This window comes from Peptoniphilaceae bacterium AMB_02 (assembly GCA_036321625.1).
Taxonomy (GTDB): Bacteria; Bacillota; Clostridia; order Tissierellales; family Peptoniphilaceae; genus Microaceticoccus; species Microaceticoccus formicicus.
On sequence record CP143259.1, the window covers coordinates 749051 to 806721 of the forward strand.

At 35.8% G+C, this 57671-nt stretch carries 51 protein-coding genes, 18 tRNA genes and 3 rRNA genes (2 of these 72 running past the window's edge); 61 read left to right on the forward strand and 11 right to left on the reverse strand.

Going from position 1 to position 57671, the window contains the following annotated elements; translation table 11 throughout:
- From VZL98_03530 to VZL98_03540, 3 genes are all read right to left on the reverse strand, one after another.
- Positions 1 to 691: the 5' portion of an ISL3 family transposase gene (locus tag VZL98_03530; protein ID WVH64041.1), read on the reverse strand. 626 nt of this gene lie to the left of the window's left edge; 691 of the gene's 1317 nt are visible here — the first part of the coding sequence; it begins with the start codon at positions 689 to 691; its stop codon lies beyond the left edge, outside the window.
- A gap of 831 nt (positions 692 to 1522) precedes the next feature.
- Positions 1523 to 1729 carry a hypothetical protein gene (locus VZL98_03535; protein WVH64042.1) on the reverse strand — a complete coding sequence of 69 codons (207 nt, stop codon included), beginning with the start codon at positions 1727 to 1729 and terminating at the stop codon, positions 1523 to 1525.
- 969 nt (positions 1730 to 2698) lie between these two features.
- Positions 2699 to 2854 carry a hypothetical protein gene (locus VZL98_03540; protein ID WVH64043.1) on the reverse strand — a complete coding sequence of 52 codons (156 nt, stop codon included), beginning with the start codon at positions 2852 to 2854 and terminating at the stop codon, positions 2699 to 2701.
- 443 nt (positions 2855 to 3297) lie between these two features.
- Between VZL98_03540 and rplM the strand changes: the two genes are divergently transcribed.
- The 10 genes from rplM (at position 3298) to VZL98_03590 (ending at position 11206) form a co-directional block, all read left to right on the forward strand.
- Entirely contained in the window at positions 3298 to 3726 is a 429-nt protein-coding gene (gene rplM / locus VZL98_03545) for a 50S ribosomal protein L13 (protein WVH64044.1), read from the forward strand.
- A gap of 17 nt (positions 3727 to 3743) precedes the next feature.
- Entirely contained in the window at positions 3744 to 4130 is a 387-nt protein-coding gene (rpsI, locus tag VZL98_03550; GenBank protein WVH64045.1) for a 30S ribosomal protein S9, read from the forward strand.
- Positions 4131 to 4256: 126 nt separating this feature from the next.
- Positions 4257 to 5474 carry a glycosyltransferase family 4 protein gene (locus VZL98_03555; GenBank protein WVH64046.1) on the forward strand — a complete coding sequence of 406 codons (1218 nt, stop codon included), beginning with the start codon at positions 4257 to 4259 and terminating at the stop codon, positions 5472 to 5474.
- 306 nt (positions 5475 to 5780) lie between these two features.
- Positions 5781 to 6473 carry a TVP38/TMEM64 family protein gene (locus tag VZL98_03560; GenBank protein WVH64047.1) on the forward strand — a complete coding sequence of 231 codons (693 nt, stop codon included), beginning with the start codon at positions 5781 to 5783 and terminating at the stop codon, positions 6471 to 6473.
- A gap of 1 nt (position 6474) precedes the next feature.
- A complete protein-coding gene (locus tag VZL98_03565; GenBank protein ID WVH64048.1) occupies positions 6475 to 7617 on the forward strand; it encodes a (Fe-S)-binding protein in 1143 nt (380 codons plus the stop codon).
- Positions 7604 to 8269 carry a TVP38/TMEM64 family protein gene (locus tag VZL98_03570; protein ID WVH64049.1) on the forward strand — a complete coding sequence of 222 codons (666 nt, stop codon included), beginning with the start codon at positions 7604 to 7606 and terminating at the stop codon, positions 8267 to 8269. The genes VZL98_03565 and VZL98_03570 overlap by 14 nt, the downstream gene beginning before the upstream one ends.
- Complete coding sequence (locus tag VZL98_03575; GenBank protein WVH64050.1) at positions 8266 to 8940, forward strand: TIGR04283 family arsenosugar biosynthesis glycosyltransferase; 675 nt, start codon at positions 8266 to 8268, stop codon at positions 8938 to 8940. Before VZL98_03570 ends, VZL98_03575 begins: the two co-directional genes overlap by 4 nt.
- The gene (locus VZL98_03580) at positions 8940 to 9605 is read left to right on the forward strand and encodes a TIGR04282 family arsenosugar biosynthesis glycosyltransferase (protein ID WVH64051.1); all 666 of its coding nucleotides are present in this window, start codon (positions 8940 to 8942) and stop codon (positions 9603 to 9605) included. The genes VZL98_03575 and VZL98_03580 overlap by 1 nt, the downstream gene beginning before the upstream one ends.
- A 285-nt stretch (positions 9606 to 9890) precedes the next feature.
- On the forward strand, positions 9891 to 10259 hold the full coding sequence (locus tag VZL98_03585) for an MATE family efflux transporter (GenBank protein ID WVH64052.1): 369 nt from the start codon (positions 9891 to 9893) through the stop codon (positions 10257 to 10259).
- Positions 10260 to 10261: 2 nt separating this feature from the next.
- Complete coding sequence (locus VZL98_03590) at positions 10262 to 11206, forward strand: MATE family efflux transporter (GenBank protein ID WVH64053.1); 945 nt, start codon at positions 10262 to 10264, stop codon at positions 11204 to 11206.
- Positions 11207 to 11253: 47 nt separating this feature from the next.
- Here VZL98_03590 and VZL98_03595 read toward each other — a convergent pair whose 3' ends face one another.
- Complete coding sequence (locus VZL98_03595; GenBank protein ID WVH64054.1) at positions 11254 to 12201, reverse strand: hypothetical protein; 948 nt, start codon at positions 12199 to 12201, stop codon at positions 11254 to 11256.
- Between the two features lie 45 nt (positions 12202 to 12246).
- Positions 12247 to 13383, reverse strand: a complete 1137-nt coding sequence (locus tag VZL98_03600) for an aldo/keto reductase (protein WVH64055.1) — start codon at positions 13381 to 13383, stop codon at positions 12247 to 12249.
- Positions 13384 to 13486: 103 nt separating this feature from the next.
- Between VZL98_03600 and gcvT the strand changes: the two genes are divergently transcribed.
- The 7 genes from gcvT (at position 13487) to VZL98_03635 (ending at position 19934) form a co-directional block, all read left to right on the forward strand.
- Positions 13487 to 14569 (forward strand): glycine cleavage system aminomethyltransferase GcvT, encoded by a 1083-nt coding sequence (gene gcvT / locus VZL98_03605; protein WVH64056.1) that lies wholly within the window; start codon positions 13487 to 13489, stop codon positions 14567 to 14569.
- 23 nt (positions 14570 to 14592) lie between these two features.
- Positions 14593 to 14973: a glycine cleavage system protein GcvH gene (gene gcvH, locus VZL98_03610; GenBank protein ID WVH64057.1), complete on the forward strand. Its 381-nt coding sequence runs from the start codon at positions 14593 to 14595 to the stop codon at positions 14971 to 14973.
- A 2-nt stretch (positions 14974 to 14975) separates the two neighbouring features.
- The gene (gcvPA, locus tag VZL98_03615) at positions 14976 to 16319 is read left to right on the forward strand and encodes an aminomethyl-transferring glycine dehydrogenase subunit GcvPA (protein WVH64058.1); all 1344 of its coding nucleotides are present in this window, start codon (positions 14976 to 14978) and stop codon (positions 16317 to 16319) included.
- Complete coding sequence (gene gcvPB / locus VZL98_03620) at positions 16320 to 17792, forward strand: aminomethyl-transferring glycine dehydrogenase subunit GcvPB (GenBank protein ID WVH64059.1); 1473 nt, start codon at positions 16320 to 16322, stop codon at positions 17790 to 17792.
- A 5-nt stretch (positions 17793 to 17797) separates the two neighbouring features.
- The gene (locus VZL98_03625) at positions 17798 to 18685 is read left to right on the forward strand and encodes an NAD(P)/FAD-dependent oxidoreductase (GenBank protein ID WVH64060.1); all 888 of its coding nucleotides are present in this window, start codon (positions 17798 to 17800) and stop codon (positions 18683 to 18685) included.
- Positions 18633 to 19202, forward strand: a complete 570-nt coding sequence (locus VZL98_03630; protein ID WVH64061.1) for an FAD-dependent oxidoreductase — start codon at positions 18633 to 18635, stop codon at positions 19200 to 19202. The genes VZL98_03625 and VZL98_03630 overlap by 53 nt, the downstream gene beginning before the upstream one ends.
- Positions 19203 to 19304: 102 nt before the next feature.
- A complete protein-coding gene (locus tag VZL98_03635) occupies positions 19305 to 19934 on the forward strand; it encodes a phosphatase PAP2 family protein (protein ID WVH64062.1) in 630 nt (209 codons plus the stop codon).
- Between the two features lie 418 nt (positions 19935 to 20352).
- Here the strand turns inward: VZL98_03635 and VZL98_03640 are convergent, their stop codons facing one another.
- The 3 genes from VZL98_03640 to VZL98_03650 form a co-directional block, all read right to left on the reverse strand.
- The gene (locus VZL98_03640) at positions 20353 to 21462 is read right to left on the reverse strand and encodes a M20/M25/M40 family metallo-hydrolase (protein ID WVH64063.1); all 1110 of its coding nucleotides are present in this window, start codon (positions 21460 to 21462) and stop codon (positions 20353 to 20355) included.
- Positions 21463 to 21549: 87 nt separating this feature from the next.
- Positions 21550 to 23133, reverse strand: a complete 1584-nt coding sequence (locus tag VZL98_03645; GenBank protein WVH64064.1) for an AbgT family transporter — start codon at positions 23131 to 23133, stop codon at positions 21550 to 21552.
- 498 nt (positions 23134 to 23631) lie between these two features.
- Entirely contained in the window at positions 23632 to 24969 is a 1338-nt protein-coding gene (locus VZL98_03650) for a S41 family peptidase (GenBank protein ID WVH64065.1), read from the reverse strand.
- Between the two features lie 160 nt (positions 24970 to 25129).
- Here VZL98_03650 and VZL98_03655 point away from each other — a divergent pair, with 160 nt between their 5' ends.
- The 15 genes from VZL98_03655 (at position 25130) to yihA (ending at position 40486) form a co-directional block, all read left to right on the forward strand.
- The gene (locus VZL98_03655; GenBank protein ID WVH64066.1) at positions 25130 to 25405 is read left to right on the forward strand and encodes a hypothetical protein; all 276 of its coding nucleotides are present in this window, start codon (positions 25130 to 25132) and stop codon (positions 25403 to 25405) included.
- A 79-nt stretch (positions 25406 to 25484) separates the two neighbouring features.
- The gene (locus tag VZL98_03660; protein ID WVH64067.1) at positions 25485 to 25973 is read left to right on the forward strand and encodes a ferritin; all 489 of its coding nucleotides are present in this window, start codon (positions 25485 to 25487) and stop codon (positions 25971 to 25973) included.
- Positions 25974 to 26141: 168 nt separating this feature from the next.
- Complete coding sequence (locus VZL98_03665; GenBank protein WVH64068.1) at positions 26142 to 26687, forward strand: ferritin family protein; 546 nt, start codon at positions 26142 to 26144, stop codon at positions 26685 to 26687.
- A 92-nt stretch (positions 26688 to 26779) separates the two neighbouring features.
- The gene (locus VZL98_03670; GenBank protein WVH64069.1) at positions 26780 to 27043 is read left to right on the forward strand and encodes an HPr family phosphocarrier protein; all 264 of its coding nucleotides are present in this window, start codon (positions 26780 to 26782) and stop codon (positions 27041 to 27043) included.
- Between the two features lie 154 nt (positions 27044 to 27197).
- On the forward strand, positions 27198 to 28580 hold the full coding sequence (locus VZL98_03675; GenBank protein WVH64070.1) for a CapA family protein: 1383 nt from the start codon (positions 27198 to 27200) through the stop codon (positions 28578 to 28580).
- 44 nt (positions 28581 to 28624) lie between these two features.
- Positions 28625 to 29446: a diadenylate cyclase CdaA gene (gene cdaA, locus VZL98_03680; protein ID WVH64071.1), complete on the forward strand. Its 822-nt coding sequence runs from the start codon at positions 28625 to 28627 to the stop codon at positions 29444 to 29446.
- On the forward strand, positions 29433 to 30656 hold the full coding sequence (locus tag VZL98_03685) for a CdaR family protein (GenBank protein WVH64072.1): 1224 nt from the start codon (positions 29433 to 29435) through the stop codon (positions 30654 to 30656). Before cdaA ends, VZL98_03685 begins: the two co-directional genes overlap by 14 nt.
- 1 nt (position 30657) lies before the next feature.
- Positions 30658 to 32013, forward strand: a complete 1356-nt coding sequence (locus tag VZL98_03690; GenBank protein WVH64073.1) for an HD domain-containing protein — start codon at positions 30658 to 30660, stop codon at positions 32011 to 32013.
- Positions 32014 to 32024: 11 nt separating this feature from the next.
- On the forward strand, positions 32025 to 33368 hold the full coding sequence (glmM, locus tag VZL98_03695) for a phosphoglucosamine mutase (GenBank protein ID WVH64074.1): 1344 nt from the start codon (positions 32025 to 32027) through the stop codon (positions 33366 to 33368).
- Positions 33369 to 33377: 9 nt separating this feature from the next.
- Positions 33378 to 34211 carry a DegV family protein gene (locus tag VZL98_03700; protein WVH64075.1) on the forward strand — a complete coding sequence of 278 codons (834 nt, stop codon included), beginning with the start codon at positions 33378 to 33380 and terminating at the stop codon, positions 34209 to 34211.
- Between the two features lie 71 nt (positions 34212 to 34282).
- The gene (gene tig, locus VZL98_03705) at positions 34283 to 35629 is read left to right on the forward strand and encodes a trigger factor (GenBank protein WVH64076.1); all 1347 of its coding nucleotides are present in this window, start codon (positions 34283 to 34285) and stop codon (positions 35627 to 35629) included.
- Between the two features lie 32 nt (positions 35630 to 35661).
- Positions 35662 to 36246: an ATP-dependent Clp endopeptidase proteolytic subunit ClpP gene (gene clpP / locus VZL98_03710; GenBank protein WVH64077.1), complete on the forward strand. Its 585-nt coding sequence runs from the start codon at positions 35662 to 35664 to the stop codon at positions 36244 to 36246.
- Between the two features lie 14 nt (positions 36247 to 36260).
- Positions 36261 to 37502: an ATP-dependent Clp protease ATP-binding subunit ClpX gene (gene clpX / locus VZL98_03715; GenBank protein ID WVH64078.1), complete on the forward strand. Its 1242-nt coding sequence runs from the start codon at positions 36261 to 36263 to the stop codon at positions 37500 to 37502.
- A gap of 52 nt (positions 37503 to 37554) precedes the next feature.
- Positions 37555 to 39903 (forward strand): endopeptidase La, encoded by a 2349-nt coding sequence (lon, locus tag VZL98_03720; protein WVH64079.1) that lies wholly within the window; start codon positions 37555 to 37557, stop codon positions 39901 to 39903.
- Positions 39896 to 40486 (forward strand): ribosome biogenesis GTP-binding protein YihA/YsxC, encoded by a 591-nt coding sequence (gene yihA, locus VZL98_03725; GenBank protein ID WVH64080.1) that lies wholly within the window; start codon positions 39896 to 39898, stop codon positions 40484 to 40486. Before lon ends, yihA begins: the two co-directional genes overlap by 8 nt.
- Before the next feature lie 41 nt (positions 40487 to 40527).
- Here yihA and VZL98_03730 read toward each other — a convergent pair whose 3' ends face one another.
- Complete coding sequence (locus VZL98_03730) at positions 40528 to 40689, reverse strand: rubredoxin (protein WVH64535.1); 162 nt, start codon at positions 40687 to 40689, stop codon at positions 40528 to 40530.
- Between the two features lie 293 nt (positions 40690 to 40982).
- Between VZL98_03730 and VZL98_03735 the strand changes: the two genes are divergently transcribed.
- From VZL98_03735 to VZL98_03770, 8 genes are all read left to right on the forward strand, one after another.
- Positions 40983 to 41369, forward strand: coding sequence for an ATP-binding protein (locus VZL98_03735; protein ID WVH64081.1), 387 nt, complete (start codon positions 40983 to 40985; stop codon positions 41367 to 41369).
- Between the two features lie 127 nt (positions 41370 to 41496).
- On the forward strand, positions 41497 to 43326 hold the full coding sequence (gene typA, locus VZL98_03740; GenBank protein ID WVH64082.1) for a translational GTPase TypA: 1830 nt from the start codon (positions 41497 to 41499) through the stop codon (positions 43324 to 43326).
- Between the two features lie 43 nt (positions 43327 to 43369).
- Positions 43370 to 44818 carry a cardiolipin synthase gene (cls, locus tag VZL98_03745; GenBank protein ID WVH64083.1) on the forward strand — a complete coding sequence of 483 codons (1449 nt, stop codon included), beginning with the start codon at positions 43370 to 43372 and terminating at the stop codon, positions 44816 to 44818.
- A 181-nt stretch (positions 44819 to 44999) separates the two neighbouring features.
- On the forward strand, positions 45000 to 45311 hold the full coding sequence (gene rplU, locus VZL98_03750; GenBank protein ID WVH64084.1) for a 50S ribosomal protein L21: 312 nt from the start codon (positions 45000 to 45002) through the stop codon (positions 45309 to 45311).
- Between the two features lies 1 nt (position 45312).
- On the forward strand, positions 45313 to 45666 hold the full coding sequence (locus VZL98_03755; GenBank protein WVH64085.1) for a ribosomal-processing cysteine protease Prp: 354 nt from the start codon (positions 45313 to 45315) through the stop codon (positions 45664 to 45666).
- Positions 45667 to 45668: 2 nt separating this feature from the next.
- Complete coding sequence (gene rpmA, locus VZL98_03760; GenBank protein WVH64086.1) at positions 45669 to 45962, forward strand: 50S ribosomal protein L27; 294 nt, start codon at positions 45669 to 45671, stop codon at positions 45960 to 45962.
- A gap of 45 nt (positions 45963 to 46007) precedes the next feature.
- Entirely contained in the window at positions 46008 to 47279 is a 1272-nt protein-coding gene (gene obgE / locus VZL98_03765; GenBank protein WVH64087.1) for a GTPase ObgE, read from the forward strand.
- Positions 47280 to 47288: 9 nt separating this feature from the next.
- Complete coding sequence (locus VZL98_03770; protein WVH64088.1) at positions 47289 to 47576, forward strand: YhbY family RNA-binding protein; 288 nt, start codon at positions 47289 to 47291, stop codon at positions 47574 to 47576.
- Positions 47577 to 47639: 63 nt separating this feature from the next.
- Here VZL98_03770 and VZL98_03775 read toward each other — a convergent pair whose 3' ends face one another.
- Entirely contained in the window at positions 47640 to 48347 is a 708-nt protein-coding gene (locus VZL98_03775; protein ID WVH64089.1) for a hypothetical protein, read from the reverse strand.
- 476 nt (positions 48348 to 48823) lie between these two features.
- Between VZL98_03775 and VZL98_03780 the strand changes: the two genes are divergently transcribed.
- The 21 genes from VZL98_03780 (at position 48824) to VZL98_03880 (ending at position 57164) form a co-directional block, all read left to right on the forward strand.
- Positions 48824 to 50356: ribosomal RNA gene (locus VZL98_03780) — 16S ribosomal RNA — on the forward strand.
- Positions 50357 to 50481: 125 nt separating this feature from the next.
- Positions 50482 to 54122 (forward strand): 23S ribosomal RNA (locus VZL98_03785).
- A gap of 135 nt (positions 54123 to 54257) precedes the next feature.
- Positions 54258 to 54374, forward strand: a 5S ribosomal RNA gene (rrf, locus tag VZL98_03790).
- The 16S, 23S and 5S rRNA genes sit together here with 18 tRNA genes alongside, the layout of an rRNA operon.
- Positions 54375 to 54462: 88 nt before the next feature.
- Positions 54463 to 54537, forward strand: a tRNA-Asn gene (locus tag VZL98_03795).
- Between the two features lie 4 nt (positions 54538 to 54541).
- A tRNA-Leu gene (locus VZL98_03800) sits at positions 54542 to 54629 on the forward strand.
- 12 nt (positions 54630 to 54641) lie between these two features.
- A tRNA-Met gene (locus VZL98_03805) sits at positions 54642 to 54718 on the forward strand.
- A 357-nt stretch (positions 54719 to 55075) separates the two neighbouring features.
- Positions 55076 to 55150: transfer RNA gene (locus VZL98_03810), tRNA-Glu, on the forward strand.
- A 230-nt stretch (positions 55151 to 55380) separates the two neighbouring features.
- Positions 55381 to 55456: transfer RNA gene (locus VZL98_03815), tRNA-Val, on the forward strand.
- 255 nt (positions 55457 to 55711) lie between these two features.
- A tRNA-Asp gene (locus VZL98_03820) sits at positions 55712 to 55788 on the forward strand.
- 158 nt (positions 55789 to 55946) lie between these two features.
- Positions 55947 to 56022: transfer RNA gene (locus VZL98_03825), tRNA-Thr, on the forward strand.
- Positions 56023 to 56025: 3 nt separating this feature from the next.
- A tRNA-Tyr gene (locus tag VZL98_03830) sits at positions 56026 to 56111 on the forward strand.
- Between the two features lie 107 nt (positions 56112 to 56218).
- A tRNA-Gly gene (locus tag VZL98_03835) sits at positions 56219 to 56292 on the forward strand.
- A gap of 3 nt (positions 56293 to 56295) precedes the next feature.
- A tRNA-Arg gene (locus VZL98_03840) sits at positions 56296 to 56372 on the forward strand.
- A gap of 4 nt (positions 56373 to 56376) precedes the next feature.
- Positions 56377 to 56453, forward strand: a tRNA-Gln gene (locus VZL98_03845).
- A gap of 4 nt (positions 56454 to 56457) precedes the next feature.
- Positions 56458 to 56533, forward strand: a tRNA-Lys gene (locus VZL98_03850).
- A 38-nt stretch (positions 56534 to 56571) separates the two neighbouring features.
- A tRNA-Ser gene (locus VZL98_03855) sits at positions 56572 to 56660 on the forward strand.
- An 11-nt stretch (positions 56661 to 56671) separates the two neighbouring features.
- Positions 56672 to 56762, forward strand: a tRNA-Ser gene (locus VZL98_03860).
- Positions 56763 to 56804: 42 nt separating this feature from the next.
- A tRNA-Phe gene (locus VZL98_03865) sits at positions 56805 to 56880 on the forward strand.
- Positions 56881 to 56911: 31 nt separating this feature from the next.
- A tRNA-Trp gene (locus VZL98_03870) sits at positions 56912 to 56986 on the forward strand.
- A 4-nt stretch (positions 56987 to 56990) separates the two neighbouring features.
- Positions 56991 to 57067 (forward strand) — tRNA-Ile (locus tag VZL98_03875).
- Positions 57068 to 57087: 20 nt separating this feature from the next.
- Positions 57088 to 57164, forward strand: a tRNA-Ile gene (locus VZL98_03880).
- A 119-nt stretch (positions 57165 to 57283) separates the two neighbouring features.
- On the opposite strand, the gene VZL98_03885 is transcribed toward VZL98_03880, so the two are convergent.
- On the reverse strand, positions 57284 to 57671 hold the 3' portion of the coding sequence (locus tag VZL98_03885) for a ribonuclease H-like domain-containing protein (GenBank protein ID WVH64090.1). It continues 584 nt past the right edge of the window; 388 of the gene's 972 nt are visible here — the last part of the coding sequence; the start codon falls outside the window, past its right edge — the gene reads right to left on this strand; the stop codon is at positions 57284 to 57286.

The following is a 57671-nucleotide window of genomic DNA, read 5'->3' on the forward strand; positions in this document are numbered from 1 at the left end:
TAATGTATGGCTGATACATGTCTATACATATACTTTTAACTGATTCTCTAGCACATTCACTAAACCTAGAAAAATAGCGTTTAAGATAGTGTAATTGCCTGTTTTCAACAATATCGATAATATCATGAGTAATAGCATCACAGAAAATAAAGCTCATAGATCCTTTAGCGGTTTTTGTGGATTTAAACTCATCAAAACATAAATGTTCTGGTAAAAACTGATAATTAGGCTTAAACTGTTCAAAAGCTTGATCTACACATTTAGACACCGTAGAATGAGAAACATAATGTAAATTAGCAATATCTTTTTCACTTACTTTCATGGTCAAATTAGTTGTAATATGAGCTTTTACTCTATTAGAAATAAAACAATGCTTTTTAACAATATCAGTTTCAGCTATAAAAGTAGAATTACACTCCTTACATAAAAATCTCTGCTTTTTAAGTCTCAAGAAAGTAGGTTCGCCATTAAAAGGAAGAAGTTTAATATCAGAAGACTTAGTGCCGTGTTTAATAATGCTTGGGCTATGCACGTTACCACAAACGGGACAAACAGAAGCATTATAGGTAAGCCGGCCAAAAATCAAATTGTAAGAGATATTCTTCTTTTTAATCTTCTCGACCTTTTCAAAAATCTCAATATTTTCATCTTTTAAATCTAATAAATTTAAGATATAATTACTAATAGACATAGTGGCCTCCTTATTTTTTTGTTGTAGTGATTAAATTATAAAGGAAATTGGTCACTATGTCTTTATTTTTTAAAAAGAAAATAGTGCCAGCAAAGAAACTAATATTTCTTCACCAACACTATAAATTATAGAGCCCAAAAAACCAAAGCCAAAGTGCATAACTGCTAATTGGGTTTGGTTTTTTTTTTTTAAAAAATTAGTATGGTTTATACAATTAAGGAATGACAGTGGAGTACTCCTCTACGGTGCGGGCTATGTTTATGGTCCACCTGATTATAATGAGGTAGAGGAACTCTCCATTCAAAACTTTCACTATGGATATATTTAAATGAAAACCACAGAACAGATGTACCAGAATCTAGTATCTGAAGATATATTTCTAAAAATAAATAGTTTAAAAAGTATTTTGAAAGGATCTTAACTACGATATTACTATTGGAGCATTAGAAAGTATCAATAATCTTATTCTGTGTTAAGATAATTACTTTTAAATATGGATTATAATTCTATTAAAATCTTTGATAAAGACTAAATTATACAAAAAAGCAAATGTGGAAACCACATCTGCCTCTAGTGATTGTTTTATTCTGTGAAATCAGTTAGGGTATTTATTTTAGTTAATATTATGTACCCTAACTTATTTTGATTCCATTAATTTAATAAGCCTTAATTTTTTACCTATTTTTTATTATGAGAGAATGAAATCTGATTTTTGTAGTTTTCTATGACCTCATTCTTATTTAACAAATAAACTAATTTAAATGTTTTGTAATATATAAACAATTATAACTTGCAAATCAATGAATCTTGATTTCTATATCCTTAGTACTTTTACTTTGTCATACTATTTCTACTCGTAATTTTTTGCAGGAAAAATGTTCCAATAAGCAGAACACCATATATTAGTGGATAAATTAACACTACCTTTCTATCAACTGATGACAACGGATCAGCTTTCAGTTGAATATATGCAATTATTGGATGTACAATCATTGCGATTAAAAGTATGATTCTTATATATTTGTAAATTCTAGTCATTGTTTACTCCTCCAATATAGTCGGAAAACTTGTAAATTCGTAGTTATCATGTACTTTATTACCTTTAATGTAGTTAAAAACCCAATATCAGGCAATACTCTTACAAATTAACTTTCCATTTAAATATCCATTATTATTTTCCCTAACATATTCATTTGCCGAATAGTCATCCCTTATAGAACAATTATTGATATTTTAATAATCATTCTATAGGAATTATCACCATTCTTGTACCTGCATAAGCACCTATTAATCATATTTTACCTCATATTTCATTCTACAAAAGCATCTAAATATTAGCACAATGTATTAATCATTTCCCTATTCATACCTTAGACTCTACGTATTCAGGCATATATAGTCATATTACCCCACTAATCCATTTCTCATCTAAATCAATTAGCATTGCTCAATTAAAAGGTTCATAGATTCATCGTTTGGAAATAAATGTATTACATATTCTCTTATTTCAAAAGCATAAATAAAGCTTTTATTTCTGTATCCAGTGTAATTATATTAAGAGCATGTATATATCTCCGGTTTATTATGTGGTGAAACTATTATACCACAAGAGTTTTGATGGTTTAGATTCTTTATAAATTAATTTACAACATATTATAGACTTTATCTGATTCGCAAATATTATTCTATAAACCAAAAGCATACTATTTTATGAACTTTATCGATATTATAACAATTAATAGATTTTGAAATAAAAACAATGCTTGACAATAAACAAGGCTAGTGTATTATTAATATAACGAGCAATATCAAAAAGATAATATAAGCAATATCAATACAAGATAATAGTGTAGAGGTTTTGGATCAGAAATTAAGGTAGGTGAGATACAATATGAATTTAAAGAAAATGCTAAATATATTTCAAATTTTAATTTCAATTATTTTACTAGTTTTCATTGGACTACAATTCTTTGGGAAAATAAGTTATGCAGATACCAAACATATTTTTTATACTTTATTAATCATTAATCTGATTATTATATCAGCAAATGTAGCGGTAAATAAGGAAAAACAGTTTAAGCTTTCCAATAAATCAACCTTATCTTTGGTTGGACTGACGGCACTATTGATAATTGCAGTACTAGCTTTTTTGTTAATTAACATCTAAGATTAAAAATATCAACTATTTTTGCTAATTGTTCATTTTGATAAAGGGATGAAATATTGAAACATGATATAATACCTATTATGTTTTTATGCTATTTTTAATAAATAAGTTCTGGATTAATATTGTTTCAATAAGTCATAGTTTCAAAAAAATTAGAAGTCAAATACCAAAAAATAAATGCGAAATTTCTATAAAAAGCTTGCATTTTTCTATGGTTAGTATATAATAATAAAGGACCTTTTGAAGGGGTCCTTTTAAGGTGAGAAAGATTTGAGAAGCTTCTAAACTTTTCAAACAAGTAAAACCTTGACCGCCTCGTGGCCGGGGTATGGCGGAATAAAAATCTCGGATCTACAAAAACCGCTTTTACGGCATTAAGCGGAGTCTAAATAGCCGAAAAGTTGAGACTTGTATGAAAAGAATTTAGGAGGGAAAGAAAATGAAATCTTATGTCGCAAGACCAAAAGACATCGAACGTAAGTGGTATGTCATTGATGCTACCGACAAGGTACTAGGAAGACTAGCTACTGAGGTTGCAACACTACTAAGAGGTAAGCATAAGCCTATCTATACACCAACTATAGATACCGGTGATTATGTAATAGTAATCAATGCAGACAAAATCAGACTTACCGGAAACAAATTACAACAAAAAGAGTATGTATACCATACCGGATACCCAGGTGGAAGAAGAGCTATCAGATACGATAAGCTTCTACAATCAAAACCTGAAAAAGCTATTGAATTAGCTGTTAAGGGAATGCTTCCACATACTAAACTTGGCAGAGCTATGTATAGAAAGCTTAGAGTATATGCAGGTGACACTCATCAGCATGAAGCTCAAATGCCTGAAGTTCACGAATTTTAATAAGGAGGAATCTGGATATGGCACAATTTATCGGAACTGGTAGAAGAAAGACCTCTGTTGCCAGAGTAAGACTATTACCGGGTAATGGAAAAATAACTATTAATAATAAAGACATTGAAGATTACTTTGCGTTTGATACGTTAAAAGTAATTGCTAAATCTCCACTTGAGATTACAGATAATTTAGATAAATTTGACGTTTTTGTAAATGTTAACGGTGGTGGATTTACAGGACAAGCAGGAGCTATTAGACACGGAATTGCTAGAGCACTTCTTCAAGCAGATGATGAGTTTAGACCAACTTTAAAAAGAGCAGGATTCTTAACTAGAGATCCTCGTAAAAAAGAAAGAAAGAAATATGGTCTTAAAAAAGCTAGAAAGAGCCCACAATTCAGCAAGAGATAGTATACAAAACGGCAGAGTATTCTGTCGTTTTTTGTTTTCACTAATAAAGAAAACTAATATATAAATAAGTACAACTTATATTTAAAGAATGATTTACATTAATGCACGGCATTTGGAGATGATGATATGAAAATTCTGCATGTATTGGCACAACTGCCTTCTAAGACGGGCAGTGGAGTTTATTTTAACAATGTAATAAAAGGTTTAAAGAACAAGTACGAACAGGCTTGTATCTTCGGTTATCAGGAAGATTTTTACTATGATATAATCTCAGAACAGTTTCAGTATGCAGTAGAGTTTAAAACCGAGCAATTGCCTTTTAATATAGTTGGAATGAGCGATATCATGCCTTATGACCATACCAGATATTGTGATTTAACTGAAGAGATGCAAGAGGATTGGATTAATGCATTTTCAAAAACCTTAAAAATGGCTCTTGAAGAGTTTAATCCCGATATTATAATATGTCATCATTTGTGGATGCTTACTTCACTGGTCATTGACATAGCAGAAGACAAAGTGTTAATAGGCGTATGTCATGGTACTGATATAAGACAATGTGAAAAAAATCCCCAATTAAAAGAGAAGTATATAGTCAATATTCATAAGCTTGATACTGTCTTTGCACTTTCCAAAGATCAGGTAGACGACATCCATAGAACATATAGGATACCCACCGAAAAGATAAAGGTAATCGGCGGGGGTTATGATGGGAATATTTTCTTTCATCCTGTTCAAAAACAAGACAGTGAAGAAATCAGTTTGGTATATGCGGGAAAATTAGCAAAAGCTAAGGGCGTATACGAGATGATTAGTGCAATAGAGTTATTAGATGCAAAGTATAATATAAAACTGATTGTAGTAGGGGCAAGAGACAAAGCACATATGGAAGAATTCAGCTCCGAGCTTGCCGGGATAAAAAATACAGAAATTCATAGTATAATTAGTCAAGTAGAGCTAGCTGAAATTTTTAGGAAATCAGATATTTTTATACTGCCATCCTATTTTGAAGGCTTGGGACTTGTCGCGATAGAAGCTTTGGCTTCGGGAATGAGAGTCGTTTCGAGCAGAATCGAAGGCTTAATTAATAATCTCGGAGATGATGTAATTCGTAGTGGTATTATTAAAATCGTGGATTTACCTAGACTCTATAATGTAGATAAACCATATGTAGAAGATATTCCTAAGTATATCGTAAATCTAAGTAGAGCAATTGAGAAACAGATTGAAAACATAAAGAATGATAATAAGATTCCTACTGAAATTTACAAACTAATTGATAAACACTCCTGGGCAAATATAGTCAAGGAGATAGATGATGAAATAGGTGCATATATAAGATAATCTAATATATAATCAGGATTGATAAAATAATCTAATTGTACAAAACAGATTTCCTAATATATAATAAATACGGTAAATACTGACGATACAGTAATACCTATTCATATCCAAGCATACTTTTCGCTCATATGATATTGCACAATAAAATGGAATAGAAAGAAAAAGCAAAGCTATGGCCTAAACTTTGGAAGAGTTTTGCTTTAAAGATTCTATGCCACTGTTAGCGGTACAAAAGAATATGAAAGATTAGACTTACTATTGTACCGGGCAACGAGATTCGTTGCCTAATTTTTTTAGGAGGGAATTATGAAATTAAAGAGAAGTACGATTATTAAAATTGCGGTATTAATTGTAGTAGTAAGTGCATTTATTTTTATTAAGCCACTGAATGAAGGCCTCAGAAATATGACTTCAGCATTTAAATCCGTTGATTCAGTTAGGGATTATATAAAATCATTTGGTGTATGGGCAGTCCTGATTTCATTTATGATGATGATACTTCAGTCTGTAGCTGCACCGATACCGGCTTTTTTCATCACTTTCTCAAATGCTATAATTTGGGGATGGTGGAGAGGCGCCATACTATCATGGACTTCTGCTATGGCAGGAGCGGCACTTTGTTTTTACATTTCCAGAATATATGGGAGAGGTGCTGCTGAAAAGTTTACTTCTAAATTGGCACTTGAAGATGTGGACATTTTCTTTGAGAAGTACGGAAAGAATGCGATTCTCGTAGCAAGATTGCTTCCTTTTGTACCATTTGATCCGATAAGTTATGCAGCCGGACTTACTGCTATGAGTTTTAAAGACTTCTTTATAGCAACGGGACTGGGACAATTACCGGCGACCATTGTTTATTCATATGCAGCAGCTACATCTTCGAATCCGTCTACATTTGTAAAGGGTTTACTTATACTTTTCGGAGTATCTGCACTTGCATATACAATAAAACTAATTTGGACGGATAAAAATAAATCAAAGACTAAAGAAGTGAACTAGAATGAATAGTAAGATTCTTGTAAGCTCAGATAAGCTGGCTAGCTTGATAGAATTGGAGTATAGTAAATGTATAGACTGTAAACTTTGTACTAAGGGATGTCCGATGCTGGATGAATTTTCCGATAATCCTAAAAAACTGTTGTCTCAATTAAATAAAGATAAGAGTTTTGACATTGAGCTTCCTTATGCATGTATGCTCTGTGGATACTGCGCCGAGGTTTGTCCAAAAGGCGTTAGTTTTAGAGATTTATTTTATGAATTTAGAAAACAGAGCGTAAAACAGTATAATGGAAAACTACCGGGGAGTTTAAATACTAAAGGAGTAGATATTCATCAAAAACTAAGCTTTTCTAAAATTTTTTCAGATAGTATACTCGGTAAGAATACTGAAACTATTTTCTTTCCGGGATGCTCCTTACTTTCCAATAATCCTGAGATGGTAATGAGTGCTTACAATTATTTGAGGGAAGTTTTTCCTAATTGCGGTTACTCGAATAAATGCTGCGGAAAACCAACTGAGTTTTTAGGAAAGCATGAGAAATTTGTGAGTCTTATGGAAAGTTTAAAATCAGATTTTAATAAACATGGAGTTAAAACGATTATTACGGGTTGTCAAAACTGTTATACCTGTTTTAAAAGAAATGCTCCTGAATTTAAGACAATATCCCTATATGAAGTATTAGGCGATTCAGGAGTGCCGGATTATGCAAAAAACAGATTTGCAGAAACAAAATTGAATGCAATAATCCACGATCCCTGTCCGACGAGGACCGAGGATAAAATCCACGAAGCAGTTAGAGAAATCCTAAATCAATTGGGAATCTCTTATGATGAAATGAGTTATAACAAGCATAGGACTCTTTGCTGTGGTATGGGAGGGATGGTATTTCTTACCTCCAAGAAGATTTTTGAGAAGCATAGAGACAGACGAAGACAAGAAGCCGGTTCTAAAACGATAATAACATACTGTATGGAGTGTGCAGAAACACTGCAGTCAGAAAAATTAGACAGCATACATCTACTTAAATTGATATTTACTGACGTGGATGATATAAAGACAGAAAAGTCGTCTTTGGCTAAGTCGTGGTTTAATAGATATAGAGCAAGGAAGTTGGCAGGAGAAGTTATAAATGAAACGAAATAATATAATAAAAGTAGCTCTTGCAATAATTATCATTGCCATTATATTTTTGGTATCGAGGTATGTAGATTTTAATAAATTCAGTCCAGAGGTAATAAGTAAAAAGATACGTGAATTCGGTCATTTGTCGAGTTTGATATACCTTTTAATACTCAGTATATTACCACTGTTTTTATTTCCTGACTCTGTTATAGTAATTGCCGGTGGGATGGTATTCGGTCTTTTTTGGGGCAGTGTACTTACATCTGTCGGCTCTTTAATAGGTGCATTACTTGCATACTATTTAGCAAAGTATTTAGGATCAGGTTTTGTACGAAAATTTGTAAAAAAAGATTTAGTCGATATAACATCAGGCAAGTCAGGATTTCTGTTAATACTCATACTTAGACTCGTGCCGCTTTTTCCGTTTAAGGTTGTAAGTTATAGTGCGGGACTTGCTGAGGTAGACATTAAAGAGTTTACACTTGCAACCATTATCGGATCAATTCCGGGTATATTGGTCTATGTAAATTTAGGTGACAAGGTAAACAGAATAGGAAGCGGTGAGTTTTATATAGCAATCTTTTTGCTTATTGGATTAACTGCAGTCTTTACATTTATCAAATATATTTATGAGAAAAACCTAAAGAAAATGGAAGATAAGGGAAAAATATGATATCTATTATTGTTCCGGTTTACAATGAAGAAAGCACAATTTCAGATTGTCTTAAACGACTAGAAAGCCTAGATGGAATCAAAGAAATATTGGTATGTGATGGTGGGAGTGTAGATAAAACTGTAGAAATTGCAAGCAGGTATACAAGGGTTTTGAATACTCCTAAAGGACGTGCATTCCAAATGAATGCCGGTGCAAATGCTGCCGGAGGGAGTGCACTATGGTTTGTGCACAGCGATTCGATTCCGGATAGTAGAAGTATTGCTGCAATTGAAGAAGCTATGCAAAATGGCTACGATGCGGGATGCTTTTCACTCTATTTTCATGACTATACTGATATTTCTTTAAAACTGATAGCTAAGACTTCAAATCTTAGAGCAAAATATCTGAATTTGATGTTTGGGGATCAGGGAATCTTTATGAGTAGGGATGCTTTTTTGAAAATTGGAGGATATGACGAGATACCTCTGATGGAAGACTGGAATATGTCAAAAGCACTCTATAGGGATTTTAAAGTTAAAGTATTAAAAGAAAGAATTGGAACTTCAGGAAGAAGATTCAAACAAAAAGGAGTTTTTAAGACATTGGTTTTCATGCATAGATTAAAACTCAAATATATAACCGGCACATCTCCCGAAGAGCTTGCCAAGATGTATAGGGAGGTAAGATAGTGAATGCAGTTATAATATTTTCAAAGATACCAATACCTGGCACTGTCAAAACAAGATTAATAGGCAGTATTTCTGCCGAGGAGGCAGCTTTACTTGCAAGGTATATATTGCTTGATTTATTTGAAAAACTAAGATGCAGTAAGGATTATGATGTATTTATTGCATATGCACCAACCGGTAAATTATCTATACTTATAAACGATATTCCCGAGAATTTTGGTATATTTCATCAGTTTGGCGATAATATGGGCAGTAGGATGTACAATGCCATGGAAAAATTATTTAGTTTAAACTATGATAAAGTTGTACTAATTGGGTCAGATATACCGAATATTAATCATAATATAATAAATGATTCATTTAAGGCTCTTGAAGATAATAATATAGTTTTGAATCCGACTTTTGATGGAGGTTATTATCTGATAGGTGCTTCTGATAAAAGAAAGATTGAAACAATACTTAAATCCGGTAGTATTAATTGGAGTACGCTAAGTGTTTTTGAGTCAAGTTTAGAAATTATAAAAGAAAATAATTGGACGGTTCATGTGGGCGAGACGCTGCCTGATATTGACAATATGGAAGATTTAATCTGTTTCAATAATTTCGATGATCTATCAATAAGGACAGCGGATTATATTCAAAAATTAAAAGAATTAAGTAGGTGATTAGTTTATTAGACTATCACTTATTTTTTTGGAAAATGGATATATTTATTTTGATGTTTTATTATAAATGGTATTTAAGTAGATTAATTATCTTATAAATCTCCAATTATTTTAAGCTTCTCTAAAGATTTATGTCAGAGGACTACTTTATTGATTATATAACTAGTGAGGTAAATAAATAATTGTATAAATTATGACAAATAGAGATTAAAAACATGTAATAATATATAAAAAAATTGAAAAAATATACTATTATGATATACTGATTGTTAAAGGAGGAAGTTTATGATACGAAATCCAAAAAAGGTTTATTTGAGATATATTCTTCCTGCAATCGGTGGAATGATGGGTACATCACTCTATGTACTTGGAGATACGATGCTTGTCGGAAGAAGGCTTGGGACTGATGGCCTTGCTGCACTAAATATCTCAATTCCTATGATAAATGTACTGACGGGTTTAGGGCTTCTCATAGGGATGGGTGGTGCGAGTTTAATGTCCATCCGGCTGGCAAGAGAAGAATACGAGGAAGGGAATAAACTATTTACAAAGTCTATGTTAATGTCAATTATTACTGGACTTATTTTATTGTTCTTAAGTATCTTCTTTACAAAAAATCTAGTTAATTTTTGGGCAGAGGGTCTGAAAATTTAGGTATGGCATTTGATTATCTATCTATGCTAATGATGTTTTCACCTTTTTTCTTAGTTTTTATATCACTAACAGTATTTGTAAGAAATGATGGTGGTAGTAAAATTGCCATGTCGGCAATGTTAGCTGCCAGTGTTTTCAATGTCGTTATGGATTATGTTTTCTTGTTCCCTTTAGATATGGGGATGAGGGGATGTGCTCTTGCAACAGGTCTTGCTCAGGTCGTAGGTTTTGGCGTTTTACTGCTACACTTTAGAGAGGCGGGCATAAAAATATTAAAACTAAGTAGCTTTAAAGCTCCACTAGAAATAATAAAAAATGGAATGGCTTCATTTGTACTAGAACTTAGTCAAGGAATTGTAATTTTTGCTTTTAACTTTGCCTTTTTGAGGATTGAAGGAGATATTGCTGTCTCTGCTTATGGGATTGTTGCAAATCTCAGCTTGTTATTTACTGCAATATTAGCAGGGGTAGCAAATGGAATACAGCCCTTAATAAGCGAAGCTTATGGAAGAAGACTATCAGATATGAAGGTGTACTATGGAAAGATTGCAGCAATAGGTGGTTTAGTTATAGGTTTAGGGATACTTTTAATCGGACAGTTAATGCCTAAGTACTTGGCGATGATTTTTGTTGAGAATGAACCTGAACTCATAAACAGAGCAATACTGGGGATACGAATATACTTCTTAGCCTTTCCGATTACGGGTTTAAACCTGGTAGCGACGATATTTTTGCAAAGTCAAAAGCGATCCATGGAAGCTTTTATAATGAGTATGATGAGAGGTTTTGTGTGGATTCTTGCACTTTTATTAATACTGTCTAATACTCTCGGAATTATTGGGGTTTGGCTTGTAATTCCGCTAGCTGAGTTACTATCGCTGGGCACAGGCTTAATTATGATTAGAAAGATTACGAGAGAAAATGTATTAAAACCTGTTAGTGCATAATAAAAAAGCTGCATATTTAAATATGCAGCTTTCGGTTTTTTTATTTATTAGGATGCTAACGCAAATATTGCAAATAATAGTCCAAGTAAGACAACATAAAAAATAATCATAAATACAATATTGAATACTACGTATTTGATGCCAATGCTTTTGTAATTATTTATATTTAATCGTCTTATAATCAGTGCAAGTAGTAATAGTGTTGAAACGAAAGAGTTTAAAATAGCAATAAGTATTGAATTTCCAAAAGCCATCCTTATAAATGAACTTAGTAACATGGATAAAAGTAAGCATACATTAAGTTCATCTTTCTTTACATATACATTATGCTGTTTTGCAACATAATTAAACACAAATCTTAAGAAAAAGAATGTTATTACCACTCCGATTATTGAAGTCAGTAGACTGTTAAAAAACATTCTAGAGGTGAAAACCGGCTGATTAAAACGTACTGAAACACTGTTCAAAATTGAGATTGCCAATACCAATACAATTAGCGATATTAAACCCATATCGTAGATTTTAGAGGCGATTGGAGCGGCAGATTTATTAACTTTGCCTAGAAAAGCCCATAGTTTGTCAATAGTTTCATCATTATTATAATTGAAGCTGTCATTTGAATAGTTTTTATCCGATGAGCCTTGTGAGTAATGATCTTCTCTATCCGTTTTGTTTTCGAAATCTTCTTCCGGATGTAGTTTTTCTCTTCCGTCATATTCATTAAAATGATACTCTTTATCAGATGCTTCATCAAAGACTTCTCTTCTAGGCTCGGAATTCAAATCCTCACCAAATCGATCAGACGCAGTTTCTTCCTTTATCCTATCTTCATAGTCATTGTTTAATAGATTTTCATTGTATTCTTGCTCATCTCTATTAAAACTGGGTCTATTTAATAGACTATCCTCATTCGATATAAAGTTAATATTTTGAGCTCCACAATGGGGGCAGTATTTGACATTATTAATTTCATTCGAACATGATTTACAGATCATTTCAACACCTCCTATTTATATCATTAAATATACCCTAAAAAACAATTATATATCATTTTTTAGGATGCTGTCAGCCTCTTTCAATTTTCTAATGATTTCAATGTTTTGAGGACACAGACTTTCACATGCACCACATTCAGTACACATGCCGGCATCATTATTATTCTCAATTAATGTTTGATAGCTTTTGATATTTTCTTCATAATTATCAAATATGGTCGCATTATTAAATCTTTGAAAAATTCCGGGAATATTTACATCAAATGGGCATGGCATGCAATATTCACAAGATGTACATCCAACGGATATACGATTATTTAAAAATTCAACCAATTCATCAATGGCTTTTCTATCATCAGCGGTAGTGTTTACTTCAGAAACAGTATCTGCAAGTGCAACATTTTCGATACACTGCTCCATATTGCTCATACCACTCAACAATAAGGAGATATCCAGATCATAAACCCATTTCAGTGCTAGCTGGACAGGTGTTGATTTTATGTTATATTTTTCAAGTATTTGGTTTGTATCCTTTGGTAATTCGGCGAGATTGCCACCTTTAAGGGGTTCCATTACAATTACCGAGATTCCCTTTTCTCTTGCCAGTTTAAGACCTTCTAAACCTGCTTGGTAGTTTTTATCCAAGTAGTTTAGCTGGATTTGACAAAAGTCCCAATTATAAGAATTTAGTATCTCTTTAAAAACAGGTAGTTCATCATGGAATGAAAATCCCGCATATTTTATCTTGCCTTTTGATTTAAGTTCGTCCAAGAATTTAAAAACACCCAGTTCTAGCATTTTTTTAAAACTCTTTTCAGTAAGACTATGCGTTAAATAGAAATCTATATAATCACTTTTGAGTCGCTTTAACTGAGTATTAAAATGAGTTTCATAATCTTCATAATTATTACATAACCACATAGGCAGTTTTGTTGCCACATAGATTGAGGATCTATCTATTGTTTCAATAAATTCTCCAAGCAATGTTTCACTATTTTCACAATGATAAGTATATGCTGTATCAAAATAATTTACTCCATTATCATATAAATATTTCATCATTTCGAAGGATTTTATTTTATCTATTGTGCAATTATCATTATTTTCAACCGGCAATCTCATTAAACCAAATCCTAAAACGGATGTAGATATTTTGTCATTTGTAATATTTCGGTATTGCATAATTCACTTAACTCCTATATAATCATATTGTAGGGATATTTTATAAGCTAAGGTAAAACCGTAGCTATGTAACTAAGTATAACATATAAAGGAGGAGTTTAGAATGGATGCTAAAAAAACTGCAATCTATGATTGTCATGTGCAACTAGGAGGCAATATGGTTGAATATGCTGGATGGGCATTACCTTCAGAGTTCACCGGACTTGTTGACGAGCACAATACAGTAAGAAATGATGTTGGAATTTTTGACGTATCACATATGGGTGAGTTCTTTATTACCGGACCCGATACTATTAAATTCAATAATTATATCTTATCTAATGACATTACTAAGATTGAAAATGGGCAATGTCAATACTCAATACTTTTAAATGAAAAAGGTGGAGTAGTTGATGACCTATTAGTATTTAAGTACAATGATGAAAAAGTTCTATGGGTTCCTAATGGAGCTAACACAGACAAGGATTTTGATTGGATTATGGCTAGAAAAGATGGGTTTGATGTAGAAATTGTAAATGCATCAAGATCATATAGTGAGATAGCTATACAAGGACCAAAATCTAAAGAAGTACTTCAAAAAGCACTGGATTACAATCTAGATGAGTTAGAAAACTTCCACTTTGTTGACGATGTTACTTTAGATGGCAAAAAGGTTTTAATCTCCAGAACAGGATACACAGGTGAATTAGGATATGAAATCTACTGTGATTGGGAAGACGGAGATGACATATGGATGAAACTTATTGAACTAGGCGCTAAACCATGTGGGTTAGGATGCAGAGATACTCTAAGATTTGAAGCTTCTATGCCACTTTATGGAAATGAAATGGATGAAGATAATTCACCACTTGAAGCCGGTTTAAAATTTGCTATCGACTTCAATAAAGATGATTTTATTGGTAAAGAACCTCTTGCTAAGAAATTAGAAGAAGGTTTAAAGAGAAAGTTAATCGGTTTAGAGTTGACTGGCAAAGGTATCCCAAGACATGGTTATGCAGTGCTAAAAGATGGTAAAGAAATTGGAAAAATTACCACAGGTTACTTAGCTCCAACTGTAGGAAAACCAATCGCGAATGTGATAATCGACGCTGAAGAAGCAGTAATAGGCAACGAAGTAGAAGTACAAATCAGAAAGAGAGTAGTGCCTGCTGTTATAATCAGTAAACGATTTTTACAAAAGAAATAAATATAATTTAGGAGGATTTTTAAATGAAAGTTGAAAAAGGATTATTTTACACAAAGGATCATGAGTGGGTTAAAATTGATGGTAATGAGGTAGTTATAGGAATATCTGATTACGCACAAGATCATCTTGGAGACATAGTATATGTTGAACTTCCAGATGTAGATGATGAACTAGATGCAGGTGAAGCTGTAGCATCTATAGAATCAGTTAAAGCTGCAAGTGATGCTTTCACACCTTTTGCTGGTAAAGTACTTGAAGTTAACGAAGATCTTGATGATGATCCTGCATTAATTAACTCTGATGCATATGGCGCATGGTTAGTTAAGTTGGAAGTTGAAGATGCTCCGACTGATGATTTAATGAACGACGAAGAGTACGAAAAATTCTTAGCTGAGGAGGCTTAATAATGTTTCCATACATTTCTCTTACTGAACAAGATGAAAGAGAGATGCTTGAGAAGATTGGAGTCGAATCAATAGACGATCTATTTAGAGACATCCCCGAGGATGTCTCTATGAATAGACCGCTCGATTTGCCGAAGGCAAAAAGTGAACTAGAAGTTGCTGCATATTTAAGAGGTTTGGCTGAAGACAATGTATGTCCATGTCAAATGCCATCATTCCTTGGTGCCGGTGCTTATGATCACTATATTCCTTCCATAATCAAGCATATCACGGGAAGAACTGAGTTTTATACTTCCTATACACCATATCAACCAGAAGTAAGTCAAGGAACTTTACAATATATATTTGAGTACCAAACATTAATTACAAGATTAACAGGCATGGAAATAGCAAACGCTTCCCTATACGATGGCGGATCAGCAATAGGCGAGGCAGCTTTAATGTGCGTAAACGGTAATAAGAAGAAGAATGTTGTAATTTCTAAAACCGTTCATCCACATTCCAGGATGGTAGCTAGAACATATCTTAAAGCTCAAGGTTTTGACCTTATAGAAGTAGATATGAAAGACGGTGTAACCGATTTGGATGCACTAAAAGCTGCAGTAACTGAAGATACCGGCGCGGTAGTAATTCAAAGTCCAAACTTCTTTGGATTCATTGAAAATCTAGAAAGTGCTACTGAAATAGCTCACGGCGTTAAGAAATGTGACATGATCGCTTCATGTGATCCGATGTCACTTGCAATTCTTAAGAAACCGGGAGCAATCGGTGTTGATGTAGTAGTAGGAGAAGCACAACCATTTGGTATACCTGTAGCTGCAGGTGGACCTTATCTTGGATATATTGCTGTTAATAAGAAACATTTAAGAAAACTTCCTGGAAGAATCGTAGGACAAACTGAAGACAGAGATGGTAAGAGAAGTTGGGTACTGACACTATCTGCGAGAGAGCAGCATATTAGAAGAGAAAAAGCTACTTCAAATATTTGTTCAAACCAGGGATTAAATGTATTGGCTGCAACAGTTTATATGATCACTATGGGTAAGAAAGGAATGAGAGAAGTTGCTGAGCAGTGTACTAAAAAAGCTCATTACTGCTTCAATGAACTAACCAAATCCGGTAAGTTTAAACCATTCTCAAGCGCACCATTCTTTAAAGAATTTGCAGTTGTTACCGACAAACCCGTTGAAGAATTAAACAATAAGCTTAAAGAAGCGGGAATAATAGGTGGATTTGGAGCTGCTAAATTCTATGAAGGTATTGGAAATGTAATGATCATAGCTGTTACAGAAAAGAGAACTAAGGAAGAAATCGATAAGTTTGTTAAGATAATGGAGGAGGCTTAAATGAATACAAATTATGATAAAGTAATATTTGAAGTCTCTCAACCTGGTAGAGTGGGATATAAGCTTCCGGATTTAGATGTACCTGAAGCTGAGTTAAGTGATTTAATACCTCAAGATCTATTATGTGATACTGAGCTGGACTTCCCTGAAGTAGCTGAGTTTGAAGTTATTAGACACTTTACTAATCTTTCTAATAAAAACTACTCATTGGATCAAGGAATATATCCATTAGGATCTTGTACCATGAAGTACAATCCAAAAATCAACGAAGATATGGCTTCGTTACCAGGATTCCAAAATGTTCACCCACTACAGGCTGAAGAAGACATGCAAGGTGTTCTAAGGCTAATGTATGAATTAGGTGACGCTCTTGCTATAATTACCGGTATGGATAAACCAACCTTGCAACCGGCTGCCGGAGCACATGGTGAGTATACCGGAATACTCCTCATTAAAGCTTATCACGAAAAAAGAGGAGACACTAAGAGAGATAAGATTATAATTCCTGATGCTGCGCATGGTACAAACCCTGCAACAGCTGCAATGGCAGGATATAAAACAATAGAACTTAAATCGACAAACCAAGGTATGGTTGATGTAGAAGCTTTAAGAGCTGCAGTTGGAGATGATACTGCCGGATTAATGCTTACAAATCCAAATACCGTAGGTATGTCTGATGAGAATATTAAGCTTATAGCTGATATAGTTCATGAAGCAGGTGGATTAGTATACTATGACGGAGCTAACCTAAATGCCATCATGGGTAAAGCTAGACCTGGAGACATGGGCTTTGATGTTGTTCACTACAACCTGCACAAGACTATGTCAACACCACATGGTGGTGGAGGACCGGGTTCTGGAGCTGTAGCTTGTAAAGAGTTTTTAGCAGAGTTTTTACCTGTACCTGTTGTAGAAAAGAAAGATGATGGAACTTTCTATCTAAACTATGATCTTCCGAATTCTATCGGTAAAGTAAAAGATTTCTATGGACACTTTGGAATTCTTGTACGTGCTTACACTTATATTCTAACAATGGGAGCAGACGGACTTAAGAGAGCTTCTGAAGTTGCAGTTTTAAATGCCAACTATCTACAAGCACTTCTTAAAGACTATTACAAACTACCTTTGGATAGAATTACAAAGCATGAGGTTGTTTTTGGAGGATTAAAAGATCCGCTTTCTGAAGTAACAACACTTGATATAGCTAAGAGAATCCTTGATAAGGGATACCATGCACCAACCGTTTATTTCCCACTTATTATCAATGAAGCTATGATGGTAGAACCGACAGAAACGGAAACTAAGCAAACTTTAGATGCATTCGCTAATTCCCTTATTGAAATAGCTAAAGAAGCAAAAGAAAATCCTGAGCTTCTTAAAGAAGCACCACATAATACACCGGTTAGAAGACCGGATGAAACAAAAGCAGCGAAAGATGTAATCGTTGTTTATCAATCTACAGAAGAGGAGTAATTATTTTGACCAAAACCATAACTGTTATAGGTGGAGGCCCTGGCGGATATGAATGTGCCATTAGGGCTGCCCAACTAGGAGCAAATGTATATTTAATAGAAGATAGAGAATTAGGTGGTACATGCTTAAATAGAGGATGTATACCTACCAAAACTCTTTGGAGAAATGCTGAAATTGCAAATGCTATGAAGAGAAAAGCAGAATTCGGATTCGACTTTGAAAATCTTTCAATAGACGGAGCAAGAATTCAAGCGAGAAAGAACGAAGTAGTAGAGCAAATCAGAGGTGGGGTAGAATTCTTGGTAGGATCATATCCTAATATGGAATTCATACCTGGATTCGCATCTTTTAAAGATGCCAATACTGTTGTAGTTAAACTTAAAGACGGAAGTACGAGAGAACTGGAAACAGACTACACTATCGTAGCTTCAGGTTCAGTTCCATTTGTTCCTCCTATAGAAGGAGCAGATGCTGAAGGAATCATGACAAGTGACGAAATACTTGACCTTGACTTTGTGCCTGAATCAATGCTTGTAATCGGTGGAGGAGTTATCGGACTAGAGTTCGCATGTATCTACAACGAGCTGGGAACAGAAGTAACTGTAGTTGCTAATGAAATCCTAGGCGCAGCTGATTCAGAAATATCAAAGAGAATGCCAAGTTTCTTGAAAAAAGCCGGAATTAAATTGATAAATAAATCCAGAGCTAGTAAAATCGAAAAAACCGAAAACGGCTATAAAGTTATAGCTGAACTTATCGGAAAAGATAAAACTCAAGAAGCAGAAGGACAAACTCTATTGATGGCTACCGGTAGGGCTGCTTTCACAAAAGGACTTAATCTTGGAAGCAGCTGGTGTAGAATATTCAAGATACGGAATACCTATAGATGGTGATATGAAAACTAATGTTGACACAATATATGCTATCGGAGATGTTACCGAAGGCAGTATTCAGTTAGCACATGCTGCATCAGCTCAAGGTATATACGTAGTTGAAAAACTTATGGGTAAAACACCTGAAATCAATTTAGATGTAATACCTGCATGTACTTTCACACTTCCTGAAGTAGCACAAGTTGGATATACTGAAGACAAATTAAAAGAAGAAAATATCCCATACGTTAAGAGTAAATTCATGTTCACAGGAAATGGTAAAGCTGTATCATTGGGTGAAGCAGAAGGATTTGTAAAAATCTTAGCAAAAGAAGACCTTTCTGAAATTTACGGAATCCATATAATTGGACCTCATGCAAATGACTTAATTCATGAAGGAACTGTTGCTGTAGCAAACAAATTACCTGTTTCAGCTATTGCCAATATGATTCACGCTCATCCAACTCTAAGCGAAGCATTTATGGAAGCTATCCATCAATTAGAAGGATGCTCAATACATTCAGCTCCTGCTAAATAAGTTATAAAAAGGCGTTCAAATTTGAACGCCTTTTAGATTTTCCGTACTTTACAATACATATATGAATTGATATAATTTACATATGTTAATAAGGAGAACAGGATGTATTTAACATTATTAATTATTTTTACAATATTAGTGTTATTGGCTTCGATATATACCGGGACCAGGTTATATAAAAAAGCTGAAACTACTTTCGATAAAAATATTAGAGATAAGGTAACGAGAGATAGGAATCCTCATTTTATTGGTGTTATGAAATCTGTTACGAGACTAGGTAATGTAGAAACACTATTTATGATTATCGTCCCAATACTTTTTGTCTTGGTAAGGGATGGAGAATTCGTTACTGCATCAGCAATAATATTATCTGCAGGATTGTCGATAATCGTATCCCAAGTATTAAAATTTATATTCAGACGTACTAGACCTACAAAGGAGAGAGCTTTAAGCCACATCGGATATTCCTTTCCCAGTGGACATTCAACGGTTGGCGTAAGTTTTTATCTGACACTGGCCTATATAGTGTCAACAGGTACCGGTAGATTGGTATTTCTATTATTGATAGGATTGATTATCGGACTCGCCATAGCTTTCAGTAGAATATACCTGGGAGTGCACTGGGCAAGTGATGTAATAGTTGGAGTTTTCTTAGGACTAACCTGTTCGGCTTGGGCAATATACTTATATAGAAGTAAATTTGTCTTAGAATGGTTGTTTAGAGCATTTTAAAAAGTTTTTATTAAATGGTATCGGTATCTGATAAAATCACAAAATATTACTTCAGGCAGCGCGTTCTGCCTGAAGTATTTTTTTATGCAATCATTTTTTTGAAATTAATATCCTGTTTAAAATGAAAATATGATCGATAATAAAAAGAAATTGAGTTTACCGGATAGGAGATGATGGGTAACTCATTTCTTTAACACCGAACCAATTTGGTTGTATATTTTTATATTCTCCTCTTCAAAGCCTAGTAAATTTAAGATAGAATTAGTAAAAAAACATGGTGACCTCCATTCTGATGATTTTTTCGTGGTGATTAAATTATGCTAGATCATGCTCACTTTGTTTTTTTATTATAAGAAAAAGGTGCCAGAGTGAAAATCAGATTTTCACCACCAGCACCAAAAATTATAGAAGTTCTTTATTAGGCATGAAGCTTAATAAGTTCCATTACGAGTCTTGCGGAATTATTTAAATCTTCTATTTTTAGAGATTCATCAACTGTATGAGGTTTAGTTTCTCCAATGGCAAGGTTAACGGATTTTATTCCATTTGCATTGTAATTACTGGTATCTGAGCCACCACCAGACATCATAGTCTCCGGTTCAAATCCCAAGTTTTCACAAGCCTTCATTGCATTTTGGACAATAGCTTCATTTTCATCCAATTTAAAACTCTTATATGCGATATTGACTTTAACATCGACAGTTCCGCCGTATTTCTTAGCAGCTTTTTCGCATTCTTCTACCATGTGAGCTACATGGAGATCGAGTGCATCATCTTCTAAACTTCTTGCTTCTGCAAGGAATTTTGCAGTCTTGGTTACTATATTGGTAACCGAGCCACCTTCGATTTTACCGATATTTGCTGTTGTTTTTTCGTCTATTCTAAGTAATTTCATATTTGAGATAGCCTCGGCCAAAATCTGGATTGCACTTATACCTTCTTCAGGAGCAACACCTGCATGAGCTTCTTTTCCTGTAAATTCAACATTTATTTTAGCCTGCGCAGGACCACCGATTACAATTTTACCCGGTGAACCACTGGTATCGAGTACATAACATAATTTTGAATCTACAGTGGAATAATCTAAATATTTGGAACCGAAAAGCCCGCCCTCTTCGTATATGGTGAAAACAACCTCTATGTCTCCGTGAGGTATACTTGCTTCTTTAATGGATTGTATACCTTCGATAATCGCAGCTATACCAGCCTTGTCATCTCCGCCCAGAATTGTTGAACCATCACTGTAGATAACGCCATCTCTTATTACAGGCTTGATTCCTTCTCCGGGAGAAACAGTGTCCATATGCGCACTGAACATAATCGCAGGTGAACCTGTAGTACCCTTAAGCTTTGCTATTAGATTTCCGCTGTTACTTCCTGCTTTTTCGCCGGCATCATCCATAAACACTTCCATGTCTAAATCCCTTAGTATGGGAATTAAATGTTCGGCAAAGTCGCGCTCTCTAGTTGTCGGACTGTCAATTTGAATAAACTCTAAAAATCTCTCTAATAATCTTTTCTCGTTCATTAAAAATCTCCTTTAACTTAAAATAAAAGCAAGTGGTAGTTAATATATACTATTCCACTTGCTTTTGTTTACACTCTATAGTTTATATTAAACAAAGAATGATTGTATTAAATTCATTGAAGTATGAATTCCAGCGCCTCCAGGTCCTATTGGAAGACCTAAGACGTACCATATTACTAATAATATTATCCAAGACATTAAGAAGAAGAATGAATATGGAAGCATTGTTGAAATCAATGTACCTAAACCACTATCTTCGTCGTATCTCTTTACAAATACTACGATCATTGCAAAGTAACTCATAAGCGGAGTTATAATATTTGTAGTAGAGTCACCGATTCTGTATGCTAACTGAGTGAATTCCGGTGCAATGTCTAATTGAGCCATCATAGGTACAAATATTGGAGCCATTACCGCCCACTTTGCAGATGCTGAACCCATAAATAGATTTAGGAATGCTGCAAGAATAACGAAAGCTATAATAAGTGGTAGTCCAACGAATCCTATGCTTCTTAATAGTTCCGCTCCTTGGAATGAAACTAGAAGTCCAAGGTTTGTATAGCTGAAGTAATTAATAAACTGTGCCGCAAAGAATGATAGAACCATGTAAGCACCCATGCTCTTCATCGCATCGGTCATACCACCGATTAAATCATTTGAATTCTTAATTACTCCTGTAACTTTACCGTAGATAGCACCCGGGATAAGGAACATCAATAGTATAGCAAGAAGTAATCCGTTTCCTAGGAAGTTGTTAAGAACAAGTTTTCCTGATGCATCCGGTTCTAAGAATACTCCGTTTCCAGGTAGATTTCCAGGTAATTTAACCATAAGGTATGCCATTATTACCATAAACACTAATAATGAAAGACCGGCAAATCTTAATCCTTTTCTTTCTACAGTAGTAAGTGGCTCATGGTCAGGCTTGTAACTACCTGTATAGGTGCCAAGTCTTGGCTCTATGAATTTGTCGGTTACAAGTGTTCCTACTATGGTTAGTAAGAAAGTTGATGCTGCCATGAAATAGTAGTTATCAGTTGGAAGAACTTCACCAACCATACCTACTGATTTTAGAGCTTCATTTGTAATACCGCCTAGTAATGGGTCCAGTGTTCCTATTGCTAGGTTGGCAGAGAAACCGGCAGAAACTCCGGCAAATGCCGCTGCAAGACCTGCAATCGGATGTCTTCCTGCACCAGAGAACACGATAGCTCCAAGTGGTATAACGACAACATAACCTGCGTCAGAAGCTATATTTGACATAATACCTGCAAATACAACTACTGCAGTAAGAAGTGATTTTGGAACTGAAGTAATTAGGTTTTTAAGTGCAGCTGATATAAGTCCTGTACTTTCCGCTACCCCTACTCCTAGCATAGCTACTAAAACCGTTCCAAGAGGAGCAAATCCTGTAAAGTTCTTAGTTGCATTGTTGAAGATATACCTTAGACCTTCGGCATTCATAAGGGATACGGCAGTCTTTGTAACTTCTTCTTTTGCTCTTGCATCATAATAGGTTACTGAAACTCCCGTTCTGGCTACTAATTCAGATGCTATAATTACTATGATACTAAATAAGAAAAATAGTATAGCCGGATGGGGAAGAGCATTACCAATTCTTTCAACTGCTCCAAGAAACCCTTTCCTTTGATTTTTTGTTGAGTTTTCCATGTATTACCTCCTTATTTTTTTATACAATTTAATTCTATCTATTGAGATGAAAAATGTCAATTTTCTAAGTATATATAAACATAATTAAATATCAAATAACACATGTCAATATAGTCTGATGTGATAAAGCTTGTAATTCAGCCGTGAATTTGATGAAAACTGAAAGAAAAATAATATGTATAATAATTCATAAAAGCAGTTGAGATAATTAAAGTATAGATAATTTGCGTTGTTGATTATGATTATCGATTAGATAAAAGGATTAAAGGACAATTAAAACATCTTTTGTATTAGATAGATAATCTTAAAAACATTAATCTATTCATAATTATAACTTGAAATTTGTTAATAAATGAATTGAGAAAATTATAACCAAGAATTATAGACGGAATGTAGAAGAAATTGACCGAAATTAGGTGGAAAATAATATAAAAAAACAGCAGATGTATTATTACAATTTTGTAACAATACATCTGCTTTTTATTGACCTTAATAAGTTTAGTTAATATAATCGATTATTTCTTTCAAATCAATGACATCTTTATTGATTTCGATATCGGGGGGTGTCCCTCCAAGCGCGGTTCCAGTACCATCATAATTAAGACCCATGACGGTAGGCATTCTAAGTATCAATCCACTATTTGGCAGAGCTACCAAAACCGGTTCAATTTCTGCATTCATACCATAACCTCTGGTAGTGGTTCCCATAATTGTAGCGAATCCAGTTGATTTACAAAATTGAGCGAATGTATCTGCAGCGCCGTATACTTTTTTATCTTGCAATAGGAAAATTTTACCTTCATATCCTACTGAATCCTTCGGTTCAACAGTAATATCAAATCTTTTATAATTCTTAAATTTATCTCTAACATAACTTTGTACATTCAATTCAAGAGGGAGTTCCCCGATAGGGAACTCATCACCGAAAGTTATGTACCGATGTTTATTCTTATACGCATAGTCAAGGAAGTCTTTGAATGTATCGTCCTTTTTGGCAATACGTCCAGAAACTGAATTCTCAGAACTTATAAGTGGAGCAACAAGATTATCTATCCAATAGGAATTTAATCCGTCTTTTACATTTGTAATATCTATTACAAGATTTTTATAAGTATTAATCGAGTTTAGAAAATCCATAATACTTTTACCGTCGTTAGCTTTATGTCTTTCATCAAAACTCTTAACTTTAATATATGCAAGTTGTCCCACAATGGGGGTATCCAGAATTAGATTGGATCCCGCGGTGTTTGACGATTTTTCGGTAATCAGATTATCGATTTCTTCTGTCGATAGTACATTATATCTGCTTTTCACTGATTCTAAATTTAACGGTTTCAGCCATTGAGTATTTTTTTCTGCATTATACTTAGTCAAAAGGTAGTTGTAAAAGTCGTAATTAAGGATATGCGTTTGCTCATCGTTTAACTGGGAAACAAATTGGGTGATTGCATCGATAAACTGTTGATCTTTTTGGCTATCGGTAATTTTTTTCTTATAGGTCTCGGTTACTTTTTTCCAATCTATCTGTTTTTTACTTACATTTTCATCATAGTAAGGATGTGAATTTAGTATTAGATTGTTGACGAACTCAAAATCTTCTAATTTACTTTTTGGGCTCAATTGTCCATCAGGATTTAATTTGTTCTGTTCTGAAGTATCGGTTTCCACAGCAGTATTATCTTTCGAAGTGCTACCTGATGATGCTCTTTTAAATAGAGCTTTGACGCCTGTAAATAGTATAAAAATGATTAATAATAACACAATAATACTAATAATTAGCCTGGTGTAGTTAATCCTAACTTTTCTGCGCCTTCTATTTTTTCTAGGTTTATCCATAAAGACCTCCAAACATCATGCTATATTTATTCTCTATTTAACACAATTATATCATAAATTACTTCGTAGTACCTAGTAATCATATATTTAATGTGATTAATTTCAGTTATTGGGTATATTAAAAATAGTGGACAATAATATTATACGAGGGGAATTAAATATGAACAATGTTTTATTAATAAATAAATGTAATCCTGATGAAAGGCATAATGAAATCTTGAGCTTGACAGTAATAATCGGTGAAATGCATAAACAAACGACCTGCGACAGAGTAGTCGCAGCGCTTGAAAAAATGGAGTTTATAGATATTAGTAAATTAATACTTAAATACAATGGAATAGTAGTTGATGTGAATGTGGAAAATATCCCAAAATTACTACTATCTTTATTAAATAATGACTTAAAGATATATAGCGTATATGAGTTATATGAGTAATTGTTTAATATTGTATTTTTTGGGTAAATAAATATATGTGTTAAGAATAATAAATATTAATTTAAATTAGGAGGATTATATGGATAAAAAACTATTTGAAAATTTAGATGAACAAATGAACATGGAGTATGAGTCTGCTTATATATACAAAGCTATGGCTGCATATGCTGCTGAAGAAGATTGGACAGGTTCTGAACACTGGTTTAACGAGCAAGCGAGAGAAGAGATAATGCATGCTGAAAAATTTAGAAACTTCTTACACGATAAGGGTTTCAAAATAAGTTTTAAAGGTATGCAAGCTGCAAAGACCGATTACAAATCTCTATTGGAGGCATTCCAAGCCGCTCTTGAGCATGAACAATTAATCACAAACAATATCAAAAAATTATACAAAGAAGCTGTTGAAAAAGAAGATTATGAGGTACAAGTTTTCCTTAACTGGTTTATAGAGGAACAAGTTGAAGAGGAAGCAAATGTTGGCTCAGTTGTAGCAAGACTTGAAAAAATAGGTGACAGCACTAACGGATTGTTCATGATGGACAAAGCCTTAGGAAAAAGAGAAGATTAGTAATTTAAAGCACCGCTTAAGTGGTGCTTTTCTTATGAAAATAATCCGTAAACTATAGATAAAAATTAACGAAATCTATTAAAAGGTCAATTAAATTTGTAAATTGAAAAAAATAACTCAATATGCTATAATGATATCGGGTATAATTAAATATAAGGGGGTAAATTTATGAACGCAATGACGCAAGCTAATTTAAGATCAGCATATGGTGGAGAATCTCAAGCAAGAACTAGGTATAATATCTGGGGAGATATTGCAAAAAAAGACGGTTTTCCAAATGTAGCAAGATTATTCCATGCTACATCAGATGCTGAGAAAATACACGCAACACTTCACTTCAAAGCTCTTAAGGATGTAAAAGGTGATTTTGATGTTCTTTCTGGAGCAGGATTTGGAATTGGACCAACTTCAGAAAATTTACAAGGAGCTATTGATGGTGAAACTTTTGAGTTCACTCAAATGTATCCGGCGTACATAGCAATTGCAGAAATGCAAAATGAAAAAACTGCAGTTCAAGCTATGAGATATGCAGTAGAAGCAGAAAAGGTTCATGCTAAGTTATTTACTCAGGCTAAGGAAAGAGTTGATGCAGGCTCGGATCTGGATGCTGAAACAGTATTACTTTGCCCTGTTTGCGGTTTTATTTCCTTAACAGGTGAAGAAGATTTCTGTCCATTATGTAATGCAAAGAAAGAGCTATTTGTGGCTTATTAAAAAATGAGAGATTAGATCCTTAAGACAGGAGATTTCCTGTCTTAAGGATAATATAACTAACTCTTATTCATAGAAAACAAGGATGTGTATATATGATAGAGGAAAAGGTTACCCTAAACAATGAGATAGGTTTACACGCGAGACCAGCGTCGAAGTTTATCCGAGAATCAATAAAATACAAAAGTACTATTGAAGTTGTTAAAGGGGAAAAGATTTATAATGCAAAGAGTATAATGGGAGTCCTTAGTATGGGAGCTGTAAAAAACGACACCATTATTATTCGTGCAAATGGAGATGATGAAGAAGAAGCAGTTAAAAATCTAGTTAGATTAATCCAATTTGAATTAGGTGATTAAGATAATAAGAATTTGCCGGATATATATAAAATTAAGTTTGGAAGTATGAACCGTCTGCCGATTGGTAATTGGGTGACGGTTTTTTGCGTGAGATTAAAAATTATGACTTTTATATTTTTATATGATAAAATAGACATGAATGGAGTGAGTATTCATGCAAAGATCTGATTCAAACAGACGTAGAAGGCGAAAACCGGTGAAAGGATACAAGATAAATTATCCAAGACTCATAATTTCCTTAATGATTACTATGATTATATTATGGGGCAGCTTCAAGATTGTTTCGGGAGCTGTTGGTTTTGTTGTGCGTACTGTTAAAGGAGCAGGTAATAAGGTTGAAATCACTGTTGAAAACAAAGACATTAATATAGAGATAAATAATAAAGAACAAGAATACATAAACAAACCGGAAGAATCGGAAAAAAAAGCGGAACCTGAAAAGACGGAAGCGAAATCTGAGAAAACAGTTAAAAGGCCTGAAGAGACTAAAAGTATTACTATAGCTGCAACCGGAGATGTATTGTATCATTTTGGAATGATCAATGCAGGATATAATGCCGCTACGGAAGCTTATGATTTTACCGATCATTATGAGAAAGTAAAAGATTTAATATCGGGGGCCGATTTAGCTTTGGCAAACTTTGAAGGTACTATGGCTCAAGAACTATTGCCACTAGCAGCGTATCCTCTTTTTAATGCCCCTGATGCAGTAGCCACTGCTCTGTCCTATGCAGGGTTTGATGCACTTTGTACAGCGAATAATCACTGTTTGGATTCAGGAGTAGAGGGTATTGAATCTACGATTAATGCTATTAATTTTAATAATATGAAACATTTTGGTACTAAAAAACAACCCGGTGACAATCTCCTTGTAATCGAAAAAAATGGAATCAAGATCGGTTTACTTGCATATTCAGAGCTTTTTAACGGCTTAGATGAAAACCTATCAGAAGAGAATTCTTATATGATAAGTAGAATGGATTTAAATGTAATTGAATCCGATATTAAAAGTGCAAAGCAGAGTGGATGCGATTTGGTAGCTGTATACGCTCATTGGGGACATGAATATGTATTTGAACAAACACAAACTCAAACAGATGTAGCCCATATGATGATAGAATGGGGTGCTGATTTAATACTTGGAAGTCATCCTCATGTACTTCAAAAAACCGAGATAGTAAAACATGAAGGATTGGATAAGTTTATTATTTATTCAATGGGAAATGCTATATCTAATCAAAGACGTGAAACAATAGATAATAAATATACCGAGACAGGTGTGATACTTAAATTCAGTATTGAAAAAAACAATGAGAATACATTAATAAAATCTGTAGAAATGTATCCTACCTGGGTTAACTCATTTTTGGATGTGAACGGTAATAGAAAATTCGAGTTACTAAATACTCAAGATTTTATAGAAGGTGGAAAGTACAGAGATACTGTGAATGAAGAAACTCTTGAAAGAATTTTGGATGCGAGAGATTATGCATTGAAAATCCTAAATGGAGAGTCATATCCACAGACTGGAAATTGATGAAAAGCATAATGGATAAAAAAGAGATGATTATGAGGTAATTTATGGAGAGAATTATAACATATGCACAGAATATAAGGCTTGCAGATGTAGTAGATATAATGATTGTCGCCTTTATAATATATAAACTGATGATGCTCATAAGAGAAACAAGAGCTGAACAACTTATAAGGGGTATAATAGCGCTTTTAATATTTACTGTTATTACCAAAAGGTTAAACTTATATACAATTCAATGGATTATTAATAATATACTATTCTATGGGGTAGTTTCACTATTAATAGTCTTTCAACCTGAGCTTAGAAGAGGTCTAGAGTACATAGGAAGATCTAACTTTCTAAGCAAACCCATCGTGGAGATAAAAGGTGAACAAATAAGTAAGTTGACCAGTGAAGTGTCTACAGCTATTTCTTCACTAGCCAGACAAAAAATAGGTGCATTAATTGTACTCGAGAGGAATACAGGATTAAATGAGATTATTGAGTCCGGTACTAAACTGGATGCAGATGTATCAAGTGAACTCCTAATCAATATATTCATACCCAATACACCTCTTCATGACGGAGCCGTAATAATCAGAGGAGATAAGATAAGAGCAGCAGCTTGTTTTCTGCCTCTTACTGAAAACATAACGCTATCAAAGGAGCTCGGTACTAGACATAGAGCCGCTTTAGGGATATCAGAGAGATCTGATGCATTGGCGATCATAGTGTCCGAGGAAACCGGAGCTGTGTCGATTGCTGAAAGTGGAAAGATTACCAGATACGTAGATGATGAAACCTTAAAGGTAATTCTTCAGGGAGTATTTGCTACTGAAGATATCAGAATATTCTCGCTATGGAGGAGTAAGGATGATAAAAATTAAAGACAATCTTAGACTAAAACTATTTTCTGTCATCCTGGCCATATTACTTTGGAGTTTTGTCATTGGATACGAAAATCCTACAATAAAAACACAGTATTCAAATATACCAATAGTTTTAAAAAATATAGACAAGGTAGAAGAAAAAGGTCTTACTATTGGAGGGGATAAGGAATCGACCGTAAACGTAACTCTTAGAGGTCAGACAAATAGTTTTATCAATGTCAAAGCTTCGGATATTAAAGCAGAAGTAGATTTAAGTCAATACGATGAGAATGATAAAATATTTCCTATAAAGTTTAATGTTCCACAAGGATTAAATATAATAGATAAATCAACAGCTACTGCACCTATAACGCTTGAGAAGATAAAATCAAAAGAGATTAAGGTTGAGGTTAAGTTGGAGGGCAAACCTTCAGCTGAGAATCAGGTAATTGAGGTTGCGGCACATCAACCTGAAACCATTGTGGTCGAAGGAGCCGAATCGTTAATCCAATCCGTTGACAAGGCAGTGGCATCGGTGGATAGCAGTGAAATAACCAATGAAACCAACAGAAACATACCTCTAATGGTATTAAACTCTGCCGGCGAACAGGTTATGGGAATAACTCAGACTCATGCATATGTGAATGTAACATTTGATGTAAATATTATTAAGAAAGTACCTATAAAACTCGAGACGGTAAATGAATTTGCAGAGGGGATTACGGAAATTACAAAAGAGTTAAGCCAGACTGATGTCAGTGTCAGAGGTACACCTGATGTAATGAGTAAGATAGATTCTATTAAAACACATCCACTCGACTTAAGTACTGTACTGACTGACGGAAAATACGATCTGACTTTAGATTTGCCTGAAGGAGTCAGACTGACAAGCGATCAAATTAAAGTCGATGTTAAGTATATTTTAGACACGATAATAAAAAAAGAGGTTAGTATTGATATAGATAAAATTGAGTTTAAGAAGAAGCCGCAGGCTGCGATAATCAAAGTATTAAATGAACAAAAAACAATCACTGTCGAGCTAAACGGATTGAAATCTAAAGTAAATCCATTAAATCATGAAGCACTAAAGCCTTATGTTGATTTAACGGGAGCTGGATTAGGAACTCATGAACTAGAGCTGAAATTTGAAAATATCAACGATGTTTCGATTGAAAACATCAATCCTCAAACTATAAGGCTTACCATAAGTCCGCCAGAAGGATTATAGAATGGCAGATATTTTAGATTTAAAGTCATTCAAAAATCAAATTCCAAGTTATGTCATGCTATGTATAGATAAATTAATGCACTCGGGTTATGAAGTTTTTATCGTTGGAGGAGCTATTAGAAACTATCTTTTAAACAGAGATGTTTCTGATTATGATCTATGTACAAATGCAAATCCAAATGATATTTTAGAAGTGTTCAAAGATTTCAAAACGATAAAAACAGGTATGGAATTTGGAACGGTAATGGTTATTATAGATAAAAACCAAATTGAAATAACCAGCTACAGGATAGAAAAGGGATACATTGATGGGAGAAGACCCAGTGATGTCGTGTTTTCTAATAGTTTAAGAGATGATTTAAAAAGACGTGATTTTACTATAAATGCTATGGCTTATAATCCATATACGGGACTGGTCGATGAATTTGAAGGTTTAAGGGATTTAAAAATGGGTATTATAAGAGCTGTCGGAGATCCTGATAGTAGACTGAGTGAAGATTATTTAAGGATACTCAGAGCAATAAGACTTGCGACTGAATTGGATTTTGAGCTTGATGAAAAGCTTCATTCTTCTATTAAAACTCATAGTGAAGGACTTAAAAAAATAAGTAAAGAGAGAATTGCTCAGGAACTGATAAGGATACTAATGTCAGAAACTCCTTCTAAGGGGTTTAGGATGATGGCATCTACCGGCGTTTTAAGGGTTATCTCTATTGATATTGACAGAATGGTAGGTTTTAATCAAGAGAGTAGTTTTCATGACTATGATCTTTTTGAGCATTCGATTAGAGTCATGGATAATACAGAGCCAATCCTAAGTCTTAGATTGGCTGCAATACTACATGATATTGGAAAACCCGAAACTAAACATATAGATGAAACTGGAGAAGGCAGGTATTTTGGGCATCAAAATATCTCTGCCGAATTGGCCGAGAACTTTCTTAGAGAATATAGATTTTCCAATCAGACCACTGACCTTGTAGTAAAATTGGTACAAAGGCATATGGATTGCGTTAATGAGTACACTCCTAAGTCTGTAAAAAAACTCATTTCCAGGATGGGGAAAGATGTGTACAAACTTTTTGACCTACAAATAGCAGATATCCTATCTACCAATCATGAGGAAGGCATTAAAAATGTCCTCAATGGACGAAAACTCGCAGATAGCATAATCAGCGAGGAAAAACCGGTGGATGAAAGGGGACTTGCCATTGATGGGCGAGATTTATTGGCCATTGGATATGAGCAAGGGAAAAAGATTGGAGAAACACTTAGGATTCTAACAGATATGGTTCTGGAAGATGATAATTTGAATAAGAAAGAGATCTTAATAGAAAAAGCAAAGAATTTATTATAAGTGGAGGTTACATGAGGAAATTATTTGGAACAGATGGAATAAGGGGTGTAGCAAATGTAGAAATAACCCCGGAATTAGCATATAAAGTTGGAAGAGCAGCAGCATACAAACTAAAGAGCAATGGTAAAAATGAAATTGTAATAGGTAGAGATACGCGAATCTCGGGGGATATGATACAATCTGCTTTGACTTCAGGGATACTTTCAATAGGAGTTGATGTAGTTGACGTTGGTATTATCCCTACACCGGCTATTGCTTATTTAACTAGATATTTTAATGCTATTGCAGGGATTGTAATATCGGCATCTCATAATCCGGGAGAGTTTAACGGAATTAAGTTCTTTTCATCAGAAGGCTATAAACTTCCTGATGAAGTGGAAATGAAAATAGAAAAGTTAATCGAAAATATTGATGAATTAGATGAATTTCCAACAGGTGGAGAAATTGGAAAGTTAAGACATGATTTTAATGCTGTTAGGGAATATATAGACTTTATTAAATCGAGATTCGAGATGAAATTAAACGGATTAAAGATAGTGATAGATTGTGGACATGGAGCAACTTTAACTGTTGCAAATCAGCTGTTTACGGAGATGGGAGCAGAGATATTCGTCTACAATGACGACTATAATGGAATGGATATAAATGATAAATGCGGGTCTACTAATCCTAAGTTGACTCAAGATGCCGTCTTAAAACATGGTGCGGATATAGGACTATCATTTGACGGAGATGGCGATAGATTGATTGCAGTAGATGAAAAGGGCAGGATTATGGATGGAGACCATTTTCTTGCTGCAGTTGGAACATATATGCTAAATCAAGGTAAACTTCCCAATAATACTATTGTAGGTACCGTTATGAGAAATATCGGCCTTTGTGAATATGCGGATAAAATCGGTTTAAATGTGCTGACAACAGATGTTGGAGACAGATATGTTTTGGAGAAGATGATAGAAGGTGGATATACCTTGGGTGGAGAACAATCGGGTCACTTTATATTCTTACAAGATAATACTACAGGAGATGGAATATTATCCGCTTTAAAATTAATAGAGACTATGATAAAAGAAGAGAAACCACTATCTGAGCTTAATGATTACATGGTGACTTATCCGCAAGTTCTAAGAAACGCTAAAGTAAGCAATGAATCCAAGCATAGATATTCAGAAGATGAGGTAATTTCAGAAGCTATAAGCAAGTTTGAGGAGAAATTTAAGAACAGTGGTAGAGTACTAATAAGACCTTCCGGAACTGAACCGCTTGTTAGAGTAATGGTAGAAGGAAAAGATATAGATCTACTTGAAAAAGAATCAGAGGCACTCGTAAAATTAATTGAAGAAAGATTAAATTAGGAGGTCAATATGAGAATAAATCTAATTACCGATTCTGCTTGCGAACTTTCGGAAAGCATGCAGAAAGCAACCAATAGATTATTAATACCTTTTTCTATTAATATTGGAGACAAGAGCTATGTAGATGACGGTAGTATTGATTTGCCGGAGATGAGAAAAGTAATGAAGGAATATGACGGAGTTCCAAAGACTGCAGCACCTAGTCCATATGATTTTTTAAATGCATTTGAGAAAGGTGCCGAGTCGTTTGCTGTTACTATCTCATCCAGCTTAAGTGCAACTTATAGCAATGCTATGCTGGCTAAGAAAATGGCAGAAGAAAAGGGAAACAGGCTTATCCATGTGTTTGACTCTAAATCCGCTGTCTGTGGGGAAACTATAATAGTTCACAAGATTAAGGAATTAATAGATCTTGGACTTCAGTTTAATGAAATAGTTGAAAAAGTAGAATCATTTATAGAGACGAGTCGTACTGTATTTGTACTTGAATCACTGGATAATCTCATGAAAAATGGAAGGATGTCAAAATTAGCAGGTTTTTTTGCTAATGTGTTATCTATAAAACCCGTCTTGACTGCAGATGAGAATGGTGAGATTAAATTAGTCGAAAAGACAAGGGGACTAAAAAAAGCTCATTCTAAACTTGTTGAATTGATTGGAAATGATAAAGAGCTATTAAAAGAAAGATTATTGGTAATCACTCATTGTAATGCTGCAAAGGCTGCTGAAAATATAAAAGATGAAATAGTATCTTTATATAATCCTAAGGAAGTTCAGATCCTTGAAACCGGTGGACTTTCTACAATCTATGCTGACAATGGCGGTATAGTAATAGCTTATTAGTATTTATTATTGTTTTATTGAAAAATATGATATAATGATTAGATGTGAAGATTAATCTTGGAGGTATCGAAATGAAGGTAGAATTAAAATCAAAGGAAAATAGTAAAGCTGTATTTACAATAGAAATTGGGACAGAAGAATTTAAAGAGGCTATTCAAAAAGCGTATCAACAAAACAAGCATATGTTCAATATCCCTGGATTCAGAAAAGGGAAAGCACCTAGACAAGTTATAGAATCCAACTATGGAAAAGACGTATTTTATGAAGATGCTGTAAATGTTGTATTGGGTGATAAATATGAGCCTGCACTAAAGGAGCTTGAGCTTGAGCCTATAGATTATCCTAAAGTAGATATTTTAGACGAAATCAGCACTGAAAAACCATTTAATGTAGAATTTACTGTAGAACTTAGACCGGTTGCAGAACTAGGTAATTACAAAGATATTAAAATCGATATAACTAAACCAGAAGTAACAGAAGAAATGGTTAATGCTGAAATAGATAAAGAAAGAGAAAGTAATTCAAGACTCGTAAATATTACAGATAGAGCATCAGAAGACGGAGATACTCTAAATATAGATTTTGAGGGTTTTGTTGACGATGAACCGTTTGAAGGCGGCAAAGCAGAAGCTTATGATTTAGTTTTAGGGTCAAAAACTTTTATTCCGGGTTTTGAAGAACAATTAATCGGTGTTAAACCTGAAGATGAAGTTGAAGTTAAGGTTACATTCCCGGAAGATTATCATGAGAACCTTAAAGATAAGGATGCCGTTTTCAAGGTAGTAGTAAATAGTATTAAGAGAAAAGAACTTCCTGAGCTTGACGATGATTTTGCTATGGATGTTTCTGAATTTGATACCCTTGATGAATATAAAAATAATCTTAGAGCAAAACTAGAAGAGGCTAATGAACAACACTTTAAACAAAGTAAAATAAACAAAGCTGTTAATGCTCTAGCAGAGATTACCGAGGTAGAAGTACCTGAGGTAATGGTTGAAGATCAGATAAAAAAGGATTTCGAAGATTTTACTCATAGAATAGCACAAATGGGTATTGATATAGACACCTACTACTCAATAGTTCAAACTGACGAAGAGTCTGTAAAAGAAGAATTGAGAGAGCCTGCTAAAAACAGAGTAAAAACAGATTTAGCTTTAGAGGCTTTTGCAAAAGCTGAGAATGTTGAAGTAAGTGATGAAGAAATCGACAATGAACTAAGAGAACTAGCAAAAGTTTATGCTGAAAAAGATATAGAAAAATTCGTATCAGATTATAAAGAAAACAACGACTTATATGGAATTACAGAGTTTATTAGAAACAGAAAAACTCTAGATAAACTTGCTGAAATAGTTGAATTTAACATCGTAGAAGAAGTAGAAGAAGAAGCAGAGGAAGTAGAAGAAACTGTTTCTGAATAATGTTAAATATGTAAAATAAGAGGAGGTATAATATGGTAATGGTGCCTATAGTTGTCGAGCAGACAAATAGGGGTGAAAGGTCATACGATATATATTCCCGACTTCTCAAAGAGAGAATAATATTTTTAAGTGGTCCGATAGATGACAATGTTGCGAATCTCGTAGTTGCACAGTTATTGTTTCTAGTTGCAGAAGATCCGACTAAAGATATCAATATATACATTAATTCACCTGGTGGTTCAGTAAGTGCCGGTCTTGCAATATACGACACTATGCAATATATTAAATGTGATGTCAGCACTATTTGCATTGGTCAAGCTGCAAGCATGGGAGCATTTTTATTGGCAGCCGGTACTAAAGGAAAGAGATACTCTCTACCAAATGCTGATATAATGATACATCAGCCACTTGGAGGAGCTCAGGGGCAAGCAGAAGATATTAAAATTCAAGCTGAAAAAATATTAAAAGTAAGAGCTTTAATAAATAAGATACTGGCAGAGAAAACAGGTCAAACTCTTAAGAGGATAGAAAAAGATACAGATAGAGACTTTTATATGACAGCAGAGGAAGCAGTAAAATACGGGTTAATTGATGAAGTTATAGAAAAATCTGCTTAATTTAGGAGGAATTAATGGCAAAGTATGAAGAAAAGAGAATAGAATGTTCTTTTTGCGGAAAAAGCCAAGATGAAGTACAAAGACTGATAGCTGGACCTAATGTCTATATATGTGATGAATGTATAAGGCTTTGTACTGAAATAATTGATGAAGAAGATGAAATACTGGAAAAAGTTTTTGATGAAATGCCAAAGCCGGTTGAAATTAAAAGGATACTTGACGAGTATATAATTCAACAAGATTCATGTAAAAAAGCACTGGCTGTAGCTGTATATAATCACTATAAGAGAATAAACTCCGATATAAAGTCAAATGTGGAATTACAAAAGAGTAATGTCCTGTTAATAGGACCTACAGGATCGGGTAAAACCTTATTGGCTCAGACTCTTGCAAAAATACTGGATGTACCTTTTGCAATAGCTGACGCCACATCTCTAACAGAAGCCGGTTATGTCGGTGAGGATGTTGAGAATGTAATTTTAAAACTGGTACAAGCTGCTGATTATGATATTGAAAGAGCAGAACAGGGCATAATCTACATCGATGAGATAGATAAAATCACTAGAAAATCTTCAAATCCGTCTATTACCAGAGATGTAAGTGGTGAAGGAGTACAACAAGCTCTTCTTAAAATAATAGAGGGCATGGTTGCGAATGTTCCACCACAAGGAGGTAGAAAACATCCTCAACAAGAGTATTTGCAAGTAGACACGAGCAATATTCTGTTTATAGTGGGTGGTGCTTTTGAAGGTATAGAAAAAATCATTGAAACAAGAACCGAGACTACTTCAATTGGTTTTGGAGCAGATATTAGAGACAACAAGATTTCAAAATATTCTGAACTAATTAAGGATATAAGACCGGAAGATATTCTAAAATACGGTATGATTCCTGAATTCGTAGGAAGGATACCCGTTATAGTTGCACTTGAGGAGCTGGATGAGAATTCGCTTATAAGAATTTTAACAGAGCCTAAAAATGCTATTATCAGCCAATACAAGGAACTTTTCCTAATGGATGGTTGTGAACTGGTATTTGAAGAAGGTGCTTTAAAGGCCATAGCAAAAAAAGCATATGCAAGGAAAACCGGTGCGAGAGGTTTAAGATCTATTATTGAAGAAATTCTTATGGATATAATGTTTGAACTCCCATCTATGGAGAATGTTAAAAAGTGCTATATCACGGAAGATACGGTTACTAAAGGCAAAGAACCTACTTTAGTTATTGAGAGCGAAACCCAAACTGAGGTTTCATAAGGACTGACTTACCCACCTAAGAGGTGGGTAAGTCTTTTAAAAAGGAGGTATTATGGTTAACGATTATAAAGAGAATAATATTACCCTCCCTTTAATTGCGTTAAGGGGAATATGGATATTCCCTCACATGGTTATACATTTTGACGTTGGGAGAGAAAAGTCAGTAAAAGCACTCGAAGAAGCAATGTTAAATGACTCAAAGATTCTACTATCTTCTCAAAAAGATTTCAAAGTGGAAGATCCTAAAATAGACGACATCTATGATATGGGAACTATTGCGGTAATCAAGCAAACACTTAAGCTTCCTAACGGTAGTACAAGAGTACTTGTTGAAGGTGTAGATAGAGCCAGAATAACTTCTCTTGAAGAAAAAGACGGATATCTTTTGGCAGATGCTATAGAATATACCTATGAATTTGAAGATATAGAGGTTGAAGATAAAACTAAAGCAGCTATTAGACTTGTCCTTGATGACGTAAAAGAATATATAAATTATAGTCCTCAAATTGCACAAGAGGTAATGCTAGGTTTAATGGATATAGAAGATCCGGGTAGGCTGGCAGATGTAATCGCTTCTTATTTGCAATTGAAATTATCCGATCACTATGTTATTTTAGAGGAGCTGAATTTTTACTCCAGACTTGAAAAGCTTCATATGATTCTAGGTGAAGAAATAGAATTATTAAAAATAGAAGAAAAGATAAATAGAAAAGTAAAGAAACAACTAGATAAAGTTCAAAGGGAATACTATCTAAAAGAACAGCTTAATGTCATTAAGTCCGAATTGGGAGAGTCTGATTTAGACGATGATGTCATGGAAGAGTATATGAAGAAGATAGAGAGCAAAAAACTTCCCAAATATGCTGAAGAAGCGGCGAGAAAAGAGTTAAAGAGGATGGGTCAAATGAGCCCTGCTTCTCCGGAGATAAATGTAAGTAGAACGTATTTAGATTACTTACTGGATTTACCTTGGGCAAAGACTACAAAAGATAAGATTGAGCTTAAGGATTCTAGAGAAATTCTAAATAGAGATCACTATGGCCTTAAGCAAGTTAAAGAAAGAGTACTTGAGTATCTTGCAATACTAAAAAGGACAAAATCAATGTCAGGACCAATCCTTTGTCTTGTAGGTCCGCCGGGAGTCGGAAAAACATCCATAGCAAAATCCATCGCTGAATCTATGCAGAGAAAATTTGTAAGCATGCGTTTAGGTGGAGTAAGAGATGAAGCTGAAATAAGAGGTCATAGAAAGACCTATATTGCAGCAATGCCCGGTAGGATAATCACACTTATGACAAAGGCCGGAACATTAAATCCAGTATTTCTTCTAGATGAGATAGACAAGGTTTCTTCAGATTTCAGAGGAGATCCGGCTTCAGCACTTCTTGAAGTACTGGATCCGGAACAAAACGATGAGTTTACTGACCACTTTTTAGAAGTTCCTTTTGATCTATCAAAAGTAATGTTTGTAACTACGGCAAACTCCACTTCTACAATTCCACCTGCTCTATTGGATAGGATGGAAGTTATCAGAGTAAGTGGATATACTTCGGAAGAGAAATTTGAGATTGCTAAGAGACACTTAATTCCTAAAAATCTTAAAAGCCATGGACTGAAAGAAGATGAATTTGAAATCTCTCAAGCTGCCCTTGAACAATTGATTCAAAATTACACTAGAGAATCGGGTGTAAGAGAACTGGAAAGAATGATTGCCAGAGTTGTTAGAAAATCTGTTAGAAGAATGGTGGAAGAAGGCGTAGACAGAACTAAAATCACCGTACAAAACCTATCCAAGTATGCAGGGAAAGCAAGGTATAGAGATGATATTCTAGAAGACAATCCTATGGTTGGAGTTGTTACCGGTCTTGCCTGGACAGAAGTTGGAGGAGAAATCCTACAGATAGAAGTAAATACAATGCCAGGTACAGGCAAAGTGCAGCTTACCGGACAACTTGGAGATATAATGAAAGAGTCTGCAATGGCAGGTTTTTCGTATATTAGATCAAATGCAGAAAAGCTCGGAATCACAGACAAAGGCTTCTTTAAAGATAAAGATATTCATATCCATATACCAGAAGGTGCAATTCCAAAAGATGGTCCTTCAGCGGGAATATCCATGACGACTGCAATGGTATCTGCACTTACAGGAAGAAAAGTTATGAATTCCGTAGCTATGACCGGAGAAATAACGCTGAGAGGCAGAGTGCTCCCGATAGGCGGAGTAAAAGAAAAGCTATTGGCAGCGAGTAGATATAATATAAAAACCGTCTTACTTCCGGAGACCAATAAAAAAGACATAGATGAGATACCCGAGAAGGTTCTTAAGAATATGAAACTTCATTATGTAAATGATATAAATGATGTACTTGACATCGCATTGGAGCCGATTGAGAATGCTTAAAATAATCAGTAGTGACTTAGATGCAATAGCAGTAAAGTCAGAACAATATCCTGTTGTAGAAATGCCTGAAATAGCCTTTGCAGGTAGATCAAATGTAGGCAAATCTTCATTTATTAACTCGGTATTAAATAGAAAAAACCTAGCAAGAACCAGCTCAAAACCTGGGAAAACCAGGACGATTAATTTCTATTTGGTCAATGAAAACTTTAGATTTGTAGACTTGCCCGGATATGGATATGCTTCTGTGTCAAAGACAGAAAAAGATTCCTGGGGCGATATAATTGAAGAATACCTCAACTTAAGAAACTCACTTAGAGAGGTGTTTTTGCTGGTAGATATAAGACACGAACCTACTTTGCAAGATGTTCAGATGTACGAATGGATTTTGGCATATGGTTTTACCGGATATGTAATTGCAGCTAAAGCTGATAAGATTTCCAAGGGTAAATACCAAAACGCTGAGAAAGTGATAGCGAAAAAATTGGGAATAAAAAACAGAAGTTTAATTTTCCCTTATTCTATAACTAATAAGTACAATCTGGAAAAAGTATTGGGAATAATGGAAGAAGTGCTTGATAAATAAAAAATATAGGTGAATCATGTGATTCACCTATATTTTAAGTATTAATCTTCTTTTGCAAACATATCTTTAGTAGCTCCACAAACTGGGCATACCCAATCTTCTGGAATATCTTCGAACTTAGTTCCTGGTGCAACTCCACCGTCTGGATCGCCTACTTCAGGATCATAAACATAACCACATGGTTCACATACCCATCTTTCCATTGATATATCTCCTTCCATATAAATATTTACATATATATTATAACATATTTTTGTGATATTTTGTACCATACTTGATTAAACGTTATTAATCTATAGGTAATAATGTCTTATTATTGAGGAAGGCGTATATGTATAACAATATCTGATAATAAATTATTTAAAAGAATTTAAAAATTTCATTCAAAGTGATATATTTTAGAGAAATTGGGTAAAATATATGTAGAGCAATTTATATATATAAAATACATTTATTTTTTTATGCATTTTAAGGAAATTATTAGAAGGTGATTATAATGGCTTATTACTATTCGGGTAAGCTGATGAGCGACCTAAACCATATAGATTTAGTGGTTAAGTCAATAATTAAAAAAGTAGATAGAGTAATTGCTGATGAAAATTTATTATTTGATATTAGATTAATTATAAATGAACTTGTTATCAATGGTTGTGAACATGGTAACTGTTTTGATAATACCAAATATATAGATTTAAAACTGGCTATTAATGAGAGGGTCATATCCATCCAGGTAATAGACGAGGGAGAGGGTTTAAACTACGACTTCAGTACTTATGATCCCTGTAGTCTGATGACATCGGGCAGAGGCTTAAAAATAGTAAAAGAGTTATCTGATGAACTAATAATCAAAGAAAATAGTATTACTGCAATCATTAATAAATAATAAGAAACTCGTAGGAATGAATTTGAGAAATCATCGAAATGGGTTTCTTTTATATTGAAAATAAATTCTGTCCAAAAGCTCAAAGTATATGATAAAATCATGTATATACTAAATTAAGGAAGGTTATATGAATAAAGATAATAAAATAAGAAATGTAGCTATTATAGCACACGTAGATCATGGCAAGACAACACTAGTAGATGGACTTTTAAAAACAGCCGGGATATTTAGAGAAAATCAAGTTGTTGACGATAGGATTATGGATTCAAATGATATAGAGAGGGAAAGAGGTATCACTATACTCTCAAAGAATACTGCCATAGAATACAAGGATTATAAAATCAATATTATAGACACACCCGGTCATGCTGACTTCGGTGGTGAGGTTGAAAGGGTACTAAAAATGGCAAATGGGGTAATACTAGTAATCGATGCCTTTGAAGGACCTATGCCTCAGACGAAATTTGTACTTAGGAAAGCTTTTGACTTAAATCTACCTGCCATAATCTGTATAAATAAGATAGATAGGCCTGAGGCAAGAACTGAGGAGATCCAAGATGAACTATTATCACTTTTTATACAAATGGATGCTGATGAATCTTATGTAGATTCTCCATTCGTTTATGCATCAGCCAGAAAAGGATTTGCGACACTGGATCCAAATGTTGTTACTGAGGATATGACTGCGCTATTGGATACCATTATTGAATGGATCCCTGCGCCTGAAGGAAGTATTGATGAACCCTTTAAATTACTGATTTCAACAACCGATTATAATGATTATGTAGGTAGAATTGGGATTGGGAAAATAGAAAGCGGGATAATTAAGCATGGTGATCATGCAGCGATAGTTAATTATAACGAGCCGGAAAAGCATGTAAACATCACGATTTCAAATATATATGAGTTTAAAGGTCTAAATAGAGTGGAAGTAAACAGCTCTACTTGCGGAAATATTGTTGCTGTTACCGGAGTTGAGGGTATAAATATTGGTGATACTATTTGTAGTCCTGATGCAGTCGAAGCATTGCCATTTGTAAAAATTTCTGAACCGACATTATCCGTGACTTTTTCTGTTAACGATGGACCTTTTGCAGGTAAGGAAGGAAAATATGTCACTAGTAGACAAATTCGAAATAGACTATACAAAGAATTACAAACTGATGTAAGTTTAAATGTAGAAGACACTGACACCACGGATGCATTCAAAGTGAGTGGTAGAGGGGAACTTCATTTATCCGTATTAATCGAAAACATGAGAAGAGAAGGATACGAATTTCTTGTCTCCAAGCCGGAAGTACTATATAAAAAAGATGAAGATGGAAAACTACTTGAACCAATTGAAACGGTTATAATCGATGTCGATGAGGAGTATGTTGGAGCAATTATCGAAAAGCTTGGTAGGAGAAAAGGTGAGCTTCTAGATATGAAACCTTCAAAAGGTGGATTTACAAGATTGGAATTCTCTATTCCTGCAAGGGGCTTGATAGGTTACAGACAAGAGTTTATGACTGACACAAGGGGAAATGGAGTTATAAACACCCAATTCGATTCTTATAAAAAACACAAAGGTGAAATACCAAAAAGAAACTTGGGATCATTGATTGCATTTGAAACGGGAACTGCTACAGCTTATGGTTTAGGACAGGCTCAAGACAGGGGATTACTATTCGTAAGCCCTGCTGATGAAGTCTATGAAGGAATGGTAGTGGGCTCTAATGCAAAGGGATTGGATATAGAAGTAAATGTTTGTAAAAGAAAACAGCAAACAAATATAAGATCAGCCGCTGCAGATGATGCAATCAGATTATTTCCTCCAAAGATAATGAGCTTAGAAGAGCTCATGGAATTCATTGAGCCGGATGAACTCATAGAAGTAACTCCAAAGTCATTGAGACTCAGAAAAAAGATACTAAATACTAATTTAAGATATAAATCTCATAAAAATAAAAAGTAAAACTCATTAGTTTAAAAACAGAGATTAAAGGGGTTGTGATATTATGCCTTTTATTGAAATTACATCAAGATCTTTTTGGTGGGTAAATATTTTACTCGCATTACTTGTTGTGTTTTTAGGACGACATAAAAACCCCAAATCAACGCTTATGTGGGTCATGGTTTTGACTATGATTCCAGGTCTTGGGTTTATATTATATTTATTTTTAGGGCAAGACTATAAAAAAAGACAGATGTTTTTGTTGAAAGAAGAGCAAGATGAATTTATAAATAATATTGCACTATTCCAAACTGATTTTATCTCAAAAGGTAAGTTCTTCTATAATAACGAAAAGACTAGGGAATACTACGATTTAATTAGGATGAATTTAGAGGTAGATGAATCATTCTATACACAAGATAATGATATAGAGCTTTTCTACTGGGGTAAAGAAAAATTTGCAAGACTCCTACAAGACATAGAAAATGCTACACAAAGTATAGATTTGCAGTACTATATCTTTAAATACGACAATATCGGTAGCAAGCTTATTAAAGCATTGGAAAGAAAAGCTAAGGAAGGAATCGAAGTAAGAGTTCTATATGACGGAGTGGGAGGTAGGACGCTCAAGAAAAGAGATTTTGAAAAACTGGAGAAGTATGGTGGTGAAGTTAATATATTCTTCCCTAGTTTGATAAGATCTTTCAATTTCAAATTAAACTACAGAAACCATAGAAAGATAGTTGTAATAGACAATCGCATTGGCTATGTTGGTGGATTTAATGTTGGAGACGAGTACCTGGGATTGCATAAAAAATTTGGACCTTGGAGAGATACCCATATAAGAATAGAAGGGTCCGGAGTGCTGGGTTTAAAAGTCAGGTTTATCAAAGACTGGAAATACGCAAGTGGAAAACTGTCTGAGACTTCAGAACACCTAAGTGGCAGATACAATCCTGAAGGCAATAGTGGTATTCAAATAATAACATCCGGTCCTGACACTCAATTTGAAAATATAAAAAATGCTTATTTCAAAATGATAACCAGTGCAAGAGAAGAAATCTTTATTCAAACACCGTATTTTGTTCCTGATGAAGCTATCATGGATGCGCTAAAAACAGCGATTATTTCCGGGGTTAAAGTAACCATTATGATTCCCGGCAATCCAGATCATCCATTTGTGTATTGGGCTTCATTATCATATTTAGGAACCTTGCTACATGCCGGTGCCAGGGTTTATTTATATGATACGGGATTTTTACACTGTAAAACCTTAGTTATCGACGATTATGTAAGTACAGTCGGCAGTGCAAATATGGACATAAGAAGCTTTGCATTAAACTTTGAAGTTAACGCTGTTATTTATGATGAAGCAGTAAATGAGAGTTTAAAGAACCAGTTTATGCTGGATATTGAAAAGAGCAAAGAAATGACTCTGGAAGATTATTTAAATAGGGGAAGAATAGTTAAAATAAAAGAAGCTTTCTCCAGACTCCTATCACCGGTATTATAAGAAAATTATTAAGACAAAACCATCAAAAATATTAAGTGGATTAAATCTAAAAGTATTAACAAAATTTGTTGACAGTTCATGTACTTATATGATACTATTATTGAGCGTGTAAACCGCACGAGTGGGGTATTAAAGCATAGCACCTACACACGGCGAGTATAATAAAGAAGGAGGTGCACGCATGTACGCAGTTATAGAAACAGGTGGAAAACAGTATACTGTTAAAGAAGGAGATGTTCTTTCAGTTGAAAAACTAGAAGTTTCTGAAGGAGATAAAGTAGAATTCGATAGAGTATTATTAGTCTCAGCAGATGAGGAAACTAAAGTAGGATCTCCATTAGTAGAAGGTGCAAAAGTTGTTGCTGAAGTTTTAGGAAACGGTAAAGGTAAAAAAGTTATCGTATACAAATTTAAAGCTAAAAAAGGTTTCAGCAAGAAAAAAGGTCATAGACAACCTTTTACAAAAGTAAAAATTTCTAGCATAATAGCATAATATGATTAATATAAGTATTTCCAAACTCAAAGAACATAATGTAATAAATGAACTCGAAATAGACGGGCACGCAAATTACGCTGAATACGGCGAAGATATCGTCTGTGCAGCGGTGTCTACTCTGATGTTTACGCTCATTGCATCATTGGGTGAAGTACTTAAACTAAGTTCGGATAAATATGAATACCAGATGGATGAAGAAAAGGCTTATATTAAACTGGTCATTCATATAGATAAGATAAGTAAAAGAGAATTGGAAGATGTCAAATTAGCGACATCAGTTATTATAACAGGCATAAAAGGAGCTATAGAAGACTATAGTGATTATGTAAGAATCACCATCAGGGAGGTGTAGAGATGCTTAAGTTTAATTTACAATTTTTCGCAAGTAAAAAAGGTCTTGGTAGTACCAAGAACGGTAGAGATAGTAGAGCAAAAAGACTAGGAACTAAAAGAGGAGACGGACAATTCGTATTGGCCGGTAATATCCTTGTAAGACAAAGAGGAACTAGAATCCATCCGGGAAACAATGTTAAAAGAGGCGGAGACGACACTCTATTTGCAGTAGTGGATGGTGTAGTGAGATTTGAGAGACTAGGAAAGAACAGAAAGCAAGTAAGTGTTTATCCTAACTCACAAGTATCAGCATAAGAGCTTACCGTTTGGTAAGCTTTTTCTTTTTTAGGAGCTGTTAATATGTTTATAGATGTAGCAAAAATTGAATTAAAAGCAGGTAGAGGTGGAGACGGAGCCATCGCTTTCAGGAGAGAAAAATACGAGCCTATGGGAGGCCCATCAGGTGGAGACGGCGGAGACGGCGGCAGTATTATCATAAGAGGGGACAGTGGTCTTAGAACTCTTATGGACTTTAGATATAAAAGACATTATAAAGCCGAAAAAGGTGAAAATGGTCTAAACAAGAAGCAGTACGGTAAAAGCGGAAGTGATTTAATACTAAATGTGCCAATTGGAACTCTGATAAAAGACTTCAACACAAACAGAGTAATGTTTGATATTAGGGAACATAATCAAGAATTCATAGTGGTTAAGGGCGGCCGAGGAGGAAGAGGAAATGCGAAGTTCGCAACTTCCGTAAGACAAGCACCTAGATTTGCTGAGCCTGGAAAACCTGGCGAAGAAAGAATTATAACCCTTGAACTTAAATTGATTGCAGATGTTGGTTTTATAGGGATGCCTAATGTAGGAAAATCATCATTATTATCTATATTAAGTAATGCCAAGCCGAAAATTGCAAACTATCATTTCACCACATTGTCACCGAACCTTGGCGTTGTTCATATTGAACAGGGCAAGTCATTTGTCGTAGCTGATATACCCGGATTAATTGAAGGTGCCAGTGAAGGTGCAGGTTTAGGACATGACTTTCTTAGGCATATAGAAAGAACAAGAATGTTAGCACATGTAATAGATGTCTCCGGAAGTGAAGGCAGAGATCCTCTTGAGGATTTTGAAACGATAAACAATGAGCTTGAGGTGTATAATCCTGAGCTTGCAAAGAAAAAACAGATAGTAATTTTAAATAAAACGGATATACCTGATTCTGAATTATGGATGGAAATAGTAACAGACAATCTAACTGAAAGAGGATATGAAATAATTAAAACATCTGCAGCAACTCTTGAGGGGACCAAAGAGCTCGCATATAAACTCTGGGAACAAGTTTCAAAAATGGATACAGATTATGAAACATTCGACGAAGAATACGATGATTTTTATGAAGAAGAAGTTGAAGAGTATACAATATCAGTTATAGATGATGTAATACATGTAGATGGTCCTTTTATCGATGATTTAATATATAGAACAAACTTTGAAGATTATGAAGCATTAAACTATTTTTACAATCTCTTAAAGAGGAAGGGTATAATAGAAGAACTCCATGAAATAGGTCTTAAAGAAGGCGATGAAGTTATAATAGGAGATATGGAGTTTGAATTTAGAGAATAGAGGAAAAATATGATAACAGGAAAGCAAAGATCAGAGCTGAAGAAAGTAGCTCATAAATTAGAACCCAAGGTTCTTATAGGGAAGTATGGATTATCTGACAATTTATTAAAACAGATAGATCAAGTATTGATTAAAGATGAGATTATCAAAATAAAAGTATTGAATAATAACTTGGATGAAAAAGAAGATATAGTAAGTGAAGTTATTGAAAAGATGAATGCTGAGTTTGTAATGTCATTAGGAAACAAATTTGTAGTTTATAGAAGAAACGAAGATAATCCGGTTATTCAACTATAGAAGAAAAGCATCAGATAATAGCAAACTGACTTTCTGAGTCAGCTCGCCATTATCTGATGCTTTTTAGTTTTTCTCTGTGAAGCTTACCTCTGAGATACCGGAAATTACTATAACTTGATTAGGAAGCAAATTTAAATCTGCAACCGCGTCATTATCATCATTCTTAACATAATAAGAAGTATCTATTAACTCGCCATCTTCATATATAGAGATACTGGCATTACTTCCATATACATTAGATAGCTTAATGGAGTACTTGCCTTCACTTATATCACTGCCTACTAACCAGTAACCTGTTGACAACTTAATTTCAGAGTTTGATTCAATTGGTATTGCATTATAAACATCTATAATCAAACCTTCTCCGATATCTAAAATGTAGCCTTTGTCAATAGCAAGTCTAACACTATAGTCAGTAGATCCCATAACATTCGGGTATACTTCTTCGACAACTAGATTATAAGAAGCATCAGTAATACTAAGCTTTCCGCTTCCTTTAATATGTAGGTCATAAATACCCTTGCCACTATCTAATTCAGAACCTATTGTTTTCTTACCCGACATAAATGAAATTATAGGTTTTGTAAAATACGATTCGTCTACTTCTTTTATTTCTTCAGGCTCATCCTTTTTATCAGATTCTTTGACTTCATCTGAAACTTCATCTACCTTATCTGTTTTTTGGAGTTCGGCAGGATTGAACTTGATTGCACAACCAACTATCAAAGATATTAACAATAGCGTTGTTATTATAATAAGATATTTTTTCATAAGTTCCTCCTTAAAAAACTATATTTATTATACTTTATCCCAAAATATTTATCAATTGCATGTAAAAAAGCTCTAATTATCTCTAGAAATCTAAAAATAGTCACTTTCATATGCTTATAGGTTGCAAAATATGAAATGGCTAAAAATAGAGATTTGTTGAATGAGCTGTGGTTGGAACGACAACTCTTAACAGTGTATAATTTACAATATTTAACAATAATAAAGGTAGTTTGAAAAAAACTTTAAAAAGTGTTGACATGTATGGAAATAATTGGTATATTAATAAAGCTGTCGCAATTAACAAGTCAAATGCATGTAAAAAATAAATAAAAAACATGTTGACAAAGAAAGATGACGGTGCTATAATAGTATGGCACCTCAAAATTGAGGCTGCACGAACCTAGATAAGAAAATAGTGAATACTTTGAGGAAACGTACAAAAATAATTTTAACAAATAATAGAGCAGAATCAAACTTTTAATGAGAGTTTGATCCTGGCTCAGGACGAACGCTGGCGGCGTGCTTAACACATGCAAGTCGAACGAGAATCTAGCAAGTTGATCAATTCGTTGTGAAACATTCTGGAGGAAAGTGGCGGATGGGTGAGTAACGCGTGAGCAACCTGCCTCGCACAAGGGAATAGCCTCGGGAAACCGTGATTAATGCCCTATGATATGCAGAGATCGCATGATTTTTGCATCAAAGCGTTAGCGGTGTGAGATGGGCTCGCGTCTGATTAGCTAGTTGGTGAGGTAACGGCCCACCAAGGCGACGATCAGTAGCCGGCTTGAGAGAGTGAACGGCCACACTGGAACTGAGACACGGTCCAGACTCCTACGGGAGGCAGCAGTGGGGAATATTGCACAATGGAGGGAACTCTGATGCAGCGACGCCGCGTGAGCGAAGAAGGTCTTCGGATTGTAAAGCTCTGTCCTAAAGGAAGATAATGACAGTACTTTAGGAGGAAGCCCCGGCTAACTACGTGCCAGCAGCCGCGGTAATACGTAGGGGGCGAGCGTTGTCCGGAATTATTGGGCGTAAAGGGTACGTAGGCGGTTTTTTAAGTCATCTGTGAAAGCATAGGGCTCAACCCTGTCAAGCAGTTGAAACTGGAAGACTTGAGTAGTGGAGAGGAAAGTGGAATTCCTAGTGTAGCGGTGAAATGCGTAGATATTAGGAGGAATACCGGTGGCGAAGGCGACTTTCTGGACACTAACTGACGCTGAGGTACGAAAGCGTGGGGAGCAAACAGGATTAGATACCCTGGTAGTCCACGCCGTAAACGATGAATGCTAGGTGTCGGGGGTCAAACCTCGGTGCCGCAGTTAACACATTAAGCATTCCGCCTGGGGAGTACGGTGGCAACACTGAAACTCAAAGGAATTGACGGGGACCCGCACAAGCAGCGGAGCATGTGGTTTAATTCGATGCAACGCGAAGAACCTTACCAGGGCTTGACATGTGGGTGAAAGGTATAGAGATATACCCCTCTCTTTTAGAGACATCCATACAGGTGGTGCATGGTTGTCGTCAGCTCGTGTCGTGAGATGTTGGGTTAAGTCCCGCAACGAGCGCAACCCCTATACTTAGTTACTAACAGGTAATGCTGAGGACTCTAGGTAGACTGCCGGTGACAAACCGGAGGAAGGTGGGGACGACGTCAAATCATCATGCCCTTTATGTCCTGGGCTACACACGTGCTACAATGGTCGGAACAAAGGGAAGCAACATAGCGATATGAAGCGGATCCCAAAAAGCCGATCCCAGTTCGGATTGCAGGCTGCAACTCGCCTGCATGAAGCCGGAGTTGCTAGTAATCGCAGATCAGAATGCTGCGGTGAATGCGTTCCCGGGTCTTGTACACACCGCCCGTCACACCATGGAAGTTAGCAATACCCGAAGCCAGTGACCAAACCGCAAGGATGGAGCTGTCGAAGGTAGGGTTAATGACTGGGGTGAAGTCGTAACAAGGTAGCCGTATCGGAAGGTGCGGCTGGATCACCTCCTTTCTAAGGAAGTACGTGTATCGCTTGAAGTATTCACTCAGTCTAGGTAACTGAACCTTGAAAAATAAATAGAAGTAAAGCAAAGATAGATTAAAAAAGATTAAAGAAATAAAGTAATAGATATTTCCGGTCAAGAAACAAAGAGCATAAGGCGGATGCCTTGGCACTGGGAGCCGACGAAGGACGCGATAAGCAGCGATATGCTACGGGGAGCAGCAAATATGCATCGATCCGTAGGAATCCGAATGGGGAAACCCGCTTGGACAAACTCCAAGCATCCTATGGTGAACACATAGCCATAGCGAAGGGATACCGGGCGAACTGAAACATCTAAGTAGCCCGAGGAAAAGAAAGAAACATCGATTCTCTAAGTAGCGGCGAGCGAACGGGGAAGAGCCCAACTTCACAAAAGAGATACATTCTAATCGAATCAGCTGGGAAGCTGAGCCAAAGAGAGTGAGAGCCTTGTAGATGAAAGGGTGTATTTTGGGTGAAGTGAAGAGTATCACGGAACACGAGAAATTCCGTGTGAAGACGGGAGGACCATCTCCCAAGGCTAAATACTACCCAGTGACCGATAGTGAACAAGTACCGTGAGGGAAAGGTGAAAAGAACCCCGAGAGGGGAGTGAAATAGAACCTGAAACCTTATGCTTACAAGCAGACAAAGCCGAGCACTTAACTTTATTAATATGAGGTGAAGAGATGTACTATGTATACGTTCTGAAATTAGATAACGATCAGATTTATGTTGGTTATACATCTGATTTAGAAAGAAGATACAAAGAACATAAAAATAAACAATCCACCTTCACATCCAAACATGAAATAGAGTTAGTATATTATGAAGCATATAAATCCAAAGAAGATGCAACTAGAAGAGAAGCAAAACTTAAGCAAAGAGGAAATGCTAAAAGATTTCTAAAAGAAAGAATAGCTAAGAGTTTGGAATAATGTTGATAAAGTTAAGTGCTCGGTGATGTCGTACTTTTTGTAGAACGGGCCAGCGAGTTATGTTATGCAGCGAGATTAAATCATTAAGTGATGAAGTCGTAGGGAAACCGAGTCTTAATAGGGCGACATAGTTGCATGGCGTAGACCCGAAACCAGGTGATCTATCCATGTGCAGAGTGAAGTTGAAGTAAAATTCAATGGAGGCTCGAACCGGGTATGGTTTAAAACATATCGGATGACATGTGGATAGGGGTGAAAAGCCAATCGAACCTGGAGATAGCTGGTTCTCCTCGAAATAGCTTTAGGGCTAGCCTCATTTTAAGTATACAGGGGGTAGAGCACTGAATGGTCTAGGGGCACGAAGTGTTACCGAAACCTATCAAACTCCGAATACCTGATATATAGAAATGGGAGTCAGACTATGTGGGATAAGCTTCATAGTCGAAAGGGAAAGAACCCGGACCACCGGCTAAGGTCCCCAAATATGGATTAAGTGGAAAAGGATGTAATACTACTCAGACAACCAGGATGTTGGCTTAGAAGCAGCCACACATTTAAAGAGTGCGTAATAGCTCACTGGTCAAGTGGTAATGCGCCGAAAATACACGGGGCTAAAATCCATTACCGAAGCCGTGGGGGTAGAGATGAGTAGTGAGTCGTTAGTAGTGAGTCAGAAAGGATAAAGACAAAAAGATGAAAAAAGGATATGAAAAATTAGATGTATACCAAAGAGCATATAAACTCTACATCGGTATATGTAAGATAACAAAACACTATCCTATAGAAGAGAGATACGTACTTGTAGATCAAATCAAAAGATCATCACTTTCAATAGTACTCAATATAGCCGAAGGATATTCAAAAGTAGAACAAAGTCCGAAAGACTTCTGCAGGTACCTATCAATAGGAATAGGGTCAGCAACAGAATTAGAAGTGCTGATAAAAATATCCAAAGACTTAAAAATATTAAATCAAGAAACAGCTAATAAAATTCTTGAAGAAATAGAAATAATTGGAAAGATGCTATACAGGCTAAGAGAAACCTGGCAAAAAAGATAAACATAGCATCAAAAAACCAAAAAACTAACAACTGACTACTCATCTCTACCCGGTAGAGGAGCATTGTATACGGGGTGAAGGTGTGCTGTAAGGCATGCTGGACAGTATACAAGAGAGAATGCTGGCATGAGTAGCGAAAAGGTGAGTGAGAATCTCACCCGTCGAAAGCCCAAGGTTTCCTGAGCAAGGCTCGTCCCCTCAGGGTAAGTCGGGACCTAAGCTGAGGCTGAAAAGCGTAGGCGATGGACAACAAGTTGAAATTCTTGTACTAACTAATTGCGTTTGAGAGATGTGTTGACGCAGAAGGATATACTGAGCGTACTGCTGGAATAGTACGTCCAAGCTCGTAGGCAGAAGCTGTAGGCAAATCCGCAGCTTTGATAATGCTAAGGAGTGATGGGGAGTGAAAATAAGTAGCGAAGAAGTAGACTCCATGCTGCCAAGAAAAGGCACTATCGAGTAATTAGTTACCCGTACCGTAAACCGACACAGGTAGGCGAGGAGAGAATCCTAAGACGCGCGGAAGAACCTTTGTTAAGGAACTCGGCAAAATGATCCCGTAACTTAGGGAGAAGGGATGCCGAAGAGTGTATAGGCTATACGTCAAAAGCACTCATCGGTCGCAGAGCATAGGCCCAAGCGACTGTTTACCAAAAACACAAGTATCTGCTAAATCGAAAGATGAAGTATAGGTGCTGACACCTGCCCGGTGCTGGAAGGTTAAGGGGAAGGCTTAGCTTCGGCGAAGGCTAGAACTTAAGCCCCAGTAAACGGCGGCCGTAACTATAACGGTCCTAAGGTAGCGAAATTCCTTGTCGGGTAAGTTCCGACCCGCACGAAAGGTGTAACGATTTGGGCACTGTCTCAACAAAGGATCCGGTGAAATTGTAGTATGCGTGAAGATGCGCATTACCCACGACAGGACGGAAAGACCCCGTAGAGCTTTACTGCAGGCTGACATTGGATTTTGGAGCTAAATGTACAGGATAAGTGGGAGACGAAGAAGTGAGAGCGTCAGTTTTCATGGAGTCATCCTTGGGATACCACTCTTTTAGTTTTAAAGTTCTAACCAGATATCTTGAATCAGATATTGGGACACTGTCAGTTGGGCAGTTTGACTGGGGCGGTCGCCTCCTAAAGAGTAACGGAGGCGTTCAAAGGTCTGCTCAGAATGGTTGGAAATCATTCACAGAGTGCAAAGGCAAAAGCAGGCTTAACTGCGACACCAACAAGTGGAGCAGAGACGAAAGTCGGACTTAGTGATCCGGTGGTACCGCATGGAAGGGCCATCGCTCAACGGATAAAAGCTACCTCGGGGATAACAGGCTTATCTCCCCCAAGAGTCCACATCGACGGGGAGGTTTGGCACCTCGATGTCGGCTCGTCTCATCCTGGGGCTGGAGTAGGTCCCAAGGGTTGGGCTGTTCGCCCATTAAAGAGGCACGCGAGCTGGGTTCAGAACGTCGCGAGACAGTTCGGTCCCTATCCGTCGTGGGCGTAGGAAATTTGAGAGGAGCTGTCCTTAGTACGAGAGGACCGGGATGGACAGACCTCTGGTGTACGAGTTGTTCCGCCAGGAGCAGAGCTCGATAGCTAAGTTTGGAAGGGATAAGTGCTGAAGGCATCTAAGCACGAAGCCCCCCTCAAGATGAGATTTCCTTATAGAATCCACACAGAAAATGTGGTTGATAGGTCAGATGTGTAAGATGAGTAATCATTTCAGCTAACTGATACTAATAAATCGAATACTTGACCGGAAATATGTATTACTTTAGAAGTGAGAGAAGAGAAGTTAGAATAAGACTAACGAAAAATGCAAACACTTCAAAAATCTATCAAGAGAGAAGGAGTTAGAGTTGAAAACCAACTAGTGACAACTCATCTCTAAGAAGCTTGGCGCCGATAGCAGGAGGGATACACCTGTCCCCATCTCGAACACAGAAGTTAAGTCTCCTAGCGGCAATGGTACTAATTTGGTGACGAATTGGGAGAGTAGCACGGTGCCAGACAAACAGGTAGGCTGAGAAGCCTATCTTTTTAAAGAGGCAAGGCTAGCCTTTAAGAAGATTAAGGGCTAGTGAAACCCAGCCTGAATAATCCTAGGTAGCTCAATGGTGGAGCACTCGGCTGTTAACCGATAGGTTGTGGGTTCGAATCCCACCCTGGGAGCCAATAAGCCGGGGTGGCGGAACAGGCAGACGCACAGGACTTAAAATCCTGCGATCCCAAAGATCGTATCGGTTCGATTCCGATCCTCGGCACCATTAGTAATATATCGCGGGATGGAGCAGTCTGGTAGCTCGTCGGGCTCATAACCCGGAGGTCGTAGGTTCAAATCCTGCTCCCGCAACCATTAAACTAAATAGAGTAGTTATACAAGGCCCTATGTGTTCAGTAGTGAGAGATAAGTCGTGAGTGGTGAGTACGAGTTATTAAGAATACTAGAACAACTGGGTTTAAAAATCCAATGAAGATTAGAGTTAGGTATTAAAGGGTTTTTACTAACTACTAACTACCAACTACTAACAACTACATCATAAGGCCCTATGGTCAAGCGGTTAAGACATCGCCCTTTTCTTGACCAAACCCGATGAACGATAGTGAATCGCAGGTGGGTCAAATGTCGCGAAGTCCAAATCTCCGATTTGGCTAACGAAGCCGACCAAGGCGGAGCCGTAACACAACTTAATAATAAATTATACTTTTACAAGGCCCTATGGTCAAGCGGTTAAGACATCGCCCTTTCACGGCGGTATCCCGGGTTCGAATCCCGGTAGGGTCACCATTTTTTTATAGTAGACAATGTAACTCGAATTGCTTATATTCTACTATCATCCCGGGCGCATACCCTTCCCGCAAGATTTCACAAATGAGAAAATATTTGGAAATCATCCGGTTGGGCACAAGAACCTTTGAGAAAAGCGTTCAAAGGTAGCTCTATGAGCTCTGCGCATATAAGTTATATTGTTATAGTAGACAATTTAACTCGAATTGCTTATATTCTACTATCATCCCGGGCGCATAGCTCAGCTGGGAGAGCACCTGCCTTACAAGCAGGGGGTCATAGGTTCGAGCCCTATTGCGCCCACCATTTAGATTTTAAATTGATTTTTTACAATCAAATAATATTATCTTAAAAGAACTACAATTTATTTTGCTATGGTCTGGTAGTTCCCGGTAAGTTTCTAGCCAATCGGGAAAAGCGTCCCTCTTGGGAAACTTCGGCGCGAGACCTACCGCCACTCATCATCGTTCATGGGGTTAGGGCTACGAGTTGGTCCAACTGAACGCTTGATTTATACAATCAAATAATATAATCTTAATAGAACTACAATTAATTTGCTATGGCCTGGTAGTTCAGTTGGTTAGAATGCCAGCCTGTCACGCTGGAGGTCGAGGGTTCGAGTCCCTTCCAGGTCGCCAATTTTTATTAAAAATTACTTGACAAGAGATTAAGAATAACTTATAATATACAAGTGTTCAAAAACGAAGTTGTTAAATCTCTACATAAAAGACATAAAAATTATTTGAAATAATATTACCTTAATAACTAAATAATCCATTCTTTTTTCACGACTTATGCTGGTGTAGCTCAATTGGTAGAGCAACTGACTTGTAATCAGTAGGTTGGGGGTTCAAGTCCTCTCACCAGCTCCATTAGGAGGAGTACCCAAGTTGGCCAAAGGGGACGGACTGTAAATCCGTTAGCTATGCTTTCAGTGGTTCAAATCCACTCTCCTCCACCATTTTTTGTCTAAAACTAATATACGACAAATAGGGATGGCAATTATTTACCTGATCATTTAGAACTACCGTCGCTCGCATAATGATGTGTAAGGCAGTAGCAAAGTGTGCGGGTGTAGCTCAGTGGTAGAGCCCCAGCCTTCCAAGCTGGTTGCGAGGGTTCGATTCCCTTCACCCGCTCCACAAGCGCCTATAGCTCAGTTGGATAGAGCAACGGACTTCTAATCCGTGTGTCAGAGGTTCGAATCCTCTTAGGCGCGCCATTAATGGGGTGTAGCCAAGTCGGTAAGGCACCAGACTTTGACTCTGGCATTCCACAGGTTCGAGTCCTGTCACCCCAACCAATATGACCCATTAGCTCAGTCGGCAGAGCACCTGACTTTTAATCAGGGTGTCCCGCGTTCGAGTCGCGGATGGGTCACCATATTTTTTATGTGAGATCTAAATTCTCACATACAATCCGGAGAGGTACCGAAGTGGTCATAACGGGGCGGTCTTGAAAACCGTTAGGGTGCAAGCCCACGGGGGTTCGAATCCCTCCCTCTCCGCCAAATTCGCACCCGGAGAAGTACTCAAGTGGCTGAAGAGGCTCCCCTGCTAAGGGAGTAGACCCTTCACGGGGTGCGGGGGTTCAAATCCCCCCTTCTCCGCCAGATAGGCTTTGGAGATAAATTGATATTAATAAATGTACATATGCCCAGATAGCTCAGTCGGTAGAGCAGAGGACTGAAAATCCTCGTGTCGCTGGTTCGATTCCGGCTCTGGGCACCAAATAGGGTAAGGGTACCCTCAAATAAGGTTAAGGGGTATAGTTCAGTGGTAGAACGTCGGTCTCCAAAACCGAATGTCGTGGGTTCAAATCCTGCTACCCCTGCCAATATGGACCTGTAGCTCAGCTGGTTAGAGCGCACGCCTGATAAGCGTGAGGTCGGTGGTTCGAGTCCACCCAGGTCCACCACCATATTATTTGAATAATATGGGCCTTTAGCTCAGTTGGTTAGAGCGCCCGGCTCATAACCGGTAGGTCCTGGGTTCGAGTCCCCGAAGGCCCACCAGAAGAACTTAAGTATATTCTTAAGTTCTTTTTTATTTAAGAAAAAGGTGTCGGCATGAAAAATAAATTTTCATCACCGACACCCAAAAATATAGAATCAATATTAAATTTATAGAACCTTTAAAACAAAAAGTTCTCAATCGCTTTTTTTATTATCGAATTAAGGATTTCTTTAATATTATCGATATAGTACTCATCTTCATCTTCTATAATCATATAGTCTTTCTTCAAATTATAAGTGGAATTTGGTGTCTTCTTCAATAATAATTCCTCTGTATTGAAACATATTCCTTCTTTAGTTTCAGAGACTAAGCCTGATATAGTATGGAGCTCAATAGTCAGGGATTTACTATATGCATTTAGTTTATAATGAGTTTTGATATCCTCGACTTCATAGTTGAATATTTTCTTGTTTGAAATTAGGTCAATTGTGTATTTGTCATTGCTTTTTACCAGAGTTTGGATAATTATATTGTAAATATTATCATGATGATTGATTTCTATTGTT

Excerpts from the sequence above, each read along its gene's own strand:
- VZL98_03535 (WVH64042.1), bottom strand. The coding sequence starts at position 1,729 with ATGACTAGAATTTACAAATATATAAGAATCATACTTTTAATCGCAATG.
- VZL98_03540 (WVH64043.1), bottom strand. The coding sequence starts at position 2,854 with ATGTTAATTAACAAAAAAGCTAGTACTGCAATTATCAATAGTGCCGTC.
- rplM (WVH64044.1), top strand. The coding sequence starts at position 3,298 with ATGAAATCTTATGTCGCAAGACCAAAAGACATCGAACGTAAGTGGTAT.
- rpsI (WVH64045.1), top strand. The coding sequence starts at position 3,744 with ATGGCACAATTTATCGGAACTGGTAGAAGAAAGACCTCTGTTGCCAGA.
- VZL98_03555 (WVH64046.1), top strand. The coding sequence starts at position 4,257 with ATGAAAATTCTGCATGTATTGGCACAACTGCCTTCTAAGACGGGCAGT.
- VZL98_03560 (WVH64047.1), top strand. The coding sequence starts at position 5,781 with ATGAAATTAAAGAGAAGTACGATTATTAAAATTGCGGTATTAATTGTA.
- VZL98_03565 (WVH64048.1), top strand. The coding sequence starts at position 6,475 with ATGAATAGTAAGATTCTTGTAAGCTCAGATAAGCTGGCTAGCTTGATA.
- VZL98_03570 (WVH64049.1), top strand. The coding sequence starts at position 7,604 with ATGAAACGAAATAATATAATAAAAGTAGCTCTTGCAATAATTATCATT.
- VZL98_03575 (WVH64050.1), top strand. The coding sequence starts at position 8,266 with ATGATATCTATTATTGTTCCGGTTTACAATGAAGAAAGCACAATTTCA.
- VZL98_03585 (WVH64052.1), top strand. The coding sequence starts at position 9,891 with ATGATACGAAATCCAAAAAAGGTTTATTTGAGATATATTCTTCCTGCA.
- VZL98_03590 (WVH64053.1), top strand. The coding sequence starts at position 10,262 with ATGGCATTTGATTATCTATCTATGCTAATGATGTTTTCACCTTTTTTC.
- VZL98_03595 (WVH64054.1), bottom strand. The coding sequence starts at position 12,201 with ATGATCTGTAAATCATGTTCGAATGAAATTAATAATGTCAAATACTGC.
- VZL98_03600 (WVH64055.1), bottom strand. The coding sequence starts at position 13,383 with ATGCAATACCGAAATATTACAAATGACAAAATATCTACATCCGTTTTA.
- gcvT (WVH64056.1), top strand. The coding sequence starts at position 13,487 with ATGGATGCTAAAAAAACTGCAATCTATGATTGTCATGTGCAACTAGGA.
- gcvH (WVH64057.1), top strand. The coding sequence starts at position 14,593 with ATGAAAGTTGAAAAAGGATTATTTTACACAAAGGATCATGAGTGGGTT.
- gcvPA (WVH64058.1), top strand. The coding sequence starts at position 14,976 with ATGTTTCCATACATTTCTCTTACTGAACAAGATGAAAGAGAGATGCTT.
- gcvPB (WVH64059.1), top strand. The coding sequence starts at position 16,320 with ATGAATACAAATTATGATAAAGTAATATTTGAAGTCTCTCAACCTGGT.
- VZL98_03635 (WVH64062.1), top strand. The coding sequence starts at position 19,305 with ATGTATTTAACATTATTAATTATTTTTACAATATTAGTGTTATTGGCT.
- VZL98_03640 (WVH64063.1), bottom strand. The coding sequence starts at position 21,462 with ATGAACGAGAAAAGATTATTAGAGAGATTTTTAGAGTTTATTCAAATT.
- VZL98_03645 (WVH64064.1), bottom strand. The coding sequence starts at position 23,133 with ATGGAAAACTCAACAAAAAATCAAAGGAAAGGGTTTCTTGGAGCAGTT.
- VZL98_03650 (WVH64065.1), bottom strand. The coding sequence starts at position 24,969 with ATGGATAAACCTAGAAAAAATAGAAGGCGCAGAAAAGTTAGGATTAAC.
- VZL98_03655 (WVH64066.1), top strand. The coding sequence starts at position 25,130 with ATGAACAATGTTTTATTAATAAATAAATGTAATCCTGATGAAAGGCAT.
- VZL98_03660 (WVH64067.1), top strand. The coding sequence starts at position 25,485 with ATGGATAAAAAACTATTTGAAAATTTAGATGAACAAATGAACATGGAG.
- VZL98_03665 (WVH64068.1), top strand. The coding sequence starts at position 26,142 with ATGAACGCAATGACGCAAGCTAATTTAAGATCAGCATATGGTGGAGAA.
- VZL98_03670 (WVH64069.1), top strand. The coding sequence starts at position 26,780 with ATGATAGAGGAAAAGGTTACCCTAAACAATGAGATAGGTTTACACGCG.
- VZL98_03675 (WVH64070.1), top strand. The coding sequence starts at position 27,198 with ATGCAAAGATCTGATTCAAACAGACGTAGAAGGCGAAAACCGGTGAAA.
- cdaA (WVH64071.1), top strand. The coding sequence starts at position 28,625 with ATGGAGAGAATTATAACATATGCACAGAATATAAGGCTTGCAGATGTA.
- VZL98_03685 (WVH64072.1), top strand. The coding sequence starts at position 29,433 with ATGATAAAAATTAAAGACAATCTTAGACTAAAACTATTTTCTGTCATC.
- VZL98_03690 (WVH64073.1), top strand. The coding sequence starts at position 30,658 with ATGGCAGATATTTTAGATTTAAAGTCATTCAAAAATCAAATTCCAAGT.
- glmM (WVH64074.1), top strand. The coding sequence starts at position 32,025 with ATGAGGAAATTATTTGGAACAGATGGAATAAGGGGTGTAGCAAATGTA.
- VZL98_03700 (WVH64075.1), top strand. The coding sequence starts at position 33,378 with ATGAGAATAAATCTAATTACCGATTCTGCTTGCGAACTTTCGGAAAGC.
- tig (WVH64076.1), top strand. The coding sequence starts at position 34,283 with ATGAAGGTAGAATTAAAATCAAAGGAAAATAGTAAAGCTGTATTTACA.
- clpP (WVH64077.1), top strand. The coding sequence starts at position 35,662 with ATGGTAATGGTGCCTATAGTTGTCGAGCAGACAAATAGGGGTGAAAGG.
- clpX (WVH64078.1), top strand. The coding sequence starts at position 36,261 with ATGGCAAAGTATGAAGAAAAGAGAATAGAATGTTCTTTTTGCGGAAAA.
- lon (WVH64079.1), top strand. The coding sequence starts at position 37,555 with ATGGTTAACGATTATAAAGAGAATAATATTACCCTCCCTTTAATTGCG.
- yihA (WVH64080.1), top strand. The coding sequence starts at position 39,896 with ATGCTTAAAATAATCAGTAGTGACTTAGATGCAATAGCAGTAAAGTCA.
- VZL98_03730 (WVH64535.1), bottom strand. The coding sequence starts at position 40,689 with ATGGAAAGATGGGTATGTGAACCATGTGGTTATGTTTATGATCCTGAA.
- VZL98_03735 (WVH64081.1), top strand. The coding sequence starts at position 40,983 with ATGGCTTATTACTATTCGGGTAAGCTGATGAGCGACCTAAACCATATA.
- typA (WVH64082.1), top strand. The coding sequence starts at position 41,497 with ATGAATAAAGATAATAAAATAAGAAATGTAGCTATTATAGCACACGTA.
- cls (WVH64083.1), top strand. The coding sequence starts at position 43,370 with ATGCCTTTTATTGAAATTACATCAAGATCTTTTTGGTGGGTAAATATT.
- rplU (WVH64084.1), top strand. The coding sequence starts at position 45,000 with ATGTACGCAGTTATAGAAACAGGTGGAAAACAGTATACTGTTAAAGAA.
- VZL98_03755 (WVH64085.1), top strand. The coding sequence starts at position 45,313 with ATGATTAATATAAGTATTTCCAAACTCAAAGAACATAATGTAATAAAT.
- rpmA (WVH64086.1), top strand. The coding sequence starts at position 45,669 with ATGCTTAAGTTTAATTTACAATTTTTCGCAAGTAAAAAAGGTCTTGGT.
- obgE (WVH64087.1), top strand. The coding sequence starts at position 46,008 with ATGTTTATAGATGTAGCAAAAATTGAATTAAAAGCAGGTAGAGGTGGA.
- VZL98_03770 (WVH64088.1), top strand. The coding sequence starts at position 47,289 with ATGATAACAGGAAAGCAAAGATCAGAGCTGAAGAAAGTAGCTCATAAA.
- VZL98_03775 (WVH64089.1), bottom strand. The coding sequence starts at position 48,347 with ATGAAAAAATATCTTATTATAATAACAACGCTATTGTTAATATCTTTG.